General features: G+C 30.0%; 61 protein-coding genes, 2 pseudogenes and 1 other annotated feature (1 of these 64 running past the window's edge). Of the genes and pseudogenes, 28 read left to right on the top strand and 35 right to left on the bottom strand.

Annotated features, from left to right (window positions below; genetic code table 11):
- A protein-coding gene (locus tag KTC92_RS18480) for a CatB-related O-acetyltransferase (RefSeq protein WP_258280791.1) crosses the window boundary here: on the top strand, nucleotides 1-509 show its 3' portion. Its footprint begins 124 nt before the window's first position; 509 of the gene's 633 nt are visible here — the last part of the coding sequence; the start codon falls outside the window, past its left edge; it ends in the stop codon at nucleotides 507-509.
- A 137-nt stretch (nucleotides 510-646) separates the two neighbouring features.
- On the top strand, nucleotides 647-775 hold the full coding sequence (locus KTC92_RS18475; RefSeq protein ID WP_258280790.1) for a hypothetical protein: 129 nt from the start codon (nucleotides 647-649) through the stop codon (nucleotides 773-775).
- 54 nt (nucleotides 776-829) lie between these two features.
- Here KTC92_RS18475 and KTC92_RS18470 read toward each other — a convergent pair whose 3' ends face one another.
- Together KTC92_RS18470 and KTC92_RS18465 are read right to left on the bottom strand one after the other, a co-directional pair.
- On the bottom strand, nucleotides 830-1378 hold the full coding sequence (locus KTC92_RS18470) for a DUF6144 family protein (protein WP_220287867.1): 549 nt from the start codon (nucleotides 1376-1378) through the stop codon (nucleotides 830-832).
- 340 nt (nucleotides 1379-1718) lie between these two features.
- A complete protein-coding gene (locus KTC92_RS18465; protein ID WP_220287865.1) occupies nucleotides 1719-1988 on the bottom strand; it encodes a CD3324 family protein in 270 nt (89 codons plus the stop codon).
- A gap of 1844 nt (nucleotides 1989-3832) precedes the next feature.
- Here KTC92_RS18465 and KTC92_RS18460 point away from each other — a divergent pair.
- From KTC92_RS18460 to KTC92_RS18445, 4 genes are all read left to right on the top strand, one after another.
- Nucleotides 3833-4438 (top strand): type IV toxin-antitoxin system AbiEi family antitoxin domain-containing protein, encoded by a 606-nt coding sequence (locus KTC92_RS18460; protein ID WP_220287918.1) that lies wholly within the window; start codon nucleotides 3833-3835, stop codon nucleotides 4436-4438.
- Nucleotides 4435-5376 (top strand): nucleotidyl transferase AbiEii/AbiGii toxin family protein, encoded by a 942-nt coding sequence (locus tag KTC92_RS18455; RefSeq protein WP_220287356.1) that lies wholly within the window; start codon nucleotides 4435-4437, stop codon nucleotides 5374-5376. Before KTC92_RS18460 ends, KTC92_RS18455 begins: the two co-directional genes overlap by 4 nt.
- Before the next feature lie 236 nt (nucleotides 5377-5612).
- Nucleotides 5613-5822: a hypothetical protein gene (locus KTC92_RS18450; protein WP_258280789.1), complete on the top strand. Its 210-nt coding sequence runs from the start codon at nucleotides 5613-5615 to the stop codon at nucleotides 5820-5822.
- Nucleotides 5804-6043 (top strand): alpha/beta fold hydrolase, encoded by a 240-nt coding sequence (locus KTC92_RS18445; protein ID WP_258280788.1) that lies wholly within the window; start codon nucleotides 5804-5806, stop codon nucleotides 6041-6043. The genes KTC92_RS18450 and KTC92_RS18445 overlap by 19 nt, the downstream gene beginning before the upstream one ends.
- A 524-nt stretch (nucleotides 6044-6567) precedes the next feature.
- Here KTC92_RS18445 and KTC92_RS18440 read toward each other — a convergent pair.
- The 14 genes from KTC92_RS18440 to KTC92_RS18375 all read right to left on the bottom strand — a co-directional run bounded on the left by KTC92_RS18440 (nucleotide 6568) and on the right by KTC92_RS18375 (nucleotide 19570).
- Complete coding sequence (locus tag KTC92_RS18440; protein WP_220287353.1) at nucleotides 6568-6885, bottom strand: hypothetical protein; 318 nt, start codon at nucleotides 6883-6885, stop codon at nucleotides 6568-6570.
- A 526-nt stretch (nucleotides 6886-7411) separates the two neighbouring features.
- Complete coding sequence (locus KTC92_RS18435; RefSeq protein ID WP_220287352.1) at nucleotides 7412-9580, bottom strand: peptidase domain-containing ABC transporter; 2169 nt, start codon at nucleotides 9578-9580, stop codon at nucleotides 7412-7414.
- A 97-nt stretch (nucleotides 9581-9677) separates the two neighbouring features.
- Entirely contained in the window at nucleotides 9678-12902 is a 3225-nt protein-coding gene (locus tag KTC92_RS18430; protein ID WP_220287350.1) for a type 2 lanthipeptide synthetase LanM family protein, read from the bottom strand.
- Between the two features lie 85 nt (nucleotides 12903-12987).
- Complete coding sequence (locus tag KTC92_RS18425; protein WP_216304658.1) at nucleotides 12988-13149, bottom strand: lacticin 481 family lantibiotic; 162 nt, start codon at nucleotides 13147-13149, stop codon at nucleotides 12988-12990.
- A 72-nt stretch (nucleotides 13150-13221) separates the two neighbouring features.
- Nucleotides 13222-13383, bottom strand: coding sequence for a lacticin 481 family lantibiotic (locus KTC92_RS18420; protein ID WP_216304658.1), 162 nt, complete (start codon nucleotides 13381-13383; stop codon nucleotides 13222-13224).
- Nucleotides 13384-13455: 72 nt separating this feature from the next.
- Entirely contained in the window at nucleotides 13456-13617 is a 162-nt protein-coding gene (locus KTC92_RS18415; RefSeq protein ID WP_216304658.1) for a lacticin 481 family lantibiotic, read from the bottom strand.
- A gap of 72 nt (nucleotides 13618-13689) precedes the next feature.
- Nucleotides 13690-13851: a lacticin 481 family lantibiotic gene (locus KTC92_RS18410; RefSeq protein ID WP_216304658.1), complete on the bottom strand. Its 162-nt coding sequence runs from the start codon at nucleotides 13849-13851 to the stop codon at nucleotides 13690-13692.
- Between the two features lie 72 nt (nucleotides 13852-13923).
- Nucleotides 13924-14085 (bottom strand): lacticin 481 family lantibiotic, encoded by a 162-nt coding sequence (locus tag KTC92_RS18405; RefSeq protein ID WP_216304658.1) that lies wholly within the window; start codon nucleotides 14083-14085, stop codon nucleotides 13924-13926.
- Nucleotides 14086-14216: 131 nt separating this feature from the next.
- Nucleotides 14217-14960 (bottom strand): ABC transporter permease, encoded by a 744-nt coding sequence (locus KTC92_RS18400; RefSeq protein WP_220287348.1) that lies wholly within the window; start codon nucleotides 14958-14960, stop codon nucleotides 14217-14219.
- 15 nt (nucleotides 14961-14975) lie between these two features.
- Nucleotides 14976-15710, bottom strand: a complete 735-nt coding sequence (locus KTC92_RS18395) for an ABC transporter permease (protein ID WP_220287346.1) — start codon at nucleotides 15708-15710, stop codon at nucleotides 14976-14978.
- Nucleotides 15711-16622: an ABC transporter ATP-binding protein gene (locus KTC92_RS18390; protein ID WP_216304607.1), complete on the bottom strand. Its 912-nt coding sequence runs from the start codon at nucleotides 16620-16622 to the stop codon at nucleotides 15711-15713. It lies immediately after the preceding gene.
- 744 nt (nucleotides 16623-17366) lie between these two features.
- Entirely contained in the window at nucleotides 17367-18662 is a 1296-nt protein-coding gene (locus KTC92_RS18385) for a sensor histidine kinase (protein ID WP_220287344.1), read from the bottom strand.
- A gap of 127 nt (nucleotides 18663-18789) precedes the next feature.
- Nucleotides 18790-19419, bottom strand: a complete 630-nt coding sequence (locus tag KTC92_RS18380) for an accessory gene regulator B family protein (RefSeq protein ID WP_220287342.1) — start codon at nucleotides 19417-19419, stop codon at nucleotides 18790-18792.
- A 1-nt stretch (nucleotide 19420) separates the two neighbouring features.
- Nucleotides 19421-19570 carry a hypothetical protein gene (locus KTC92_RS18375; protein ID WP_220287340.1) on the bottom strand — a complete coding sequence of 50 codons (150 nt, stop codon included), beginning with the start codon at nucleotides 19568-19570 and terminating at the stop codon, nucleotides 19421-19423.
- A 258-nt stretch (nucleotides 19571-19828) separates the two neighbouring features.
- Here KTC92_RS18375 and KTC92_RS18370 point away from each other — a divergent pair, with 258 nt between their 5' ends.
- Nucleotides 19829-20554, top strand: a complete 726-nt coding sequence (locus tag KTC92_RS18370; protein ID WP_220287338.1) for a LytTR family DNA-binding domain-containing protein — start codon at nucleotides 19829-19831, stop codon at nucleotides 20552-20554.
- 47 nt (nucleotides 20555-20601) lie between these two features.
- On the opposite strand, the gene KTC92_RS18365 is transcribed toward KTC92_RS18370, so the two are convergent.
- Entirely contained in the window at nucleotides 20602-21723 is a 1122-nt protein-coding gene (locus KTC92_RS18365) for a hypothetical protein (protein ID WP_220287336.1), read from the bottom strand.
- Between the two features lie 220 nt (nucleotides 21724-21943).
- Between KTC92_RS18365 and KTC92_RS18360 the strand changes: the two are divergent.
- A pseudogene (locus tag KTC92_RS18360) lies at nucleotides 21944-22112 on the top strand (recombinase family protein); the annotation flags it as partial.
- 260 nt (nucleotides 22113-22372) lie between these two features.
- Here the strand turns inward: KTC92_RS18360 and KTC92_RS18355 are convergent.
- From KTC92_RS18355 to KTC92_RS18320, 8 genes are all read right to left on the bottom strand, one after another.
- The gene (locus KTC92_RS18355) at nucleotides 22373-23812 is read right to left on the bottom strand and encodes a helix-turn-helix domain-containing protein (RefSeq protein ID WP_220287334.1); all 1440 of its coding nucleotides are present in this window, start codon (nucleotides 23810-23812) and stop codon (nucleotides 22373-22375) included.
- Nucleotides 23813-24190: 378 nt separating this feature from the next.
- Nucleotides 24191-24853 (bottom strand): hypothetical protein, encoded by a 663-nt coding sequence (locus KTC92_RS18350; RefSeq protein WP_220287332.1) that lies wholly within the window; start codon nucleotides 24851-24853, stop codon nucleotides 24191-24193.
- Between the two features lie 1834 nt (nucleotides 24854-26687).
- The gene (locus tag KTC92_RS18345) at nucleotides 26688-26981 is read right to left on the bottom strand and encodes a hypothetical protein (RefSeq protein ID WP_220287330.1); all 294 of its coding nucleotides are present in this window, start codon (nucleotides 26979-26981) and stop codon (nucleotides 26688-26690) included.
- A 301-nt stretch (nucleotides 26982-27282) separates the two neighbouring features.
- Nucleotides 27283-27492, bottom strand: coding sequence for a nucleic acid-binding protein (locus KTC92_RS18340; protein WP_220287328.1), 210 nt, complete (start codon nucleotides 27490-27492; stop codon nucleotides 27283-27285).
- A gap of 326 nt (nucleotides 27493-27818) precedes the next feature.
- On the bottom strand, nucleotides 27819-28835 hold the full coding sequence (locus KTC92_RS18335) for a replication initiation protein (RefSeq protein ID WP_220287326.1): 1017 nt from the start codon (nucleotides 28833-28835) through the stop codon (nucleotides 27819-27821).
- Between the two features lie 1463 nt (nucleotides 28836-30298).
- A complete protein-coding gene (locus tag KTC92_RS18330; protein ID WP_258280797.1) occupies nucleotides 30299-30577 on the bottom strand; it encodes a hypothetical protein in 279 nt (92 codons plus the stop codon).
- A gap of 263 nt (nucleotides 30578-30840) precedes the next feature.
- Nucleotides 30841-31014, bottom strand: a complete 174-nt coding sequence (locus KTC92_RS18325) for a hypothetical protein (RefSeq protein WP_164947650.1) — start codon at nucleotides 31012-31014, stop codon at nucleotides 30841-30843.
- A 273-nt stretch (nucleotides 31015-31287) separates the two neighbouring features.
- The gene (locus tag KTC92_RS18320) at nucleotides 31288-31410 is read right to left on the bottom strand and encodes a hypothetical protein (protein WP_258280796.1); all 123 of its coding nucleotides are present in this window, start codon (nucleotides 31408-31410) and stop codon (nucleotides 31288-31290) included.
- Between the two features lie 503 nt (nucleotides 31411-31913).
- On the opposite strand from KTC92_RS18320, the gene KTC92_RS18315 reads away from it, so the two are divergent.
- The 9 genes from KTC92_RS18315 to KTC92_RS18275 all read left to right on the top strand — a co-directional run bounded on the left by KTC92_RS18315 (nucleotide 31914) and on the right by KTC92_RS18275 (nucleotide 38063).
- Entirely contained in the window at nucleotides 31914-32081 is a 168-nt protein-coding gene (locus KTC92_RS18315; RefSeq protein ID WP_220287324.1) for a hypothetical protein, read from the top strand.
- On the top strand, nucleotides 32078-32836 hold the full coding sequence (locus KTC92_RS18310; protein ID WP_220287322.1) for a ParA family protein: 759 nt from the start codon (nucleotides 32078-32080) through the stop codon (nucleotides 32834-32836). Before KTC92_RS18315 ends, KTC92_RS18310 begins: the two co-directional genes overlap by 4 nt.
- The gene (locus KTC92_RS18305; RefSeq protein ID WP_220287320.1) at nucleotides 32818-33255 is read left to right on the top strand and encodes a hypothetical protein; all 438 of its coding nucleotides are present in this window, start codon (nucleotides 32818-32820) and stop codon (nucleotides 33253-33255) included. Before KTC92_RS18310 ends, KTC92_RS18305 begins: the two co-directional genes overlap by 19 nt.
- Nucleotides 33256-33641: 386 nt before the next feature.
- Nucleotides 33642-34313, top strand: coding sequence for a response regulator transcription factor (locus KTC92_RS18300; RefSeq protein ID WP_220287318.1), 672 nt, complete (start codon nucleotides 33642-33644; stop codon nucleotides 34311-34313).
- Nucleotides 34310-35896: a HAMP domain-containing sensor histidine kinase gene (locus KTC92_RS18295; RefSeq protein WP_220287316.1), complete on the top strand. Its 1587-nt coding sequence runs from the start codon at nucleotides 34310-34312 to the stop codon at nucleotides 35894-35896. The genes KTC92_RS18300 and KTC92_RS18295 overlap by 4 nt, the downstream gene beginning before the upstream one ends.
- A 154-nt stretch (nucleotides 35897-36050) precedes the next feature.
- Entirely contained in the window at nucleotides 36051-36950 is a 900-nt protein-coding gene (locus KTC92_RS18290; RefSeq protein ID WP_220287313.1) for an ATP-binding cassette domain-containing protein, read from the top strand.
- Entirely contained in the window at nucleotides 36931-37224 is a 294-nt protein-coding gene (locus KTC92_RS18285; protein ID WP_258280795.1) for a hypothetical protein, read from the top strand. The genes KTC92_RS18290 and KTC92_RS18285 overlap by 20 nt, the downstream gene beginning before the upstream one ends.
- Nucleotides 37225-37288: 64 nt before the next feature.
- Nucleotides 37289-37702, top strand: a complete 414-nt coding sequence (locus KTC92_RS18280) for a hypothetical protein (RefSeq protein WP_258280794.1) — start codon at nucleotides 37289-37291, stop codon at nucleotides 37700-37702.
- Between the two features lie 172 nt (nucleotides 37703-37874).
- A complete protein-coding gene (locus tag KTC92_RS18275) occupies nucleotides 37875-38063 on the top strand; it encodes a hypothetical protein (protein WP_220287312.1) in 189 nt (62 codons plus the stop codon).
- Nucleotides 38064-38560: 497 nt separating this feature from the next.
- Here the strand turns inward: KTC92_RS18275 and KTC92_RS18270 are convergent, their stop codons facing one another.
- Nucleotides 38561-39139 carry a type II CAAX prenyl endopeptidase Rce1 family protein gene (locus KTC92_RS18270; RefSeq protein ID WP_220287311.1) on the bottom strand — a complete coding sequence of 193 codons (579 nt, stop codon included), beginning with the start codon at nucleotides 39137-39139 and terminating at the stop codon, nucleotides 38561-38563.
- A 1483-nt stretch (nucleotides 39140-40622) separates the two neighbouring features.
- Between KTC92_RS18270 and KTC92_RS18265 the strand changes: the two genes are divergently transcribed.
- Both KTC92_RS18265 and KTC92_RS18260 read left to right on the top strand, forming a co-directional pair.
- Nucleotides 40623-41798 (top strand): replication initiation protein, encoded by a 1176-nt coding sequence (locus KTC92_RS18265; protein ID WP_220287310.1) that lies wholly within the window; start codon nucleotides 40623-40625, stop codon nucleotides 41796-41798.
- A 313-nt stretch (nucleotides 41799-42111) separates the two neighbouring features.
- A complete protein-coding gene (locus KTC92_RS18260) occupies nucleotides 42112-42459 on the top strand; it encodes a hypothetical protein (RefSeq protein ID WP_220287309.1) in 348 nt (115 codons plus the stop codon).
- 160 nt (nucleotides 42460-42619) lie between these two features.
- On the opposite strand, the gene KTC92_RS18255 is transcribed toward KTC92_RS18260, so the two are convergent.
- A complete protein-coding gene (locus tag KTC92_RS18255; protein ID WP_220287308.1) occupies nucleotides 42620-42877 on the bottom strand; it encodes a Txe/YoeB family addiction module toxin in 258 nt (85 codons plus the stop codon).
- Nucleotides 42870-43124 (bottom strand): type II toxin-antitoxin system Phd/YefM family antitoxin, encoded by a 255-nt coding sequence (locus KTC92_RS18250; RefSeq protein ID WP_220287307.1) that lies wholly within the window; start codon nucleotides 43122-43124, stop codon nucleotides 42870-42872. The genes KTC92_RS18255 and KTC92_RS18250 overlap by 8 nt, the downstream gene beginning before the upstream one ends.
- A gap of 776 nt (nucleotides 43125-43900) precedes the next feature.
- On the opposite strand from KTC92_RS18250, the gene KTC92_RS18245 reads away from it, so the two are divergent.
- Nucleotides 43901-44209, top strand: a complete 309-nt coding sequence (locus KTC92_RS18245) for a hypothetical protein (RefSeq protein WP_220287305.1) — start codon at nucleotides 43901-43903, stop codon at nucleotides 44207-44209.
- A 1460-nt stretch (nucleotides 44210-45669) separates the two neighbouring features.
- Nucleotides 45670-45831, top strand: coding sequence for a hypothetical protein (locus KTC92_RS18240; RefSeq protein ID WP_220287303.1), 162 nt, complete (start codon nucleotides 45670-45672; stop codon nucleotides 45829-45831).
- A gap of 109 nt (nucleotides 45832-45940) precedes the next feature.
- Here the strand turns inward: KTC92_RS18240 and KTC92_RS18235 are convergent, their stop codons facing one another.
- From KTC92_RS18235 to KTC92_RS18210, 7 genes and pseudogenes are all read right to left on the bottom strand, one after another.
- Entirely contained in the window at nucleotides 45941-46066 is a 126-nt protein-coding gene (locus KTC92_RS18235) for a hypothetical protein (RefSeq protein ID WP_258280793.1), read from the bottom strand.
- Nucleotides 46067-46121: 55 nt separating this feature from the next.
- A complete protein-coding gene (locus KTC92_RS18230; protein ID WP_220287300.1) occupies nucleotides 46122-46901 on the bottom strand; it encodes an N-acetylmuramoyl-L-alanine amidase in 780 nt (259 codons plus the stop codon).
- Between the two features lie 187 nt (nucleotides 46902-47088).
- Nucleotides 47089-47325 (bottom strand): DUF2922 domain-containing protein, encoded by a 237-nt coding sequence (locus tag KTC92_RS18225; RefSeq protein ID WP_220287297.1) that lies wholly within the window; start codon nucleotides 47323-47325, stop codon nucleotides 47089-47091.
- A gap of 58 nt (nucleotides 47326-47383) precedes the next feature.
- A complete protein-coding gene (locus tag KTC92_RS18220; protein WP_220287294.1) occupies nucleotides 47384-47608 on the bottom strand; it encodes a DUF1659 domain-containing protein in 225 nt (74 codons plus the stop codon).
- A 143-nt stretch (nucleotides 47609-47751) separates the two neighbouring features.
- A pseudogene (locus KTC92_RS18745) lies at nucleotides 47752-47856 on the bottom strand (DNA replication protein DnaD); the annotation flags it as partial.
- A 406-nt stretch (nucleotides 47857-48262) separates the two neighbouring features.
- A complete protein-coding gene (locus KTC92_RS18215; protein WP_220287292.1) occupies nucleotides 48263-48424 on the bottom strand; it encodes a YvrJ family protein in 162 nt (53 codons plus the stop codon).
- Between the two features lie 56 nt (nucleotides 48425-48480).
- Nucleotides 48481-49023 carry a sigma-70 family RNA polymerase sigma factor gene (locus KTC92_RS18210; RefSeq protein ID WP_309137254.1) on the bottom strand — a complete coding sequence of 181 codons (543 nt, stop codon included), beginning with the start codon at nucleotides 49021-49023 and terminating at the stop codon, nucleotides 48481-48483.
- Between the two features lie 495 nt (nucleotides 49024-49518).
- Between KTC92_RS18210 and KTC92_RS18205 the strand changes: the two genes are divergently transcribed.
- The 7 genes from KTC92_RS18205 to KTC92_RS18175 all read left to right on the top strand — a co-directional run bounded on the left by KTC92_RS18205 (nucleotide 49519) and on the right by KTC92_RS18175 (nucleotide 57240).
- The gene (locus KTC92_RS18205) at nucleotides 49519-50082 is read left to right on the top strand and encodes a tyrosine-type recombinase/integrase (RefSeq protein ID WP_258280792.1); all 564 of its coding nucleotides are present in this window, start codon (nucleotides 49519-49521) and stop codon (nucleotides 50080-50082) included.
- 78 nt (nucleotides 50083-50160) lie between these two features.
- A complete protein-coding gene (locus KTC92_RS18200; RefSeq protein ID WP_220287290.1) occupies nucleotides 50161-50448 on the top strand; it encodes a hypothetical protein in 288 nt (95 codons plus the stop codon).
- Nucleotides 50449-51108: 660 nt separating this feature from the next.
- Complete coding sequence (locus KTC92_RS18195) at nucleotides 51109-52056, top strand: hypothetical protein (protein ID WP_220287288.1); 948 nt, start codon at nucleotides 51109-51111, stop codon at nucleotides 52054-52056.
- Nucleotides 52057-52400: 344 nt separating this feature from the next.
- Nucleotides 52401-53390 carry a hypothetical protein gene (locus tag KTC92_RS18190; RefSeq protein WP_220287285.1) on the top strand — a complete coding sequence of 330 codons (990 nt, stop codon included), beginning with the start codon at nucleotides 52401-52403 and terminating at the stop codon, nucleotides 53388-53390.
- Nucleotides 53365-53943, top strand: a complete 579-nt coding sequence (locus KTC92_RS18185) for a hypothetical protein (protein WP_220287282.1) — start codon at nucleotides 53365-53367, stop codon at nucleotides 53941-53943. Before KTC92_RS18190 ends, KTC92_RS18185 begins: the two co-directional genes overlap by 26 nt.
- A gap of 263 nt (nucleotides 53944-54206) precedes the next feature.
- Nucleotides 54207-54432 (top strand) — a binding site (T-box leader).
- Between the two features lie 175 nt (nucleotides 54433-54607).
- Nucleotides 54608-55897: an aspartate--tRNA(Asn) ligase gene (aspS, locus tag KTC92_RS18180; protein ID WP_220287280.1), complete on the top strand. Its 1290-nt coding sequence runs from the start codon at nucleotides 54608-54610 to the stop codon at nucleotides 55895-55897.
- A gap of 341 nt (nucleotides 55898-56238) precedes the next feature.
- The gene (locus KTC92_RS18175) at nucleotides 56239-57240 is read left to right on the top strand and encodes a hypothetical protein (RefSeq protein WP_220287278.1); all 1002 of its coding nucleotides are present in this window, start codon (nucleotides 56239-56241) and stop codon (nucleotides 57238-57240) included.
- Nucleotides 57241-57671: the final 431 nt, after the last annotated feature.

The raw sequence follows: 57671 nt of genomic DNA, 5'->3' as shown, positions 1-57671 counted from the left end.
ATAATGATCCAAGGGATTTTGAAAAAAATAATGTATTATATCAGTATCCTGTAAACAATGATAAATTAATAATTGGGAAATTTTGTTCAATTGCATGTAAAGCGAAGTTTCTCATGACAAGTGGAAATCACACAATGAAATCACTATCTACTTATACATTTCCAATATTTTATGAGGAATGGGGCTTAGACGTCGGCCATATAACAAATGCTTGGGATAATAAGGGGGATATTGTAATTGGAAATGATGTGTGGATAGGTTATGACGCTATAATTATGGCAGGTGTGAAAATTGGAGATGGTGCAATTATTGGAACTAGGGCAGTAGTTACCAAGGATGTTCCGCCATATACTATTGTTGGAGGAGTACCCTCTAAAGTTATAAAGAAAAGGTATGATGATGACATAATTTCTAAATTGCTTAAAATTAAGTGGTGGAATTGGACATATGAAAAAATCCAAGCAAATATTAAATATATTCAATCAGGAAACATTGATAAGTTAAAGTGATAGTTTAAAAATATCAACTCATGTAAAAGTGAACAACTCAAGTAACCCCATATCATTAGATGTGGGGTTTAGTGTATTAAGGATGTACTAGTAATAATATTTATTGCGATTGCAACGATGTTAATGTCTTAAATGACGTGAAAGTAGATCTTTCACGTCATTTCTCTAAAGAACAAAAGGATGCTTTTCGTAAAATGGATATCACAAATCCTATAGTTGAGGATGGATATATTGGCATTGATACTCAAAAGGACAACATATATTAATTTACTACTCCATTCAGATTTGATTGAAGTATTACCTTTATGTAGGGCATTCGCCTATTTCCAAATAGAATCACGAGGAATGATTTTCATAAGACATATATCGTCACCCATTTTTATACTTTTTAATAATTCTACAACGACTTCACAGCCAAAAGCTTTTTCGAAAAGAACTTTACTGTACCCTACAGTGCATTGACACCATGTATCCGTATTTAATTTATTCACATCGGCAAGCATCGGACAAGGGCAAAACGGAAATTGTAGATAGAGTTCCCCATTTGTGTATGATAGTCCAGCTGCCTTTGCTTTATCTTGGTTTGCAAATTCTTCTAAATTAGACGATGATGCAACCAGTTCTTGCACTAACGCTAATTTTTCATCCATCCCATATCCACATTGACAGTTCATTCTAATCTGCTTAACGGTAGACCTATCAAAGTTGCTTTCTAGTCTGTTCATGGTGGATTTCACCCATGTCGCATTATCTTCTGATGAAGATAGTTCGTGTTCTCCATATACAATTTTTGTTGCCATTTTATCGTCACGCGCATTTTTTACGGCACCAAAAATTACTTGCTCTTGGATTTTTCTAATATCAAACATAATAAAACCTCATTTTCTCAATTTTTTGTGAGCTGTGGTTAAGGTACTCTGTCTTTTTACCACACTTCTTACAATATTAAATTGTAGGTGGTGGGGATAGGTACTGTATATCCAAGGTTAACTTTTGCATGAAAAATTCGCCTCCATATTAACAATTAATAGGGAAGATAACGGGTGGATTGTCACAAAATTTTTTCATCATAAGTCCTCCTAATCTAGTATTTTTTCTACTTGAATTGTACCATCCGAGCATTCAAAACTAAACCTTAAAGACAGTTAATAAAAAAAAATGAGCCAATACAGTAATAAAACTGCATTGGCTCATTTCGAAAATTAAATACTATTTTTTTTGTTCCCTAATTATCCTTTGTATACTTTTCAAGGATAAAAAATATTTTTTAGATAAATCTTGTGAATTATTACCCGCTAAATAGTCTTCATAAATATGTGTATTTCGTTTATATAATTCTTGTCGGGTAGAGGTTTTGGCTCCCCATTCTTTTTTATTGCTTGGTTTTCTTGGAATATAGATAAACTCACCATCTACATATTCCTGAACCTTTTCGATCAAATTATTAGGGAGTATATACATTGCTTTGTTATAGCTCATCTTTGCCCTCCTAAAGGTTTTGTTTCTATTAGGAATAGCAAAGGCTATGTGTTTTAACTGCTCGTTGCAATAGCCTTTGCTATGCAACAATAACGATTGGATTAAACATACACTTTCAAACCTCCTTTTACAGGATCTTATAAATTATAATATCATACTTATATTACCACAGCTGCCATCACTAGCTATTTACTAAATAAAAAAAATCTGCACCATTTATGGTACGGTTCAGCTTAACTAATTCTAAATATAACTGAAATATATAGTTATATCACAATCTTTGAATATTACGTCTCAGATAATCTCATATCTAACGATGTGGGGTTTAATATATTTAGATTATATTAATATTCTGAAAGTAACTCAAATGTAATTGAGTTACTTTCACATTGATGCTATTGCCTACTCCTTTAAAATTTCAATTTGAATGTAACATAACGTGTTGACTCTTTACTTTGTATGTATTACAAATCAGTCTTAATATAATAATAAGACTCAGCAGTCAAAGGCTGGTCCACATCATCTTTTCTCCTTCATGCTTCATACGAAAATCCAATGTGGCACAAGCTCTTTCACTGCTCTAGGTCCATAAGGAAGTTTTGGACAATCTTACTCACTGTCTAGAAGTAACCTAGTCTATTAAAGTAACTAAGCACTCATCTTTCTATTTAGTATTAGTAGCAGTCAGTAAACTAGTCCAAACCAAATAAATATATCCCCCTTCGCCCAAGGGTAACAAGCCCTACTGCAATGCAGCAGGACTTGTTTTTGTCTTCAAAATACTAATATTTAAAAAAATCCACATGTTTTAAAGGTAAAACCTCGCGACTCTCGGGTGAAAAATGGACAGGTTTTTCACCTCAGATTAACAGCGCAATGATGTTTATTCTGAGAATTTAGAGTTTCAAAAAAATAAATCTATAATAGAGGTCAAAAAACTCGTCCATTTTTCACGGCAAATAGACAGGCTTACCCGCCACTTTGTCCCCCAGTAGCTGGGCTAGTCCATTTGCCAGCATCCTACAAGTTTTAAAAAAATAATTAGTTATCGTGTTTTCCTTTTTTGAATTATTAATTTTATTGTTATAGTAAATATATTTTATAAAACCTTATAGCTCTTATTATAATAATTATTATGTTTTAACTTTATTACTATTACTAGTAGTATAGCGAATTTGGAAGGACAAGTTCTGGGCACGTATACCGTCACCCCAAAAAGAACAAGCTTCAGCATAAGTATTTCTAAGCGTACCCTGGTTTTCGTCCCTCAACCCCTGGTAAACTAAGAAATTCTAATGATAAAGCTGGTCCTTTTTTGGGTACCCGACGGCGTGCATCGAATTCTAACTAAATTTTAATTAAATTTAATTCAATCATTCTATATAAATAATCAAAAAAACTAAGTCTACGCACGCATCTGTAGTTTAAGCATACCTTTAAATCTAAATACGTACATCGCCGATGGACAAGCCCAGGGCTTGTCCACCTTGAACAAGTTGTGATGAACCCACAACTTGCACAAGGTGGCTGGGTATTTCAAATATACGTGCGTAGTATTGTTTACATCTGATACTCATGCAATTTAGCTATGGCAACACTTCGCATAATAAATTTTGCTGAAAATAGCCCTAATCTATATTTTTTATTACTGTTTTAGTTAGCATTATCAATACTACAACTGCAGCTCCGCAGGAGATGATTTAACAAAAACAATACAAGTATGAATTTTTGCAGTAGTTTTGTTAGATTAATATTGAAAAAAAATCATAAACAATGTATAATTAATTTAACACATATACTGCATATTAGAACAAGTGAAGAATATTTGTTAGAGAGGTGAGAGTATGAATGAAATAATAAAACAAGAAATTAAAGAATTATTTTTCAAGAATAAAGGCTATGCTACAACAAAAGAAATATCAGGAAAGGGGATAAATAGATACTATGTTAGCACCCTTGAAAAATCAGGCGTTATTTCAAAAATAAAAACGGGATTATACAAGTGGGTAGATTATGATTTTCAATACAATTTTGAATTAGTTGATGTATTTAAAATAGTCCCTAAAGGGATATTGTGCCTTACTTCTGCATTAGCTTATCATGATTTAACAACTATTAACCCCTGGCAGTATGAGATTGCTATAGAAAGAAGCAGTAAAGTTATAATACCTAAGTATCCACCAATTAAACTTCTATATTTTTCACAAAAGCAGCTAAATATAGGTATAACTAATATAGAAGTAGATGGACATTTAATTAAGATATATGATATAGAAAAGACAATATGTGATTGCATAAGATATAGAAATAAAATTGGAATTGATATTGTAAAAGAAGGAATTAATGAGTATATAAAAAGGAAAGATAGAAACTTTAACAAATTAATGAAATATGCGGAAGTTTGTAGAGTTCAAAAAATACTAAAACAGTATTTGGAGGTGCTTGTATGAGTAAGCCAATAAAAGATATTACTGCATCGGTAAGAGCAAGACTTGCGATTATAGCAAAAAAGGAACAAAGAAGTTTCGATTCAGTATTACTGTTATACATGCAAGAAAGAATATTATATAGATTGTCTATTTCAAAGTATTGTGAGCAATTTATATTAAAGGGTGGACTATTAATATTCATGTTAACAGAGTATAAGGGAAGACCCACAAAGGATATAGACTTTTTAGCAGAACAAATATCAAATGATATAGAAAATATAAGAAAAGCATTTTCAGAAATATGTAAAGTTCAGTGTGAGGATGATGGACTAGTTTTTAGTGGAGATGAAATTGATGTTGAAGAGATAAAAAAAGATGGAGAATATCACGGTATAAGAGTAAAAACTAATTGTTTTTTAGGTAATGCGAGAAAGGTGTTACAACTAGATATTGGGTTTGGCGATGTTGTTGTACCAAGGCCACAAATGATGGAGTGTCCAATAATACTTGATATGAAAGCACCATTAATAAAAGTATATTCTTTAGAGTCCATTATTTCAGAAAAGTTTCAAGCTATGATTTCATTATCAGTAATTAATAGTAGAATGAAAGATTTCTACGATATATTTACTCTTTTAAGCACTAATAGTTTTGACGGAAGGAAGCTACAGGAGGCTGTAGATAAAACATTGCAAACAAGGCACACGGTGATTGAAAGAGAAAATATTATTTTCACAGAAGACTTTATGAAAGATGTAAATAGAATTAAAATGTGGAAAGCTTTTTTAAGAAAGATAAACTCCGTTAATATTGAGTTTGACGAAGTTATGAGAGAAATTATAATATTTCTTAAACCTATTTATAATGTGATTGTTCATGAAGAAGAATTTTTCGAGTTTTGGGATCATGATAAAAAGCGGTGGGGGAAGTATAAAAATAATATTGAGGAAATAAAATAGCTGTTCTGATTTAAATGGAAGTATCAAGTAGTTATGTATTTGTTTTTTAGCAAGTAAAATCTGCCCGCATACGCTTCCATATTTCACACTGGGATCGCACCGACAAACTAATAAATGTAAATACTTTACTCGTTAAGTAACGGTAATAATAGTATAATTTGTGTTGCAACAGTATAATGTTACAGACTAACTTCTTAATTAATATGTGTAAATAAATATTTATAGGGGGTATACATATGGATATGATTGATATTGGTGGATATAGTTTAAACGTTAATTGTTATGGGAGAGGAACGCCAACTGTGATATTTGAATCAGGTCTAGGTGATGACAATGGAGTTTGGACGTTAGTACAGCCAGAAATTTCAAAAATAAAAGAACATTTTCTTATGGTAGAGCAGGTCTCGGAAATAGTGATACAGGTGACTTGCCAAGAACCAGCTTAGACCAAGTTCACGAGTTACATACTGTTTTAAATAAAGCAAAGGTTAAATCCCCCTATATTATAGTTGCGCATTCAATTGGAGGCTATAATGCAAGATTATTCGCAGGTACATACCCTAAAGAAGTGTCTGGTATTATATTTGTTGATTGTTCGCATGAAAATCAATTTGAAGATAGGGTGAAACGTTCTTCTTCAAAAGAAATAGAAATCGCGAAAAGCTAATTAATTGGTGCAGAGCAAACTTTTGATGAATTACTAATTAGTGCAAATCAAGTAAAAGAAATAAGAAAAAAGGATGCATTAAGGAGTATTCCAATAGTTGTCCTTACCTCTGGGCATAAAGGTGACAAATCTTCTACCATTACAGAAGAAACCTGGTTAAACTATCAAAATGACTTAGTATCATTATCAAATTATTGTAAACACATTATTGTTGAGGATAGCAGTCATTATATACAGAAGGATAAGCCCCAGGTAGTAATTGATGCAATAAAAGGGATAATTAATGGAATGAGTAAATAGATTCAGCAGTAGATGAAATCAATTTTATAATAAGATATAGATTTTAAGTTATTCCCAAAATGAGCATAATTCTAATTTACAGTTAGTTCGTAACTTTCATATATTGTTCAACAACCCAAAAGGCAGCAATGCCTTTTTTTCTTTTCTTAAGATTGATGATAAACAGGTATTTAAATTTAAAAATCCATTTTTTTACACACTTATAGCCGTTTTTGGTTCCGTTACTACCTGTACCCCAAATCTGCTCCTTCTTTGCTCCGTTGCTTCTCTAAAGAATTTTTCAATTCTGCTTTCATGTCTGATATCGATAAAAGTACATCATTGAATTCTCCGCTTCCTGAATATTCTATGTCAAATTCTAAATCTTGACCCTTAATTTTTTCAGTAGCCTTCAGGAGAGGCAATAGATTTTTATTTAGTTTTTTTGCATAGATAGTGGTAATGATTAAAACAATAGAAAAATATAAGATAATAAAGATTATGGTCATAATTATTTCAGAATCTGGTAAATGTTGATTTAAAAACTCAGATTTGTAGCTCATTTGAACATAATACTCTAAAAGGGGTAGTGCTCGCAAAACGCGGATTTTATACATTAAGACAGTTATTACCAAAAAATCTTTTATCAAAACATTCTGACTTAGAATTAATACCTAATAGTTCTAACTCGAAAAGATATATAACATCAGTGTAGATTATTGATATATCTAGGGTTTAATCACTAAATGATAAGCTCTTATTTTTTTTACTCAAAACAAGTTAGTTAAAGTTCAGTTATAGTATTGATAATGCTAACTAAAACAGTAAGAAAAACATTAAATTAACACGAGTATATTTAATATTCTCTCTGAATTTATCGCCATTTTGGTAATATGTGTCTTAACGTGGTAAATTTACGCTTAGCGATTACTACCCCTATAAGGGATTGAGTTTTCAGTACAGGACAGCTATGTTCTTTATACCCCTTTTCGGGGGAATGGGCAAAAATACCCAATGTGAATTACCCAAATTAGCGGCAACATCCACTCCAAATTGATGGTGATATTTAAGAAACTATATAATTCAATATCAGGCAAGGTATGCTGATTTTGAATTATATAGCTTCTTGTAATAGCTGCATCTTGCAATAAGCTCCTTATGTGTTCCATGATCTAATATCTGTCCGTTTTCTACAACGAAAATCATATCAGAATTTATTATAGTGCTGAGCCTGTGTGCTATTATTACCTGTGTACAGTTTATCTCATCTAAGTTTCTCTGTATTGTAGATTCAGTCACAGTATCAAGAGCACTTGTAGCTTCATCTAAAAGAAGTATTATTGGTCTGTTTACAATGGCTCTTGCAAGTGCGATTCTCTGCTTTTGTCCTCCTGAAAGGTTTCCTCCAGATTCAGATATTATTGTATTGTAGTTCATAGGCATCCTTTCAATATCTTCGCTTATATCAGCTGCTTCAGCTGCCCACAAAACATCTTCCATATCCATATCATCACAGTTTGCAATTATATTTTCGTATATTGTCTTGTTAAACAGGAAGTTTTCCTGTAGAACCACTGAAATGTTTTGTCTTAAATACTTTCTATTTAATTCATTACTTTTATAATTATCAAAAAATATGTTTCCCTTTATAGGATTGTAAAGTCCTACTATAAGTTTTGCAAGTGTGCTCTTTCCAGAGCCTGATTTACCAACTATTGCAACCTTCTGGCCTGCCTTTATCTCCATATTTATATTCTTAAGTGAATAATCACCGTAATCAGAATATTTAAAAGAAACATCTTCTATCTTTATATTTCCTTTTAGGTTCACATCTACTACGGTTCCTGTTTTTTCAACCTCACTATCCATAACATCATATATCCTATCAAGAAGTGTATCCACCATAACAAAGTCGTTAACCATGCTTACAAGTGAATTAAGTGGTGAAAGGAATGATACTGAAAGTGTTTGAAATGCAAATAATGTACCTATTGACATCTGATTTCTTGAAATCTCGTATAGTCCAATTATTAATATAAACACTGTTGAAAATGTAAGAAGTGCTTTGTTTATAGTATCAATCTTTGCCTGAAAATACGCTCTGTCTTGAGTCTTATCAAGCTGTGTCTCAAAAAGATTGTTCCATTTTTGATTTATAAAATCCTCAATTCCAAGAGATTTTACTGTACATATTCCGCCAAGAACTTCTGTCATGAATGAAGAAACTGATGTCTGTGCACGGACCTGTGATCTTGTAAGACCATCAACCCTATTCTTTGAAAGGAAGAATACAGATATCTGCATAATTCCTATTAAAAGAAGCCCGAAAGCCACTGCGTAAGATTTATAGCATATATATCCGAAAGTTATTGTAATTAAAAATATATTTATTATTGTAGATATAAAATTCTGTGATAATATTTCTCTTATTCTTACATTACTGTTGATCCTCATTATAAGATCGCCTTTAGAACGTGTTTCAAAATACTTATATGGCAGTCTTAAAAGATGTGTAAGAAACTGGTTTGTAAGACCGCTGTCTAGCGACTTCTGAAGTTTTACTATAAAGAAACTCTTAAGATAGCTGAACATCACCTCAAATACTGTAATTGCAATAAGTGCACCAATTATGATGCCATATATTGAATAGTTTTTAATATCCAGCATGTTGTCAATTGCTACCTGTGTCAAAATCGGTACACCTAGAGATATTAGTTGAAGTACAAGAGCTATTAAAATTGAATATATAAAATATTTTTTATTATCCATGACTATATTCTTAAAATAATTAAGCTTTGTAAAACTCTTCTCAGTATGCTGCTCAAAATCGTCCTTAGGATATGCAACCATAAATACCTTGGAATACTTCTCTTCAAATTCTTTTTTCGTAACATTTACTCTTCCGCTCATAGGATCATTGATTGCATATCCATTTTTACAAATTCTTTCCAATATAACATAGTGCTTGTTTTCCCAGAATATAATGCTTGGCAAAAAGCTGTTGTTAAGGGTAGAACTTTCTGCCTTCTTTGCAAAACACTTTAACTTGTATGATTCAGCTACCTGCTTTATCTTAAAAAGTGATATTCCGTCTCTGCTGTTTCCTATAGAAGAAAATCTTTCTTTTATGCTGGTAAAATTAATATCATATCCGTAATAAGATAAAATCATCTGAAGACATGTAGGGCCGCAGTCATACTGATTCATCTGTATCTTGCTAGGTACTCTCTTTTTTAATGCCATATTTTGAAATATCATAAATATGCACCTCCAAAATAATTTTTAATTGTGAACTTAGTCACATAAAAGAAAATAATAGATAAGCATACTGGTCTATTATTTTCTTGATTGTGCCTTATGCTGCTGGTCCTTCTAAAATTAATGCTGATGGGATTTCGTTATTATATAATCTTAATAATTCATATCCAATACCTGATAAACCAAGCATAAAGTTAGGAATCTGAACCCTTCCAGGTATTCCTGATTTCCAATTGCCATTGTCTTTATTTACGCTGTCTAACATGTAACCACCCATTGTATATACAAAATTCTTTAATTCTTTGTCATTCATCTTTTCTGCTGCTAAAAGTATAAGTTCAAGACTTCCAAGATCTCCATGGCAAAGGCAGTAATTTATCTGTTTAAATCCCTCATTTATAGTCTTTTGAACTGAATTTCTTACATCATTTTTTATTATCGCTGAGTCACAATATTTTAGCATTGCCACTCTTGCCATTCCAATTCCTGGAGCTCCATTGCACCAGTAGGAAACATTCTTCTTGTCCTTTTCTCTATTAGCCTCATCCTTATCAAAAGATCTGAGGTCCTTCCAGTTCATCTCATCCTCATCATATAAGCTGTTTTCATAAGCTATGGCTTCATTTGCTATATTTAAATATTTATCATCCTTAGTAAGATCATATAAAGTCATAAGACTTAAAGCTATTCCAGCATTTCCATGAGCCATGCCTGCTATAGGATAATTATTTAATTTAGATGTTATCCAGCCTACACCCTTTTCAGACTTAACACTTTTTTTTACAAGATGGTCACCGCATTTTCTTGCAAGTTCAAGAGCTTTTTCATAATGAAAATTCTTATAAAAATCTGCACATACTATTAAAGTGCTTGAGCATCCTGCCATTATGTCAAAGTGGTCATCATCTTCTATTCCTGTTTCAATAAGATTTATTACTTCCTCAGCCTTTTTAATAAGATCTTCTCTATTAAAAAGCTTTGCAACATGCATTGCAAGGTAAACAAATGCAGACATTCCCATGAATGCAGATATATTATCAACTCTGCCTGCCATTATAAGATCATAGCTTGTGTTTATGCACTTTTCACAAATATCTTTATACTTTTGATTTCCTGTTTCCTTTGCAAGATATGCATAAAACATTCCTATTCCTGTAACGCCGTTATAGAATTCTGATTTCACAATTTTAAACTCTATCTTCTCATCCGGATTCATTCCAAGGTTAATCCATGATATACTTCTCTCATCATCACCTATTATTGCAGAACTCATTATACTCTCTGCAATTCTTTCAGCTTCCTTTAAGAATGCACTCTTTTTTACTTCATAATTGAAAGACCTGTCAATTTTATCTAAAGTTACGGCAGCCTCATCTTGGGCTTTTTCACTTTCAAAACTTTCCTTTAAGAAATACTTTGTGTTTATAGTTGTCTTTATAAAATCCCACTGTCTTTGAAAATCATCATCACTTAAAGAATTTATAAGATCTATGCTTTTTGACATTGCATCATTATTAAATGCATCCTTAACACTTCCAATTCCGTTGCTGTTTATTAAATCCTTATTATTAATTCCAGCTCTGAATAAAGGAATATCACCCCTTAAAAGATCTTCAATCTCATAAGGAATACTTTGCATTCTGTCAGGTTCAACCTTAAGTACAAGCCATAAGTAATCAAAAATATGGTTTCTGCTTATGCCGTTTCTTAAATGCTTAGGATGACTGCTTGCTTCAAGAAGTGTTCTGTATACTATAGTTGACCTTATTATGGTACGTACATTTTTGCCGCTAAATAAGCTTTTTATAACATGAGCAAGCTCTTCCTTATTTCTTCTCATAAGATCATAGCATGTGGTAAATCCATTCTTTATACTATCAACATACATCTTTGGAATTATGATTTCACCATTTAAAGAAGGAAGATGGTTACTGCTATTTACTGTAATTTTAGTTCTTACTATTTTTATCTCATCTGTATTTTTATTTTGTATATCATACATATTAAGGATCTGGTCAATGTCACCTGCAATTCCGCTTATATCACTGTCATACAAAAAGTTTGCATCAAGTACTGGAAGCATTGCCGTCTTTAAAACAGATTCCTTAATATATTTCTCAGCCTTTGTTACAGCTGACCCTGAAAGATCTATATCATCTCTTAAGCTTATCTCATTGTGAAATAATGACTCCAAATCTACAAATACAGGATATTCTCCATTAGCGATTATGTTTTCGCAATGCATGTCTGCTCCATTTAAAATATGAAGTAGTGCTATATATTCGCCCTGTCTCTCAAAGAAGTTATTTATCTTCTCATTACTAGAAACTTCCTCATATTTCATAAACTCCTGCCATCCATAAGTGCCTTTATTTAAAACCTTCATAGTCTTAAAGTCCTTCTCTATACCCTTTTCATTAAACCATTCAAGGAGCTTTTGGAAGCTTTCATCTATAGACAAGTCCCTTGGCTTATATAATATATTGATTCCTTCAGCAAAATTAAATCTTAATACACATTTTCCTCCATCATGAAGGTCTCCCATGTTCTCCATACCGCGTATATTATCAATCTTTATATTAAAATAACTTTCAATTTCTTCTTTATCATTAACTAATGTTTCAATTACATTTATAATATTCTCAGTAATTCCTACTGCATTTTCTACTGTAAGCCTTGCAAGTACTGGATATTCAATAAGCAACTTTAATATGGATTCATTGCTATCTAAATTTGTTTTAACAAAATAATCATAACGATCTTCTCTTGTATCTCCCTTAAGTTTGCCATTAATCCTTCTGCTGTTAAGCTCATACGTAAGTGTTTTAAGTCCCATGCTTACTACTGCTTCTGTAATTAGTCCAACTGCTATCTTTATTATTGTATCTATATCAAACTGATCTTTAAAAAAGTTCAGTCTTTCTTTCATAACCATTATACTTCTTTTTAAAAAAGGAACTGCAAATTCAAAAAAAGGTAGTTCATCCTTATTGAACATAATATAATCATCAATGCATATATAATTTTCTTCAGTAAATATATCTGTCAAATCCTTGTGCCATATAAAGTTTGTGTTATTAACGTCAAAGGGTAATTCATCTGTTACCATATCAAATTCCTTAAGGCTGATGCCTTCTGCATCTACTCTTTTCATCATAAGCTCTTTGTCATTTTTAAATAATTTCATCCACTTTCCAATATTCTTAAATTCATCTGTGTTATCTTGTATCTTTTTATTTTCAAAATTGTAATATTTGATTTTTTCACTTATGTATAGCGCATTAGACCATCTGTTATCCTTGAGTAACTCTTTAATACTCATATTTTTCCCTCCAAATACTTAATATATTTAAAGTGAATACAATTATCAAAGATAACCATATTCACTTTGCTATTTACAATGTAAATTATTTGCAACAGCCACCCCAGCTAGCTGGTGATACTGAATTATAGTAGCATTCGTGTGTAAATGTAGTTATAACTCCATTTCCTGCTCCTGTTAATTTTTCTAATTCCTCATCTTTTACGTCATTAATTGCTTCTAAAGCTTCTTCATTTAATTTTTTCATTGTATTGTCCTCCTCAAATTTAATTTAATATTTTTATAATTGATATTAATGCGTTAGGCTTGTCTTCAAAAATTATTTGCAACAGCCACCCCAGCTAGCTGGTGATACTGAATTATAGTAGCATTCATGTGTAAATGTAGTTATAACCCCATTTCCTGCTCCTGTTAATTTTTCTAATTCCTCATCTTTTACGTCATTAATTGCTTCTAAAGCTTCCTCATTTAATTTTTTCATTGTATTGTCCTCCTCAAATTTAATTTAATATTTTTATAATTGATATTAATGCGTTAGGCTTGTCTTCAAAAATTATTTGCAACAGCCACCCCAGCTAGCTGGTGATACTGAATTATAGTAGCATTCGTGTGTAAATGTAGTTATAACTCCATTTCCTGCTCCTGTTAATTTTTCTAATTCCTCATCTTTTACGTCATTAATTGCTTCTAAAGCTTCTTCATTTAATTTTTTCATTGTATTGTCCTCCTCAAATTTAATTTAATATTTTTATAATTGATATTAATGCGTTAGGCTTGTCTTCAAAAATTATTTGCAACAGCCACCCCAGCTAGCTGGTGATACTGAATTATAGTAGCATTCATGTGTAAATGTAGTTATAACCCCATTTCCTGCTCCTGTTAATTTTTCTAATTCCTCATCTTTTACGTCATTAATTGCTTCTAAAGCTTCCTCATTTAATTTTTTCATTGTATTGTCCTCCTCAAATTTAATTTAATATTTTTATAATTGATATTAATGCGTTAGGCTTGTCTTCAAAAATTATTTGCAACAGCCACCCCAGCTAGCTGGTGATACTGAATTATAGTAGCATTCATGTGTAAATGTAGTTATAACCCCATTTCCTGCTCCTGTTAATTTTTCTAATTCCTCATCTTTTACGTCATTAATTGCTTCTAAAGCTTCCTCATTTAATTTTTTCATTGCATTGTCCTCCTCAAATTTAATTTAATATTTATATGAATTCTTAAAAAAACACTATATATAAGTGATTATTTTAAGAATTATATGCTTAATTAATGATTTTTCATCTAAAATCAGGGATTTTAATAATTTTATTTAATTTCCATATTTTCAAACCTTTTAATTCCAATTATTGCCATTGCTCCTGCAAAAATTAAGCAGTAAAGAATGTAAATAGCTTTAGGAATTACCCCTTCTATGCCTCCACCTGAAAGATCCATTGGAATTTTTTGAAGAGCCCATGGCCATAAATATCTTATGCCGCTTATAGCTCCTATAAAGAATCCACCTAGCGAGCATATTGATGCTATCATTATAGGCTTTGTAAAATCCTCATATTTTAATGAAAGATGAATCTGTATTGCAATAAGTGGAAGGATTCCAACCCATCCAAGGATTAAGCATTCAAGTATTTTACTTATTGGAAATGAACCTGTTATTCCAAAGAGTTTTCCAAAAATAAAATATGATATTCCAAACACAGATTGAAGGAACAATACCATTAGTGCTGATATTATAACCTTTGACTTATATAGTGACTTTCTTGATACAGGTGTTGATAAAATTATCTTTAAATTGTCATTTGCATATTCAACCCTGAATATTATGGCGCAGTATACACTTGCTATTATTGGAAGCATAACAGGTGCATAAAACATTCCAACCTGAGACCATGCCTTAAGCCAGTCACCTGTATTTACATCTTTAAATACGGCATAATTAGCCTTAAAATTAAACAATCCTAATATAATTGGTATAAAGGTTATTATTATTGAAATTGGTATAACCTTTTGTCTTTTGAGCTTAAGTAGCTCACACTTAACTAAACCATACACAATATCCCACTCCTTTTAAAAATTTTCTTTGTTATTATAAAGATGTAGTGATATAAAAAACATAACAGCTGCAACAGCTATGCTCACAAAACTAAATAACATGCTGTCCTGATTCATAATAGTAATTGCTTTACGTCCCTCTTGAAATATTGTCATAGGCGCTGTTAAGAATGGATATGTCCATATAAGAACTTTGTGAAAAGGCATAACCATACCAAATACTCCAAGAAAACATCCAACAACACCGCCTGCTATGGAAATACTCTGATTCTTTATCATTGAAGAAAGGCCAAACTGCAGTACTATTACTGGAAGATACCCGATTAAAGGCAGTGCACATTGCTTAAATATAAGAGGATAATCAACACCTTCTGCTCCAACATGTGTCCCAAGAACTATAATCCCAAAGAATTCCACAACTGCTGAAAAAGCAATAAGCACCATCACACATATAAACTTGCCTGCAAAAAGCTTGTTTTTATCACTAACTGCTGTAAACATAAGCTTCCACATATCAGCTTTATACTCAACATCTACAAGTTTGGAGATTACGATTGTGAAAATTATAATCATAATCATAAAATTAAAGCCACTGAAGTTATATAAAACATCCATCCATGTCTGTTTTCCTGTATTTCTTCCTTGACTAATGTAACCGATAAAAAATGATGCAAGTTCGCCTATCAATATAAGAAGAAAAAGTTTTTTCCTTTTAATTTTCATAAATTCAGCTTTAATAATATCTTTCATTTATAAACTATGCTCCTTTCTTGTAAGATTAAGGAAAATGTCCTCAAGAGAAGTTTTCTCCTCCACAATTCTGTAAATCTTAATTCCCTTAAACACAATATTGTCAATTATCTTGCCTAGTATGCTGTCATTACAGTAATTCATTTCAACACATCCTTCATTTATCTTTCCGGCAACTCCGTTTTCATTTAATATATTGATCGTATTCTGAATATTATCTGTACGAAGGACAATCTTTTGCTCACCTTTGCTTCTTAAATCCTCAATAGTTCCCTGATATACAAGGCTTCCTTTTGTGATTACTCCAACATTAGTTGCCATCTGGTCAATCTCTGACAGAAGGTGGCTTGAAATTAATACCGTACTTCCATAAGTCTTTGGAATGTCCTTTATAAGCTCTCTTATTTCATGAATACCTGAAGGGTCAAGACCATTAGTAGGTTCATCTAGGATAAGAAGCTTTGGATTTCTAAGAAGAGCCATAGCTATTCCAAGTCTCTGTCTCATTCCAAGAGAAAATTCCTTAACAAGCTTATTCTTAACATCATCTAATCTTACAGTCTTCAAAACTTTATCAATATTGTCATAAGGTGAATCAGTAAGAGTCCTCATGATTTTTAAGTTTTCATAAGCTGTAAGATGAGGATAGCTTGCAGCATTCTCAATAAGTGCACCCACATTCTTTAATATCTTGGATCTGTTTTCACTGTTCTGCTTCATGCCAAATACATTTACGCTTCCCTTAGTAGGCTTGATAAGTCCAAGAATCATCCTTATAGCTGTTGTCTTTCCTGCACCATTTGGTCCCAGGAATCCGTAAACTTGTCCTTCTCCTATTGATATACTTAAATTGTTAACTGCAAAACTTTCATTATATTTTTTGGTCAGATTATTTGTTTCTATTACAGCCATATATAATACCTCCTATTTCTATAATTATTTTCATAGAATTAAATGATAAATATCATTCTTTTTACGTTGTAGTGACATTTTATAAGATATGTATAAATTCTCAGTGCTTCACATAATTTAAGCCCTGCCTTTATAAGATTCAATTCTTATCATTGATACAAATATTGTCATGTGGCTGTTTTTTACATTAATCGTTGCCATACCCCCACTAGATCAAAATCATCAAATTTAGACATTTTTAAAATCTCCTTTTAATTTTTATTTTTGTTATATTTTTTTAATTTATGTCTTTCATTTCCTTGTATCTAAATATTAACATGCTAACCTATTAATATTTTAAAGTTATAATAAAAAGAGTTTTATACGTAATTATTAGAAATTAAATAACAATTTATAACATAAGTTATACGAAGTGATGCATAAATTACATTTGGTGAATATTTCGTTGATCTTTAGTCACAAATCATCTCCATGTTACTCCAGTAAAAGTTGATTAAAAGTAACAAATCACTAGCAAATCGGTACATTTTCTAAACTTTCGAAAACAGTCACAAATTTTATTAAATGAATAAAAAACGAAAATATTAAAACTATAAAGCATAAGAAACTCCCGCAAATCCGCGGGAGTTTCTTATGCTTTATAGTTTACTACATTATAACTTAATGAAAACTAACTATCTCTTAGACTATTTTTTACATATAAAATAACTGAATTAGATATTTTTAACCAAGCCATAATGTTACCTATTTATTACTTACAGTAATTTCTTGAATGAATTGTACATCAGTTATAGATGTATCTAATGAAATATTTTTATATTTACCTATCATATCTTTACAATTACTTAGTCCCAGCCCCCTATTTTCACCTTTAGTGGAGAATCCATCTTTAAATAGTTTAGATAAAGCAGGTATATCTCCACTAAAGGTATTTGCTACAACTAGGATTACAGAATTGATTTTGTTTATTAATGCAATATCAATTACTTTCTTTTCACTTTCTAAGGCTGATTCAATAGCATTGTCCAAAATTATTCCTAAACATCTACTCAAATCTATTATATCCATCTTAATAATTGTTATAGGTTCTACTATATCAATTATTATATCTATTCCTAGTTCTTGAGCCCGAATTACTTTTCCTGATATTAACCCTTTAATTTGAGGTAATTTTATGTTTTTTAACAGACCAAGTTTATAATTATTTTTATTCATTTTGTTATTTAAAGGATAAATATTTTTATTAAAATGTTCTTCTAAACCTTTAATATCCTTTTCTTCAATAAACGCTGCCATAGATGATATTATATTTATATAGTCATGTCTAAATTTACGCATATCCATATATAGATTTTCTAAGTTATTAGTGTACTGCTCCAGATTATCTAACTGAATTTGTTTATATTTGAATTTCTCTTCTTTCTTTGATATAAAAAATAAAGAACTACATATAATTACCATAATAGACCCATATACCACAATTGCAAGTGTGATTTTTTCTGATATATAAACATCATCAGAAAAATCAATCCAAATAATAGCAAAGTAAAATAAAACAAATGTAAGCACTAGCATTATATCAATTAAAATAAAACATTTAGACTTATAATTCTCAAATATGAAATCATTGTGTCGAATTAGTAATGTACCAACGATTTTACTACAGAAATATACTATTAAATATATAACTGAATAAGTACTATAGTACCCTAAAGTAGATGACAAAAACGTTTTGCCAAATATTTCTAAAAATACGAGTCCAGTAAAATTATTTATAATCATTAGTACTAATATTACTAATATTTGCAGTATAAAACTCCTTATTATCTTGTTGTTTTTTTTGTATAGAAAAAATACAGGTGTAAAATATACAGCTATAGAAGCTAGTCTAGGCTCAAATAAGAATAGTGGTACATAAATAACTCCTATAGTTAACCCCATAATAATATATTCTTTAATGTTAAATTTATATGGACTAATATTTCTTAAGGTAATTAACATTAAAATTACTAATAATAGCACCTTAAAATGATATTCCATTATTATCAACCCCCACTATTTCATAGTAAAAACATACATTCCAATTATAGTATAAAACATACATAAATTGCAATAAATAAAAAAGCACTCATAATGTAGGAATAATCCCATATTATGAGTGACTCAACTAAATAAGTTCATATTTTTCATAATTATTATAATTACTTTTGAGTAATTTATATGTACAAGGTAAGATACTTAAACTTTGAAGGAGTAACGCAAACATTGTTAAATTAAATAAAACCTTATTTAATAATAATAGATTTATAAATATAAAAACTAAAGCTGTTACTGTTGCCTTAATTTTAAGTTTTTTTCTATGTTCTTTTTCTAATATAGGACGATTTTCTGTATCTGCTGGAGAATATTTATATAAGAGTACTGTACAAATAATACTTACTATACATGTTAAAGAAATACTTAAAGGATATTTTACAGTTATATAAGCACTGCCAATAAAAGTAATTAAGCTTACAATAGTACATCCTAAACTACTTTTTAAATGTATACCAGCTGCAGTTAATCTTAATGCTGCAAACATAATAAATAATATAAGTACTTCTTTTATCATCCCTATAAAAAAGGCTACTATAGCTACAATTAACAGTTTACCTACATTTATCAATATAATTACAATTCCTAAATATAGTTTTTCAATTTCAGATGACTTTAAATTTAAATTGTTTTTGAAGTAATTTAATAATTTAGTTGTTATAAATTCATAAAAATCAAAATGTAATTTACCTTTTGTTCTCATTTTATTTATTACTTTTCAATAAATTAGTAGGTATGTTAGGCTCATACATAAAAGGACCAACAGATAATTGATTTGCATGAATCTCTCCTATGCTTATAAGACTTTTAGCTAACTTTTTTAAAAAAATACTGTTTTGATTTGAAGTTTTCATAATGAAAAGCCACCTTTCATAATTTGAATTCGTTTTCTATATATTTAGTATAACCTTTTATGCATACATTTTACAAAAAAGTAAAAATTACATCCATTAACTTAATAAATGTAATTTAAATCATAACATAAGTAAAACTTGCTTGTTTTTTTATAAAAATTGAACATAAATAGGTTGTTTATGTTAAAATATTTTAATAAATCAAAAATTTGTTTGTAAGAAATATTTACTAAATATAGTGACAAAAGGGGACAAACCATGCTAAAAATTCTTATTTGTGAAGATAATATAGTTCAAAAAGAAAAACTAGAAAACATTGTAAAAAATATTATATTAATTGAAAATTATGATATGGAACTTAAGTTAAGTACTCATGACCCATATGAAATACTAAATACAATAGAGGATAAGAGTATTTCAGGTTTATATTTTTTAGACGTTGATTTACATTCTGATCTTAATGGAATTACATTAGCTGAAAAGATAAGAGAATATGATCCTCGAGGATTTATAGTTTTTATAACTACCCATGCTGAAATGAGTTATTTAACCTTTTTATATAAAGTTGAAGCTATGGACTATATTATAAAAGATAATTATACTAATATACAACAAAGAATAAGTGAATGTATGAAAAATGCTCACGATAAATACAAAGCTAAATCATGTGAACTTCAAAAAGTATTTTCTATTAAAGTTGAAGATAAGATCATTAATGTTGATTTTAATGAAATCATCTTTTTTGAAACATCTTCAACTATACATAAAGTAATCTTATATTGCAAAAATAGACAAGTAGAGTTTTATAGTAAAATGAAAGAATTGGAAGATAGTCTAGATGAGCGATTTTGTAGGTGCCATAATTCCTTTATAGTTAATAAAGATAACGTTAAAGAAATAGATAGAAAAAAGCGTATTGCATATATGATAAATGGAGAAGAATGTCTTATATCTACTAGAGGTATAAAAAAGCTACTGGGTTAATAAAAATGCTTGCAACTAAATATAGTAGCAAGCATTTTTATATGTTATTAAATTGAAACTGGTTCCACTATTACAGAATGTAATAAGTCCAGACTCTTATTAAAAATAAACTCTAACATTATCTCATCTTTATTAGAACTATAATTAATTCCACCTTTTAAATCCATTGAAGCAAATAATTTTGTATTTTTTTGAATAACTTTATCTAATTCTATATAATCTAACTCCATAGAATCATTTAATAGATATAATAATTTTAACATTTCATAATATTCATCATTATATATTAGTTTTTCCTCATCATCATTTACATACGTTAATAAGGAATTTACTGACTGTTTAGTTGCTTGCAAATAATATTTATTTGCCGTTACCTTCCCAATATATGCCAAGAATATTGCTATATAAATATTTTTGTATTTAATAGCTTCTAACCTTTCATCAATATACCCTATCCACATTAACTCTAAACCATTTTCACCAAATCCAATTGTAGCATTTTCAATTAGTAAATCTAAAAGTTCAGTACTAGCACTAATAAACTCATTATAATTGTTTTTACAGCATATTACTTTTTCTAACAACTCATTTTCAATGAGCTTCTTGCTATATTTTAATTCAATAAATTGAAGCTGTACTTTTAGATCATGGGGACTTAAAAGCTTTATATCTTTAATTAAATTTGAGTGAATATTTTTTGGCCCGCATTCTTCTAAAAAATTCATTAAATTTATCTTTTCATTTATAATTGTTTTATAAACTAACTCAAAGCCTTTTTTTAGTTCATCCAAATTTTCTCTAGTAACACTCGCAACTTCTATAGGCAAAACCTCTTTATTATATGTTGATTTTAATATTATATCAGCAATAATATTCTCAGATGTTGGCTTTTTTATATGATTTTCAGCTATCTTGTTTACTGATGAATTTATAATATAAAAGGTTTCTTTATCATATTTGATATTTTTTCTTTGTAGATTATTAATATTTACAATGAAAAAAACCATAAGTAATTTACCTGCTTCATAAAACATATTATTATCAACTTTAGATACAATCTCTTTAGTATTCGTAAATGATACTTTCAAGTCCAACTTACAGTTATTGTTAATAAAGTCCTTTAATAATAATGTATTAGGTAATAAATCATTACTAATTTGTTTTTTCATTTAATCATCTCCTTACTTATAATCGAATCATCTCCTAGTTCTGTGGTATATTAATGATTTTTTTATCTTATAGTTAATCATACAATAGATTCATATATACTTTTTAATTTTATAATAATTGATTGATTTTTAATAACAAAAGCCCTGTTTTTTAACTTTTATTGTTATAATATCAAATTATAAATATAAAAAGTTAAATATAGTTTTTTGTTAATTCTCTAAAAATAAGGATATGAAGGGTATAGAAGGGTTAATTGTTGATTTGATACTACAGCTACTAAGTTATATGGCGGAGGATGAACGTACAAGAATAAAAGAAAGGCATTAGCATTGCTATGAAAAAAGGAATCAAAGTTGGAAGAAAGAAAATACTTTTTATAGAAGAATTTTTCATTATTGATGATGGCAAAACTTGTATCTATTTTAGGAACCCAAATGCAGTGTTTTGCATTATCCTAGATATACTAAAAAAAACAGGTTCAGCAACTTTATTTGATTCAGTAATTGTTATTAGGTTGATTCCTCAGATATTATTAACACCCCTAACTGGAGTACAATAATAGAACATAAAAGTCAACAAAATAAAAAAGGGAGCCAGGTTACACCCATAATATTATCCGACGTTTCATGCATACAAAATAATTGGAATTTATACCTTTAAATACCTACTCACCGTACTTAAATTGACCTTCATTTTGGCTGCTATCTCCCTGCATGTTAATCCTTTTGCTTTAAGTTCTTTTATAGCCTTTATTTTTTCTATTTTAGCTTTCTCTCTTTTAGTTAATCCCTCTTCATCCCGTCGCTTACCCTTTTGATACACATTATCTCTTCTCTTAACTTCTTTCGTATTAATAATAGTCTTAAGAAGTCTCATTTCGTCTTCTATAATGTTCAAAAGACCTATAAGTGTTGTATTTTTATAGTTATAACCCTTATATTTATATCCAGTTCTATTTTTCATTTTAACTGCGTCCTCTTCAAAATCAATTTTTAGTTGCTCAGCATCTTCCTTTGGACGAGAATCAAATTCATTCTCTAACCACTCCTTATATGCCTTTTCTGCTTGTCTAGTTTGACTTCTAACTTCGCTTTCAGGCAAAGGGCATGTAAATCCCTTATTAAATTCTAAAGTGTCCTCCAGTGCCTTATTAATCTCACTCGTAAAGCAACAGGCCCAGTATCTATATAAAAAGCACATAAGCTCTCTTTGACTTTTTTCTACTAGTTCTCCTTTTTCATCTCTACAGTATCCTTTTCTAAAGTTCTGAATCGCGACTAAGTCTGTAAGTCTTGCATGGTGAAGACTATAAATATTGAATAATTTTACAACCTTTGATTTTCTTCCACGTTTTTTTACACTTGGATTTTTAACATAGTCATTTAGCTCTGGAAGATAATTCTCTTGAATACCTCTAAGCGAATATCTCTCTTCATTAAAAACTACTAACTCTGTAGCTCGTCCATTTTTTTGATTGGTAGTACCGGTTAGTCTAGATACTCTTGCTGCATCAATTGATTTAGAATCAGCACCTATTTCTTTTAGCTTCTCTAAAAAGAATTTTTGCACTGCGTTCCAAAGAGGAAGAGCCATATATGGTACTGGCTCTATAAGCCAATAAATAACTATCCCTTGACCTGAAATAACTATAAAACTAGGTGGTGGAACCGACTTCTTAAAATAATCCTTCTCCAGTAGCCATATAATTTGTTCTGAACTTAACCCTTTGTATTCTTTTAATGTGTAATAATCCAAATCTATAAATAGTGAATTTAATTTCCTTATGTTTTCTATACGTCTTATAGGTTTATAAAAACTATTGGGGCTTAAATATATATTTGCATCATTTATACCTATAACCTTGCCTATATTTTCTTTAAGCTCGTCCACTTTATAGTGATGCTGTATCCAGGTACTATCTTTTTTAACGGCTATGGTTATGTATCCATCATCCTTTTTATGTAAAAGTTCTATTTGCATTTGTGCCTGTGATAAACGAGTACTATTAACCACCGTTTCTACTGGCACTATAGCTAAGTTTCTTATAATCTCACTTAAATCATCAATATATCTTTTTTCTGCCAGCATAAAAAAGCCCTCCTATTCTTTTGTAACCCAAATAAAGAGTGCCGAATTATACCTATTAATTACTTTATTTAATCTACACACATATTGACTATTGTAACCAATTATATTAAACTAAATATATAAATAAAATAAAATATTTAAAGATATAATTCTCTTATTTGGGGAAGATATCGGTTTTATGAAAACTCTTGAATGAAGTCGCCAAACTTTTGATATTCAAGAGTTATTTTATTTTTTGCATATATATAAACCCTGATTACTTTTCGTCTGTAAATAATTGTATTATTATTTTGTTTTTTGTAATTTTATATGTTTTAATTCTACTATGAATTACCTATAATTTCAAATTTTTATAATATGTAAACATCTCCTATCAAATTATCGTTTATATTTATTTATAAACTCCACTAATGCTAGTGAAATAAGATCTTTCTGTGTTTCCTTTTTATTTTCCGCAAACTTTGAAAATTCTTCTGCTATTTCTTTATACATTTTGAAACTTCTAGTAACTACTTCTCCACTTAATTTAGGGTTGTTTATATTAAGCTCTGGGAGCTCAATTATGTTTGTGTTAGTTTGTTTTCTATACCAACCTAACATCTCTTTCAGATCCCCTGTTAAAGATAAAATCTCTTTAAATTCAGATGGTAGCCCAAAAGTGTTCATTGGTATTCTTTTAGTTTCTTTTAGATTACTTCCAGTAGTTTCTCGGTATACCTCTTGATTTTTCAATGGTTTACTATAGTTTATTTTTTCACTACTTTTGTTTACTTCTTCTAGGTTTACTTTTGTATTTAGAACGTTTACTTTTTCATTAATTCCAATATCGTAAAAAAAAGTTGATTTATTATATTTTATATTTGTATCCTTAATTGTTTCTGAAAAGTTTTTTCTATTTATTCCAAACTGTTTTATAAATTTATCTGTTGTAATTTTATCTTCTTTACTTCTACTTTTATTAGCTATTGTATTTTCATTTATCGCCAAAGTAATTTTTTTTAATTCTTTTATTGGCAAGTCTATTTTTTTTGGATTACTCATCTTCCTACCCCTCATTATCTAGGTTTACTTTTAAACTACTCTAGTATACTTTTAATTTTATCATAAATGTATTACTAAAAAATCAGTTTATTAAATAAAATTTAATAAGTATCTAACCCTTAGAAATCGTAGTCCTAGCCACCTTGTGCTAGTTGTGGGTTCATCACAACTTGTTCAAGGTGGACAAGCCCTGGGCTTGTCCACCTGCGGTGTACGTATTTAGATTAAACGGTATGATTAAATCATCTCCTGCGGAGCTGCAATATCTTCGTAGAAGATAAATTAACGACTTCAGAAGGAGATTTATACTCCCACTGAAGTTTTCTATTTGTTAGGGCAAGTAACTCCTACTTATAGTAGGTACTCCCACTTGTAGAAGTGGGAGACTTCCCTCCTGAAATGTCGTTAAACTATATATGCGTAGGAGGTTCTAACTTGTCAAAATTTTAGATTCTAGTGGGTCGTTAAATTTCGTATTAGAAATTTATCGAGCCACGAGTCTTCATATCAATTGAAGTCGCCTGGAATGCTTGTTTATGCTCTTTGGAACCTTCTGTGAATAATAATGCACTTTCGGTAAATCATCTCCTGCGGAGCTACATTGACGACTTCAGAAGAAAACATATACTTCCACCGAAGTTTTATTTTTGTTAGGGTAGTTAACCTCCACTTGTAGAAATGGGAGACTTTCCTTCTGAAATGTCCTAAAAGTCGCGGTGGTGGTGGCTGGAGCGAGCATTACCTACAGGGCTGCGTAGATCTAAGGTTTTTTTGGTTGTTTATATAGAATGATTAAATTAAGGATAATTTAATCAGCTTCATAGAAGATGCTTTAATTAGAATCAATGCACGCCGTCGGGTACCAAAAAAAGGACCAGCTTTATCATTAGAAGCTCTTAGTTTCCAAGTGGTTGAGGGACGAAAACAATGAGAAGCTTAGAGATTCTTATGTTGAAGCTTGTTCTTTTTGGGGTGACGGTATACGTGCCGAAAACTTGTCCTTCCAAACTTCCTATACTAGAAGTATCAATACTAATAGTAATCCATTATTATAATAAGGTTTCATAAAATACATATAATATCATCAATATTAGTCTCCAAAAAGTAACTATAAAAACTAACTACTTTTTTAAAACCTGTAGGATGCTGGCAAATGGACTAGCCCAGCTACTGAAGGACGAAGTGGCGGGTAAGCCTGTCTATTTGATGTGAAAAATGGACGAGTTTCTGACCTCTACTATAAACTTATTTTTTTGAAACTCTAAATTCTCGGGATATAGTCACTGCTCTGACAGGCTGAGGTGAAAAACCTGTCCATTTTCCACCCGAGCAAAGCGAGGTTTTATCTCTAGGTTATGTAGAAATTTTTTAACATTAGTATGGTTAATAAAAACAAATCCTGATGCACTGCAGCAGGATTTGTTACCCCTGGGGGAAGGGGGATTATTTTATTTGCTTTGGGCTAGTTTACTGACTGCAGCTAAGATTAAATAGAAAGATTAATGCTTAGTTACTTTAATAGACTAGGTTACTTCTAGACAGTGAGTAAGATCGTCCAAAGCCTCCTTATGGACCTAGAGCAGTGAAAGAGCTTGTGCCACATCAGGTTTTCGTATGAAGTATGAAGGAGAGAATTTGATGTGGGCCAGCCTTTGACTGCGAAGTCTTATTATTATATTAAGACTGATTTGTAATACATTCAAAGTAAAGAGTCAACACGTTATGTTACATTCAAATTGAAATTTTAAAGAAATAGGCAATAGCCTCAATGTGAAAGTAACTCAATTACTATTGCGTTACTTTCGCTAATCCAATCCATTTTACAAATTTGAGTTTATTTTATTACAAATTTAAAAATTGAAACCCCCAAAGCAAGTATCGCAGCAAATAAACTAACTTTAGCAACCTCTTTATTTTTCTTCCAATTCTGAATGGCTTGAATTAACATTGACACACCCACCAATGGCTCAAATACATTTGTTTCAATTTTCCAAATACCTAAAATCTGCGTACATGCAAATATTATTATGCTTATAGAACAAATATTGCTAAGTACAGACAGCACTTTTTGATCTGTTTGTTTTTTACTCCATTGTTTTTTACTCCAGCTACCTCTCACTTTTCCCATTGTACCTCCTCCAATACGATTAATTATTATTTTATTATCTAAAACGCAATAATCTACAAGTTCATCATAAAATACATATTTAACTATAACATAATCACCATAAATTAAGTATATTTACAATTCTTTTAAAATGGTCAATAGCCTCAAGTTGAAAGCAACTCAATTGGTATTGTGTTACATTCAGAATATCAATACGAGCTTAATAAAGTAACCCCATATCATTAGATATGGGGTTAGTTGAGACGAAATATTAAAAAGATGCGAATTAACATCACTCCAAAATTTCCACCATTATATGTGGTTACTTAACAACGTCTTTATAGTTATCAATATAAAAAATTACACAGCCACAATTAGGACAAACCGCTGCTTTGGGTGTACCATACGTAGTATTCAAAAAAAATTTGCCTTTTTTTGAAATTGTAATTCCACCAAAAGATTCAACTTTGCAATTCTCTATCATTTCAGTCTGGCATTGATTACATATTTTTTTCGTTTTCGAATCCACCATCCTCTATTAATTATCTTTATTTTATATCACTGTTGCTACACTTTATTATACCGCTGCGTCACAAAACATTTATTAAAAAATACTATTATTGCCGTTACTTAACGAGTAACATATTTACATTTATGTGGTTGTAATTTCCTTAACGTGCGAAATCTCATTTTTGCGTATACTATCCCTATAGATCCCACAATTGATATACGCCCTTAAAACACTCTTAAATGCACTGTTTCCAACTTTAAAACTAATATGTGCTTTTCTATGTATCTCATGCCAATCGAGTTTAAATCGGCTTGTATGTGCTTTAAAATATTATCTACATATTAGCCTTATCCCCAACCTAATAATTTCTTCTCCAATTCATCAAAGTTGTAATCTCTTTGCTCATAGTCATTAAAGATACTTACTTTTGATTTGCTTGTAGCTGTCCAATTCTCTTTTAATGCTGTTATCATAGCCCCAACTACGTTATTTACTGTGCTTAATTGACTTATAATATTATACTTCTCTTTTATTTTCTCAATATCCAAATTGGCAGCATCAAGTATTCTCTCGGCTTCTAACTCTGTAATTTCCTGACTTATAACTTGCCTTACTAACTTTATGTTATTATCATTAAAAAAAATGGGAACAACGCAGGTTGCAGCAATTTCACTTCGAGCCTTATCTTTTTTTATGATTGAAAATTGAATGCTTACAATTTTTCTAACTTGTTTTATCTCAGTATAATCAACAAGCAAATCAGTATTTGCATTAATTTCTTTTACTGCCACATTGATTACTTTTTGTTTTAAATTAGCATATTTGGGGTACTGATTCTTGTTAATATTTAATGAATCTCTTAAACCCTCTATAGTTATTATTCTATGACCTATACCCTCATATTGTTTAAAAAGTTCATATAATCTAAAAGAATAAGTACTTTTAAATTGCATTATATTTCTCAACTGATATTTTGTATAGCAATCGAGTCCTAGATAAAATGGTTTTAAGTCTTTATTTATTTTAAGTTTTAATATGCCGTTTACATATTTAGCAGTGTCTACCCAATGATATTTTATAAATTCAGAAGTATCTACATTTTTTATTTTAATAATTCTTTGCATAAGTAAATCTGTAATACTATCAATATCCCTATAGAATCTACTATCACTAGTATTTAATACCTTAATTAAATCCTTAGTCTTAAACTCATATTCTTTAATATCATCGTCATCTTTATTTATCATACTTGCAAGTAGTCTTATTAATTTTTGTTCTACCACCGTTAAAGTGTAGGAGGATTCAACAAGTCTGTTACTTTGATATACCCAATTATTGTTTACATTTTTTAGTTCATTTGCCATCTTAGAACACCGCCCCCTAAGAATAATAATCCTTTTTTAAAAAATTATCAATAACCAAAAAAAAACAAGTTATACTTCACTATCTTTTGGTTATAGTTCACTATCAAAAGGTTATAGTTCACTATCTTTTAGTTATACTTAAATGCCATTTCACTATCATTTGGTTACCCTTCACTATCATTTGGTTATAGTTGGGGTGATCAACCCCAGTTGTATCAGTGCCTAGAGGTATGCGTAAAAGTATTTAAAACTGTTGTTATTAAATATATATAAAACAACAACAAGATATGAGGTTGTTGTTTTATATATATTTAATAGATTTATCGAATTAATTAACAGACCTAATAGTGATTTTGATACGCATATTTATAAAATGAAATATGGTTTTGTTCTCTTTATTTCCAATAAATTAAGAAGCTCACTATCAAAAGGTTATACTTAGATAAATTCTGTTAAATTATCTCCTGGGTCGCTGCAATATCAATGACTTCAGAAGGATATTTACCCCTTTGTGAATATCTGGAATAGATAACAATTCTCAATTGTTATCCCCCACTGAAGTTTTTTATTTGTTAGTGCGAGTTACCTACTTACAGAAATGAAAGACTTTCCTTCTGAAATGTCGTTGAATTTTTAAATATAACCTTTTGATAGTGAAAACATCCTTTTGTTTTAATTTCTTTGCCCCATGCCTTTTCTGCTTGTCTAGTTTGACTTCTAATTTCACTTTCGGGTAAGATGCATATAAATCCTTGCTAAATTCTAAAGTGCCCTCTAACGCCTTATTAAGGTCACTCGTAAGGAACTAAATTTCTTCAATCATGGCCATATCATTGAAAACACTGATGATTCTACAGATATAGATACATACGAGGACACGTGTACGTTCACGGTTACGTTCACGTTAACGGTCACGTGTATATTATTGTTAACAGTACAGATACTTTCAAGATTTTAATGGGTCGATAAAGATTCCACTTACGAGCGCTTTGCAAGTGAAGAAATGGAATGCTTTTTGGAACCTTCTATGAATAATATCGCCTTTTCGGTAAATCATCTCGGGGGAAGGTGGAGTATTTTATTTGCTTTGGGCTAGTTTACTGACTGCAACTAAGACTACATAGAAATATGAATGCTTAGGACTTTAGTAGATTAGGTTACTTTTAGGCAGTGAGTAAGATTGTACAAAGCTTCATTTGGGACCTAGAGCAGTGAAAGAGCTTGTGTCACATCAGGTTTTCGTATGAAGAATGAAGGAGAAAATCGGATGTGGACCAGCCTTTGACTGCGAAGTCTTATTATTATATTAAGACTGATTTGTAATACATTCAAAGTAAAGAGTCAATACGTTATGTTACATTCAAAATGAAATTTTTAAGGAATAGGCAATATCCTCAATGTGAAAGCAACTCAATTACATTTGTGTTACTTTCGCTAATCCAATCCATTTTACAAATTTGAGTTTATTTTATTACAAATTCAAAAATTGAAAACACCAAAGCAAGTATCGCAGCCAATAAATGACCTTTAGCAACCTCTTTATTTTTCTTCCAATACTGAATGGCTTGAATTAACATTGACACACCCAACAATGGCACAAATACATCTGTTTCAATTTTCCAAACACCTAAAATATGCGTACATACAAATATTATTATGCTTATAGAACAAATATTGCTAAGTACAGACAGCACTTTTTCATCTGTTTGTGTTTTACTCCAACTACCTCTCACTTTTCCCATTGTACCTCCTCCAATATGATTAATTATTATTTTATTATCTAAGACGCAATAATCTACAAGTTCGTCATAAAATATATGTTTAACTATAACATAATTACCATAAATTAAGTATATTTACAATTTAAAAAATCAGTAGTAGCCTCAATGTGAAAGTAACTCAATTGGTATTGTGTTACTTTCAGAATATCAATACTAGCTTAATAGAGTAAACCTATATCTAATGATATGGGTTTACTTGTGTCGACATATTAGAAGGTTATGAATTAATTTTTATTATCCAATAGTTTCTGGCATAAGTACATTAAACATCCATTTATTATTGCAAGTATAATATAATTAATTAAATTATTTTTTAGTTTGATAACCTCAAATCCTATAAAAAATGTTAAGACAATACTCAAAAAATTTATTAATGCAAATAATTTATTCTTTTTCATATTTTATCCCCTTTATTCGTTACTTGCTTAATTATCTTATTCTATATTATAGATCTGCAATCCTTTAAAAATATATTTCAAAGATACAATGCCGTGGAACCAAAATTTCACGGCGTTTAATAACCCCCATACAATATAATAAGATGTTATATGGAGCCAAAAAAGCCACAGTATTTTTACTGTGGCTTTTTTGGTAATCTACAATGAATGTATTATTATACTGGGGTAGCGCCAACATTTCGGAAATGATGGCGCTACCCCTATAGATCCTTTTTATTCTTCAACCACTTTAATCATACTTAAAGCAGAATCAAGCAATTCTCTTAAAATTTCATTTTTCCCTTTACCAGTCATTTCAGCTAATTTATTAAGATTTTTATTCTGACTTTCTCGCACATAATAAGTTAGTTTATCTTCTTCATTTTTTTTCTTTGCAATGGTTATAACACCTTGATTCTTAATGTTTACACTTTTATTTTCATTTACAGTATTTGAAACATTTATATCATTAAGACTTATGATGTTTTTTTTATACCCAATTTAAATGCCTGTGATTGCTTTATGGTTCTTTTACTACATAATTAACTGCTTAATTAAATTTAGTTAAATCTTAATTAAATTCTTAACTAGCCTTAACTAACCTCAGCTTAGGTGTATCCCAGAACTTATTTTTATGCTATGAAGTTGTTAATATATATCTAGAAAACTATAAAGTGGTCATACCCTAACAAAGAGAAAACTTCAGCAGTAGTATAAAATCTCCTTCTGAAGTTTTCTATTTAGCTTCTTCGAAGCTGTTGCAGCGACCCAGGAGATGATTTAATAGTATTTTACTCTTTAAATTATAGTTGTTAACAGTTAATAACCATGATATACTAACGCTAATTGGAGGTGCTACAATGGCAATAAATAAAGAAACTCATGTTATTGTACCTGTCGTTTTAAGTATAGAACTGGAAAAACAACTGAAAGAATTGGCAAAAAAGAGTGAACGGAGCAGGTCAGCACAAGTGGTTACATATATTAAAGAAGGTATAAAAAAGGAAGTAGAAGGAGGTAATATATGATGGCACAAATTATCGCAGTGAGTAATCAAAAAGGTGGAGTTGGTAAGACTACGTCCACATTAAATTTAGGAGTAGCACTTACTCAGCTTGGCAAGAAAGTATTAATGATTGACCTAGATCCACAAGCTAGTTTAACAATTTCAATAGGTCTTGAGCCGGAGAATTTAGAAAAAACAATTTACAATGCATTGATTGATGATATGGATATAAAAAAACTAATTTTATTTAATGAACTTCTCTACTTCGTACCATCCACTATAGATCTTTCTGCAGCAGAAATGGAGCTTGTATCTGAAGTAGGGCGCGAATTTAAACTTCGCGAGGCACTTGACCCAGTAAGAGAAGATTTCGACTATGTATTAATCGATTGCCCCCCTTCACTTGGATTACTAACTATTAATGCATTAGTTGCCTGTGATGTTGTAATTGTACCTATGGCACCTGAGTATCTTGCATTACGTGGATTTAATTTGCTTGAAAAAACAATGGCTAAGGTTAAAAAACTAAACAAAAAACTTGCCTTAATGGCAATATTAATAACTTTATATGATAGCAGAACAACACACCACAAAGATGTAGTTGAAGAACTGCGAAAAAGCTATCCTGTTTTTCATTCCATGATAAAAAAATCAATAAAATTTCCAGATGCGGTGCTCGCAGGACAACCCATTATGACCTATGATCGAAAATTTGAAGGATCTGTTTCCTATCAAGAATTAGCTAAGGAGGTTATAGCATGGGAAGTCGAAAAGTAAGTCTAGCTGATAAGATGAAAAAAGTAAATGCAATGCAAACACAAGGAGTAAAAAAAGGACAAGGTGTGGATGCATTTTTCACAAGTACAATTGACGGTGAAAGCATTGAAAAGCCTGATAATTGTACAAATGTAAATACATTCACGGACACGTCCACGGGTACGTTCACGGTCACGTCGCCAAGCACAGACACAGCACTGAATACGAACCCAGTTTCAGGTACGGACTCGGTGCTAGATTCATTACTTAGTAGCAATGAACAATTTGTAAGATGTGTAGCTTATTTAAGAAAAGATCAAGCGGCTTTCGTAAAGGATTTGTCAAAACAACTGACAAAGAAAAACAAAGGAAAAAGAATAAAAGAATCGGAGATATTTAGAATGGCTATGGATATGCTTATGAAGGTCGTGAACAAATAAGTTGGGATGAAGTAAGTCTCTGGAAGATAAAATGCTATTTTAAATTAAATCATTGCTTTCAGAGCTTCGATATTATTAATAAATCTAAAGTTTTGTACTTATTAACAGTACAAAACTTTAGATTTATTTTATGTTTTTTTTATGAATTTCTTATAATATAAACTTTTTACTTTAGTCCCTAACAATATAAATAAAGTTATAACTGTACGGGCACGTTCACGGTAACGTCACCGAGAACGGATACAGAACCGACTACGTTAACTCACACAAGCCTGGTTATGGGCACGTATATATTACTGTATATTTAATCTTTTTACAATTTCCAATAGCCTCTTATTAAAATTAATGTGATAGTTAAAATTTTTTCGAAGAAGGAAGATGACAATATGCTAAAAATTTTATTTTTAGAGGATGAACCCACTATATCAGAGGTAACAACAGAATATATGAAAATGCAGAATTACGAAGTAGTTTGTGCAAAGGATGGAGAAGAGGCTTTAGATTTTTTAAAAAGCAATTATTTTGATTTAGCAATACTCGACATAATGGTACCCAAGGTAAGTGGGCTAGTTGTTCTTGAACATATAAAGAAAACAAATCCCCAAATGGCTACAATAATGCTAACTGCCCTTGAAGACGAACAAACACAGTTAAAAGCCTTTAATCTTTATGCTGATGATTATGTAGTAAAGCCATTTTCCCCCTTGTTATTACTTAAACGTATAGAAACAATATTGCGTAGGACCAGGGGTAGTAGCACAAAGATTTCAGAAGTAAAAGGCTTATATATAAATGATGAAGCATATGAGGCTTACTACGACAATCAATCTTTGCATTTAACATTAAGTGAATTTTTACTTTTACAAACGCTTGCGAAAGAACCAAATCGAGTATTTACTCGTGAACAATTAATAATGAAAATTTTCAATGAGGAATATTTTGGAAACGACAGAGTAATAGATGCACATGTGAAAAACACGAGAAAAAAGCTGCCTAAAAAATACATAAAAACAGTAACTGGTGTAGGTTATAAGTTTGATACGGAGGGAGTCTTTTGAACTTATCAAAGAAGACCTTTGTGTATAGTGCAATTATATCAGGGACAATCGTAACCTTAATGATAGCTTATTTTGTCCTAATGCTTCCTTCATTATATGTGGATTATATGAAAAAGAGTAATTTTAAATCAATAAAATCAATACAAAAAAGCTATATAAATGATGGAAATTATAAAAATATATCCTCAAGTAACCCAGCAGGAACAGCAACTATTAAAATACCAACCACTGGTAATGAAGTTTTTATCGCAAATAAAATGTGTTCTATAAAAGTCACTATTAATGATAATGGTATATTGAAGGTTATTGAAAAAGTAAGATACTATGGTGCTCACAGGGACGAAATGGAAAATATAGATAAAGATGATTTTGATTTTACAAGAAGTATAGGGGATGTTTTTAAGAATAAGTTATTTAAGGATAATTTGCCCATAACTTTTGAGTTTTTAGGAAATGATTATAAGAATATTTATAAAGCAACATCATCAAAGTTTAATGTAGTAGATGATAATACGGTTATTTATGAAACCAACGTATCTGATGGAAATAATTATTACACTAACTATATGGCTATGAGTATTAATAATAGTGATATTATTGTATCGGTATTTTCAGCAATGAATCCTAAAATAGGAGAGATACGTCCAATAATCCTTCAAAGTCTACCCATGATTATTGCCACAGCTCTTTTATTAATATTGGTATCAACGATTTTGTTTTCAAGAAAAATTGTGCTTCCAATAGAAAAACTGGTAAATCATGCTGTGTTTATGAAAGACAATACCAATAGGGACGTTGAACTAATGAAAATAGAAGGACGAGATGAAATTGCAGTTTTAGGTGAGACACTTAATGATTTATATCTAAAATTAAATGAAAATTTTAAAGAGCTAGAAAAAAAGAACAGCTATTTATCGGGCCAAAATAAAAGGCAAGAGGTATTTATTCGCGCATCCTCCCACCAACTAAAAACTCCAGTTGCAGCAGCACTACTGCTGATAGAGGGTATGATAAACGAAATAGGAAAATACAAGGATACAAAAGAGCATTTACCAAAGGTAAAGCTTCAATTACAATCCATGAGAAAAATAATAGATGATATTTTAAATCTTAACAATAGTATTGAAGCTATCAAAAGAGAAAACATAAATATTATTGAAATAATTAATGAAAGCCTTGCGTGCCATGAGGTGCAAGTGAAATCAAAGCAGCTTAATATAGAAAAGGAAATTAACTTCACGAATATAAATACAGATAGGAAGCTTATTTTTAAAATAATAGACAATCTAATAAATAACGCTATAACCTATACATCAAAAGAGGGGCATATAAAAATAACATTAACGCAGAAATCATTAACTATTATTAATTATGGAGCATTTATAGAGGAAGAATTATTACCACACATATTTGATCCATTTGTTTCAGGTAATAGTGAAAATAGGGGGCATGGCCTAGGTCTTTATATTGTAGCCTATTATGCAAATCTATTAAACTATCAGGTAGATGTTAGAAATATTAATGATGGGGTAGAAGGTAGCGTGCTTTTTGCAAATACTAAGGATTATAAAACGATAAAATAAAAAGCTGTATTCTTCATATTGATTTATGTAATTACCATAATATTCACATACAATCTTCATATGAAATTCATAGTGGCTTGGTATAATTTAACTATAATGAATCGTTAAATCATCACCTGCGGTGCTGAAATGTAGTTAAATAGGGGGAGAATTTATGGTAACTATAAAAAATTTAGAGGTAAGATATGGCAAGCAAATTGCATTGTCAATAAAATCACCAATAACCTTTGAAATTGGTGATCGCATAGGAATAATAGGCTCAAATGGAGCAGGAAAGTCTACCCTAGTTAAATCAATCTTAGGGCTTACAAATTATAATGGCACAATTCACACCAGTTTAAAGCCAGAAGAAATGTCGGCGCATATGCAGGAAAATAATTATGTGGATACCATGGCGATTAAACATATAATTGAGGCTATTTTGAATACAAAGATAAAGAGTAATAAGGTGCTACAGGAACTAATTAGCTTCTTTAATTTTGAGCAGTGTCTTAATAAAAAATTTAGTACACTATCAGGAGGACAAAAGCAGCGTTTAACAATAATATTAGTTTTAATTCAAGATGCTCCTTTGGTATTCTTTGATGAAGTTACTTCAGGGCTAGATTTTGAAACCCGCCAGCAATTAATGAGTAAAATAACTGAGTGGTATGAGAATAAAAGTGCCACCATTTGCATTGTATCTCATTATTATGAAGAGTTAGACAAACTAGCAAATAAGATATTGATTTTAGACAAGGGGCAAGTAGTTGACTTTGGCAGTAAGGAAGATCTTTTCCAAAAATACTGTGGGAAATCAACAATAACCATTGAAAATAATAAAAGAAACGAAGAATTGACGAGGCGCTTTACAAAAATAGTATCACCGAAGCATTTAATAGCTATCTCTTGCAAATGCGAGAATAAGGAATTAGAAATAGTAAAGGTATTAATAGATGAAAATATAAACTTTAAAAGAAGCAACAATGATATTGAAATAATGTCTATTAATGCTAAAGCAAGATTTGGTAATGAACTTGAGGGAGAGGCTAGTGATGAATACAAAGCTGTTTAATTTGAGCTTAATAAAATATGAATTCAGAAATTTAATGGGGAATATATTTACAATGATTTTCGGAGTATTCTTTCCCATTGGTATGACATTATTCTTTGGAACCGCAATGGTAGGTAAAGTTCCAGAATCTATGAAAGATATTTTTATAACAAATATATTTATCACTGACAGCTTAATTATTCCATTAGCAACTATTCTTATAGGGTATGCCGCTGTATTTTCACAGGAGCTGGAAAAAAAATATACCCTTACGTTTCCGTTTGTTTGGCTATAGTGAGAAAACTGCATTGATGTCTAAAATATGTGCTAATTTAATTTTTATAACCTTGTCATTGATTTTGTATACAGTAGTAGTTTGCTCTGTGTTAAAAGTGCAGATCCCAGCTTTAAGCTCCGCACTTATTTTAATAGGTTCCTTATATTTATTATCTACATTTTTGTTTATACTAGCTCATGGAATAGCATTATTTTTTAAAAAGTTTGGGCCAACTAATTCCATAACTATGTCGTTATATTTTGCAATAATGGTTTTAAGTGGAATGTTCGGTGTGCAATCAAAAGATTTCCCAGATGGAGTAAAGGCTGTGGCATATACTTTACCAACCACTTATATAAGTGGAGAATTTATAGATTTTTGGAAAGCGGGTAGTTATAATTTTGTGCCATATATTCAGTCATTTATATTCTTTGCAGCAGTTTCATGTATTATATTGTTTCTGTCAATACACCATAATAGTAGAAGAGTAAAGTAAATTAAATGCAAACACAAAGTGTAAAAAAGGACAAGGTGTAGATGCATTTTTTACAAGTACAATTGACGGTTAAAGCATTGAAAACCCTAATAATTCTACGGATGTAAATACGTGAACGTACACATCGAAAAGTACGGATACAGAACCGATTACGGCGACTTGCACTGACTCGGTGCTAGATTCATTACTTAGCAGCAATGAACAATTTGTAAGATGTGTAGCTTATTTAAGAAAAGATCAAGCGGATTTCGTAAAGGATTTGTCAAAACAACTGACAAAGAAAAACAAAGGAAAAAGAATAAAAGAATCGGAGATATTTAGAATGGCTATGGATATGCTTATGAAGGTCGTGAACAAATAAGTTGGGATGAAGTAATGCTCTGGTTATAAAATGTTATTTTAACGACATTTCAGGTAATCATTGAAAAGAACTATAAATATACGGTCACGGTAACGTTCACGTAGACGTGACCGTGATCATATAAAGACACGTCTGTGGTTACGTGACCGTTACCAAGTACCCCCGCTGAAGTTTTCTATCTGTTAGGGCAAGTAACTCCTACTTATAGAAGTTGGAGACTTTCCTTCTGAAATGTCGCTAAAGTGATGTTCCACTAAATAATGTAGCATCACCTCTTAATTATCATATCTGAATTTTTCTATGCACGTGAACTATTTTAAATATCTTTCATTCGGACATCATAAGCTACTCGGAGTACGGGTACAGCCGACATACGTGTAAAAACCGGCCACATGCTGGATATTGATTCCAATACGTGACTTTAGTTGTTGAACAATATATAAAAGTTGCGTTGCAAAAAAAAGTTAATCAAAACGCTTCAAATATGAAAATTTATTTTATGAACTATAATTCATTTTATCTAAGTTTCTAATTTTTCGCATATTCGAAATAAAAATAAAAACTATATATATTAGTAATACTATGATTCCTATAGTAAAAGAGGTATTAAGTATTCCACAATTATGTGATAACCAAAAAACTTCATTTTGGGATATACCATTCATATTTCCCATACTAATTACTATGATTGAATCAAAAATATAGTGCATTATCAAAGGTGCAAAAAAAGTGTATTTTAATGCAAGCCATGCATAAACTATAGATAGAATTAATGTACCAGCAACCCTTGACATGCCATGATTAGGAATATGCCACTGTGTAAATATCATTTTATTCACTAAACCATTTAAATTCATAGAATTAATATTTTGCAGTTCGCTCCATCCAGTGAAATAATTAATTCCCTTACCTATTAACTGAGCCATGATTAAACCTAGAAAACCAATAATAACAACTTTACCAAATATTTTCTTTTTACACATATACCCTATACCCATAACATATGAAACAGTAATAATACCAAAACTAAACCACACAGGCATCGTTGGGGCAAATTTCCACTTAACTCCTGCCAAAATATGATTAATACAGTACTATTTTCACAAATAAACTTTGAACTTATAAATTGTCCTAAAGTGGATATAAGTGGAATACAAAATATAAATACCAGTATAGCTTGGAATAATAAATTATTTGGAATTTGTTTCAAACTCTTCTTTATGTTTTCCATTTTTATGCCCCTTTAATTTACAATTGTGTCTTATTGTTTTAAATATTATACCATTATATACTATTTTTATAAACATATAGAATCTACTAATACGAGACTGTACATGGAAACTGTCACAATGAGGTACACCCTAATGACACTATCAGAATATGTTTCACTGGGGTTATAAAAAGAATATATGAAATGTTTCAAATATAAATAGACTTGATGCAATTTGCCTTTTAAAAAAATGTCATTATAATTATATAAAATAATGTTAATAAACTAATCCCTAACACTAGTATTATAGGATTCCTAAACATCAAACCACATTGTAAATATACGCCTCCAGCAATAGCAAAAATAATACTTATTATTTGAGTTATAATAAGTTTTAAAACTTTTGGAATATTCTTCTTAATATAATTCACCTTATTCATTTAATACTTTGCCATATCATTGAAAACACTGATACTTCTACAGATATAGATGCATACTATGACACGTGTACGGGTACGTTCACGGTAACGTAACCAAGAACGTATACATTACCGTTAAAATTACAAATACGCGCTTAGTTAAATCATCTCCAGAGGAGCTGAATTGATGACTTCCGTATATATTTAATCCTTTTACAATTTCAAATAGCCTCTTATTAAAATAAATCTTTTCCTTACCCACCATTTGAGATGCTCATCGATGGATCAGTTTAATTACTAGCTCTATTTTTTTATGTTCAAACTATTGCGATAGTGTTTTTATATGCTTTATGGTGATTGTAACATTTTAAATTCACACAAAGGTACAAACTAACACGAAACAACTAAATGAGCTTACACGGCAAATAAACGAGTCTTTCCGCTATAACCTAAATGAGTATTAATAATATCAACTACTTAACCATAATAAACATTTAAGGACATGTTTCAGCTCCGCAGATGATGATTTAATCATAGTAAATCCTATGTTAACGGCAACCTATTTACGAACAGCTTAAACTTAATTATATAAAAAATGTAGTTATATTGTTAACTACTAATTCTAAACAACAGTTGTTGTTTTAGATAGTTTTAAATAAACAACAAGGTTTTAATACTTTTAGGCACCCTTCAAGTCGTTGATACTACTATGTTTGAGTATGCGAAAGGCAACCTATTTACGAATAAAGGCAACTTATTTACGAATAAGTCATTTTGAAAGGCAACCTATTTACGAACAAAGGCAACTTATTTACGAACAAAATCATTTTGAAAGGCAACCTATTTACGAATGTGCAACTCGTTTTATGAAAAGTTGTTGACAACTCAATTATTGAAATGTTATAGTTCCTGTGGGGAGGGGATTGGGAAATGATAACAGATTTAACAAAAGCAAATAATAATTGGATATATCAGAGCAATAAATTGATTGAAGCGTCTTATTCATTTACAGTATTGGAACAAAAATTAATTAGATTGCTCGCAAGTATGATAACAAAAGATGATGTTGATTTAAAAGAATATCAATTTTTAGCGACCGATTTAAGTAAGACCTTAAACATTCATAAAAGAAATATTTACAGGGAATTAGATCGTGTCACAGATAAATTAATGGCAAGGTTTATAAAAATGAAAAATGACGATACCGAAGAGTTTGATAAATTCCATTTAATAAAAACAGCAAAATTACGAAATGGGATATTAATATTGAAAATCGATGAAGATATGAAGTATTTTTACTTGAAACTGAATTGGTATACAAAATACCAATTAAAAAATATTATGCAATTTAAAAGTACTTATTCGTTTAGACTTTATGAGTTATTAAAACAGTATGAGGGCATAGGCAGTAGATTAATAAGTATTGCGGATTTAAGAATTGGATTAGATATCGAAAAAGAACAGTATCCAAAGTATTCAAATTTAAAACAAAAGGTAATAAATGTTGCTCAAAATGAAATAAATCTAAAAACCGATATATCATTTGATTATGAAGAAATCAAGACAGGTAGAAAAGTTACAAGTATTAAATTTTATATAAAGATCAATAAAGATAATGACATAGCAACAGACGAGGTTTGTGCTACTATGGTGACTAAATCTACCAGTGAGGAAAACAAGTACTCAATTGAGGATATAACGGTGGTACAAAACATCTTCAAAGAAGATATAACAGCAGACGATGCAAAATCTATATTAACCACTGCCAAAGGTAACTTAGAAATTATTAAAGAAAAGTATGATCTACCAAGAAAAACAGATGTCGCGAATATAGTTGGTTGGGTGCGTGACGCAATCACTGGCAATTATAAAGCACCTAAAGGCAAGACCAATGCTGTTGGTAGTTTCAATGACTACGAGCAAAGAAAGTATGACTTTGATAAGTTGGAAGATACTTTATTAGGTAAAAATGATGATAAATCAAATAAAGAAGATAATATGGGATGGGAAGAAAAAACTGCAGAGGGTATGAGTGTGAAGGATATGGTGGATGATGTGAGAAAAGCGTTGAACTCAGAGACTTCCACAGGGAGTGTAATCACATAGGTCAAATCATCTCCTGCGGAGCTGGGGTTTATAAGCCAAAATAGCCAATAGTTTAGATGGTCTTTACAAGAGGAATATTCTAAGTAAGCATTAAAAAGAGTTATAACTATACGAATACGGTAACGTGCACGTACATGTGACCGTGCACGGGAACATATTCATATTATGTTAAACTAATTTAAATAACCTGTCAACATGGTCTAATGTTGTTGAAAATACTATTTATCAACAATATTAGTGAGCTTTAGGCGGCGGCACTGTTGCCAATGATGTTGGTTGGTATCTAATCTTATAAGTTGGGGGTTTCTATAAAATGAATAATACTGATATTAGCAAACGGTTATCTGAATTAGAGAATAAACAAAAAATGCTATTTATAGGAGTTTGCAGAGCACTAGAAAAGCTTGGAATAGAACAAGATGATAATTTAGAATTATTTTGTATATCTCGATTTTCATACGAAGGTTTTGAAAATTTTAAGACATTTTTATTAGAAAATTCAATTAAGCTTCATAATGAAAATTTAAGCAAAGTTAAATTCATAAATAATTACAATGCTCTTTTCCCAGATAAAGAATCATTATTATCTAAGTTAATGAAATTAGTTGATAAATCAGATGAATTTGAACAAATATGTAGTTTATATTTTGATAGAATATAAGTATTTATTCAAAAAATAGCGTAGGGCAACGATTAATGGTGGGGTATAAGCTAACGGTTGACACTATCAGCCCCCGTATCGGACTTTCACCGACGAGTAAACGCCCATGCCAGGCACACTAAAAAAAGAAGGTGTTAACCCTCTTTTTTATCTTTTAAAGTTAGTGATAATGTCCTTTGCAGCTTGCAACATAGATATTTTCATCATCAATACTATATATAAGTCTATGAACATCTGTTATTCTTCGACTCCAATAACCGACCAACTCATGCTTTAATGCTTCCGGCTTTCCTAGACATTCATTTCCGTTTCTTTCAATGTCTTTTATAAGTTCATTAATTTTTCTTAATATTTTTTTATCCTCTGACTGCCAATATACATAATGCTCCCATGATACCTCTGAAAAAATCTTATTCATCAAGCAGTTCCCTTTTAATTCCCTTTCCCATTTTTAATTGGTCAATAGATTTCAACAATTCATTATAATAGGTGGGATCACTTCTAACGTACAAATTTTCCATAAGGTTATTATATGCTGATTCAGATAACATAACCACGTTGTCACCACGCTCGCGAGTAATAATAATGGTTTCAAAATCTTTTGTAGCTTTGTCGCAATAATTTTTAAAATTCTGTCTTACATTCGAGTAACCTATAGCGATCATAAAATCACCTCCATACATATATTGTACACTACTCTGTACAATATATGCAAAAATAATAATTGGGAATGTAATTATTCCATAAGTTTAACGACATTTCAGAAGGAAAGTCTCCCACTCCTATAAGTGGGAGTTACACACTATAACAAATAGAAAACTTCAGTGGGAGTATAAATTTCCTTCTGAAGTCGTTAATTTATCTTCTACGAAGCTGTTTCAGCTCCGCAGGAGATGATTTAATTAACAACCTAGTTTTACGCGCCACGCAAATTATTGGTATCAGTAGGGTTTAATAGTTTCTTAAGTGAAAGGTGATGGTGTTAAATATGAAAAATGAAGTATTTTCTCGAAAAGAATTATTATTTCTAATTACAATAGTTTAGAGAAATGTTGGCGAGATCCCATATTTAAAAACAAAAAAATAAAGAGCCTAGTATCAATAGACCCTTATGGGGAGAAATATATTTAATTGGGTGAACACCTTAAGAAGTTTGTCCACTTTTCATAAAAATATTCATTATATTAAAAAATAGTTTATATTAAATTTCATTCAATAAAATTTAAAGTGAGGTTGGGATTAAAAAGCTCACTTTAAATTTCTCAATGACTTTTATAATTCTTTTTTATCAACGCAAAAATGACATTTCGTACGTTAAGAAAATTAAAACCCTATAAATGTAAATACTTTACTCGTTAAGTAACGGTAATAATAGTATAATTAAATAAATGTTTTGTGTCGCAACAGTAAAATATTATGAATTAAACAGAGGAGGTCTACCATGAAAAATAAAGCAACTTTAATTTTTAGTATTGTATTAAGTGTAATATCATTAATATTAATTTTTATAGGTGCAGTATACAATCTTATATTATGTATCATAAGCATAATTTGCTTATTTATAGGCATTATAATATTAATTATTTGGAGTACCAATAGTTATAAATGGGTATGTGATAAATGTGGAGAAACCTTTGAAATTACTTTAAAGCAAAATATATTCGGGGTAAACGCTGGTGTAAATTATAAAAATTTGTATTGTCCTAAATGCCATAAGAAAACTATGTGTAAAGGTATATCTAAACAATAGCGAAAACAGTTCATAATTTTCATGAATTACGTCACAAACGAATGTACGATTTTGACTAAAATCATACATTCGTAAAAATAGCATAAAGCGTTGATATATAAAGCCTTATAGTAGATTTAACCAAAGCCTTTTTCCTTATTGTTTGAATGTATTGTTTTATCTAATATATTATAAATATAGTGGGATAGGTAGTAATTGAACCTGTTCTATCTATTTTATATGTACCAGAATTTCACAAAAATTTGTTTACATTTTTTGTGAAGTTTGTTATTATTAATTTAAACAATATACATAGCAGTGGAAGTCAGCAATATTAACCTTACTGCACTTACCAAATCGCATGATATTGTCGGAACAGCATACATAGCAACGGAAGGTATAGGGTTTTAACCTTATCACACTTACCAAATCGCATGATGTTGTTTTTTTATACCCAATTTAAAATAACTTTCTATAAAATAGGAATATAATTCTTGACTTTAGTGATGGGTCAATTCATATTTGGCACATGAAAAATAACAGTGTGATTACTTATGTTTAAATGCCTGTGATTTTTAAATAAATTAAAAAAATTTAGCTCTGTTTGCACCTCAAAACGGAACCCGTTGCTTTTTTAGCGTATTTTTATATTATGCCTACCCCATCAAATACCACTTGTGGTAAAAACCTTAGAATATCTCCCATAATAAAGCTCGAGTTTTCATTAAATCATCTCCTGCGGAGCTGAAACAGCTTCGTAGAAGATAAATTGACGACTTCTTGACAGAGATTTAGACTCCCACTGAAGTTTTCTCTTTGTTAGGGCAAGTAACTCCTACTTATAGTACGTGGGAGACTTTCCTTCTGAAATATCGTTAAAATAGTAAATTTAAAATTAAATCATTGGCCAAAATTTACGAGCAGCTATTTTATGAGAAAACCGTTAGCTGACGTAAGGAAACCTTCACACTTAAGATAACTACTAAACTTCTTTATTTCCGAGGAAAGAAAAATAGGTTGTACTATCAAAATTCAGTATATTTGCTATACAAGTATAGTAATGATTTATTAATTATTATGAAATATGGTTAATACAAATATATATAAATATTGAGTTTATATGGATTGTTAAGCATTTAGTTAAATTTAACTAAGCACTTAGAGACATGGATATATCACACATTGTTAATATAATGCATTTAATAAAAGAAGCAATACTAGCGCCAAAATGACCAATAACAATGTTAAGGTTTTTAATAATGGTAGGACTTGTTCCCCCTGTTTGTTGCAATTTCAATGAGCAATATTTTTTTTGAAATGAGCATAAAAGAAGCATTTGCATCTGCAGTGATATTTAATTTACTAGACTTGATAATTTTAGGAATAAGAAAAGTAGTAAGAAAGAAAAAATGAACATTAGCCTTACCATGGTAATTTAAATAATTTACATTAGGGCGGGATGTTAATATGGGGGAAGAATTATGAGAAAAATAAGAGCAATTTATATTGGTGATGTTAAACATAATCAGTGCCCGGTTTTTGAATTAAATATAGATACTGGTTGGTTTGAAATGTTGGAAGATAAGAGTTTTACATATGAAAAAGAGTGTATTTATGATGATGCAGATTTCTTGATTTTTTGATGTTGAAAATGATAGTGTTAACTTAGTAATTAGAAAAAAAGACTAGTAAATATATAAAATGGATATGTTGTTATAATTTAATGTTAATTATTTATACTAATATTAAATATTATAATATAGTAATAGTTTTTAATGCTATCATTTTATTGTATCCCCATTGAGATGCCTTTGAGGATACTATCCACGATGAATTATATACAAATTTAAGTTCTGCGGACTTAATCAAGTTTTTCACATAAGAAGATGAATAAAAAAGTAGCTAAGATATAACTCTTAACTACCCGAAGTAATTAAACTAGTTTAATATACCCCGCACTAACAAATCCGCCATGATTACCATAAAATATAGAATACCAATTACCTACCTTATTATCAATTTTAACTTTTTCATTTTTGTTTAGTGTCCCCAATATACTGGAATTTACATTTGCCCTCAACCTAACATTAAGTACGTATGCAGTAACTATCCCATGCTTTCCAGAAGATATAATTGGATTATTTGAAACTATAGTTTCTCCACTGAAATTTAATCCGAGGTATGCAAATATACCTTTTACTATTGCTAAAGCCACTTTTTCTTGATAAGCATTTGATAATAGTAAATTTTCTTCAGTTGGATTACTAATAAATGCAGTTTCTACTAATATAGCAACCATGCTAGTCATTCTAAGCACACCAAAATTAGCAGTTGTGCACCCTCTATTTGTTAATCCTGTAGCCTTTATTAATTCCGATTGTACTAGTTTAGATAATCCTGCACCACTCGAACTTTTCGGGTATGAAAATGTTTCTATTCCATGAGCTGATTTATCTGAAAAGCTATTTGCGTGAATTGATGTAAATGTATCACAACCATTATTGTTCGCGGTATTAGCTCTTTGTGCTAATGTTAAATAGACATCTGTAGTTCTTGTATATATCACCTTTTGTCCTCTTTCTACAAGTATCCTACCAACTTTTTTACCAATAGCCATAACAAGGTCCGCTTCATGGGAATGATCCCCTACTGCTCCAGAATCTGTTCCTCCGTGACCAAAATCAACGCAATGTGTATATATTTTATTACTCATAATAACAATTCCCCCTCTTATTTTTTAATTTTTTGTAATCCTATTTCTATCTATTTTTAACTAAAAAAAATTCCACCAAGTTAATCCTTAGTGGAATATTTCGTGGTGCTCAGCATCGCAGATGATGCCAGTACCAAAGGTGATGACCAGCACCGCAGGTGATGATCTATAGCACCGCAGGTGATAACTATGCTACTTCAATTTCATTAGTGTCAGTAGTAATTACTTTAGCATCTTTCTTGCCAGTTAAGCTACCATTCGCTGATGCAAAAATGTTCTTTGCAATAACTAAATCCATAAGAGCATTTACTTCAGCGTCTTTTATAGTTGGAACTCCATTTTCATCAGTTTTAATGTCATCTACGCTTAAAGTAAAATACTTACCTTCTATAGATGTTAAAAATCTCATAACTAATTTATGCATATGTCTTTTCCTCCTTTTAATTATTACTTAATTTAGCCCTGAATTTTAAGCTGAAAAACTATTCCATAACTAAACTGGATTGATCTTGTCTGTCTAGTGTAAATAATGGATAAGTTTTAATGTTAGATATAGCTTTTCCTATTGCAAAAATGTCTTCATCATTTGCAGTAACTTTTAAATTACCTAATGTTTTTGTTGCGAATTTGTCGTTGCCATCGATATCGACCCCTACTTTCATAGTGAGTTTTAGTGCGCTTGCTACCTTTGTAGATACAACTGCCATATTGATTGCCCCCCTTCATTTTGTTTTTCACTGAATATATATGTCCTTCAAATTTTTTTGGCGGTTAATTTAAAAATAAAAACAAAGACAAAGACAAAGAAGGTATAGCTAATATAGCTACACCTTTGATTACTCTAAACAATTTATATCACATCTATTTGTTTCCATCCGAGCAACTGCTTCTCCAATTCATCAAAATCGTAGGAGCGTTGCTCGTAGTCATTGAATTTATCAGCTTTAATGACAGTTCATAAGGAAAGTCTCCCACTACTACACGTGGGAGTTACGTACCTTAACAAATAGAAAACTTCAGTAGGAGTACAAATCTCCTTGTGAAGTCATTAATATTTCAGCTCCGCAGGAGATGATTTAACTTTGCCTTTAGCAGGCTTATAGTCTTTTTTTATTGCATCTATAAGCCATCCAACTACATTACCAATTTTAGCTTTGACCATAAATAGGTTGCCTTTAACCATAAATAAGTTGCCTTTGACCATAATAGTTTGCCTTTAGAATTTCAAGGCCAGTCATACCAATGCTTTGAGGTACATATAAAACTATTAAAACAACAACAAGGAGCATACCCATAAATAAGTTATATTTGTTGTTGTTCTCTAGAACATATAAAAAAATAAGAATACCAATCTGGCACCCTTATTTTTCGTATTTTCCTATAACGGTGGATATAACTATAGTTAAATCTGCGATAGATTTATTGAGATCCTCAATTTTCTTCTCAAACCTAACCAAAAGATATACGCTCACACTTATAGGGAAGCCAACTGTATTAACCAGTTTAATAAATACATCATACATAATGCATTCCTCCCTCACCGCTATAGCTAATATATATGATTTTTCTAATTGTTTTCTTAAATATATTTTCTAAGCTTCTTTAACGCTTTATTTTTAACCCTTACATAATGATAATAACTATGCGGACCATCGCAAGCTATTTCACGAAGACTATCATCAAAAATATAGAATCTCTCCACAATGTCTCTCTCATATGGATCTAACTTTTCTAAGGCATCATATAGCCTTTTAACTTCCTCGTACGCTATCACTTCATCCTCTAAGGTAAATTCATATGTTGCAGTGGCATTGGCCTCTATAGGCTCTGCATTTGGCACTTCTCTATAATGTTTTATCTTTCCTTTTAAAAGAGCTTTAAAATTAGTTCTGATGCTATTTATACAGTAACCATCAAAAGTATTACTACCTAGTTTATAAAGATTAACTGCCTTTATAACTGAAAGATATCCCTGTTGCACTAGGTCTTCAAATTCATAAGAGGGTATGTGGTAACTTGCAGCTAACTTAATTATCAAAAACTTATACCGTTCAATAATGTCCATCAAAGATTTTCTATCCCCATTTTTTGCTTTTTCAACTAAAATTTCCAGTATAAACACCACCCTTTTCATTTCTTATATCTATTATACATAATTTTCTATAAATGTTAAATAATTTTTTTAAATTTTTTTAATTATTTTAAAATTAATGTTTTAAAAATAACATTACATAAATAATAAGTTTTAAATAATAATGACAATTAATGTCTTTACATTAATTGTCATTATGGTTTTCCATAGTCAATGTGTTTCTAATCTGACACAAGCCCTTTGTGTCAGATAACGAATGGCTTCAAATCTAGTGTTGTAATAAAATGTAATTTACCATTTCCGTCTAATCTGACATATTGACTATTATTCAATTATTGTGTAATATAAAAAATGGTAATTTTATATTGCGACATGATGTTCTATAAAATCACCTTGAAAACATGACATATACGACTATATTTAACAAATTTAGTGATAGTTTACTTAATTGTTAAATCTTTAACGGAAGGATGATGTAAAATTAAAACTGTAGAACCCATAAGAGAAATAAGGACCATAAGAATTATGAGATCGTATTTAAGAGATCAAAGCCTTCGAAATGAGCTGTTATTTATTCTTGGAATAAATGTTGGACTTAGAATAAGTGATATTTTAAAATTAACATTTGATGATGCCATGAATTTCAAGAACATGAGTGCCAAAGAATATGTAATAATCACAGAAAAGAAAACCTCAAAAACCAAAAAGTTTTACATAGGCTCCATAGTAATTAAACTAATTGAAGGTTATGCGGCTACTTTGGAAGAAGTGCTACCACATATGTATGTGTTTTGTAGTAAGAAATCAGAAAACAAACCAATATCTCGTCAACATGCCTGGTATATATTAAATAATGCTGCTGAAATGATAGGCCTCGTTGAAAGGGACCATAATGGAAAGATAATATCCGGAGAAATCGGGACCCATTCGATGCGCAAAACCTTTGGTTACCATGCTTATACGAGCGGCACCACCATAGAGCTGTTAATGGAGATATTCAATCATTCATCCAAATTACAAACTTTAAAATATATAGGAATAACTGAGGATCAGAAAAAGGAAGTTTATTTGAGTAGCAATTTGGGATGATTAAAAAATAGAGAATTATGTTATAATTTTCCTATATACTAAACGGTTGGACTTAACGAATAAGAAAGGATGAGTAATATGATTCGTAAAGCTTCATTAAAGAAAATCAATGATGTGATTCAGTGGATTGTTAGCATTGCGTTGATAGGTGTCGGTATTTACTACTTTTTTATCAGTAAGGATATGTTTAAAGAAATGGGTTGGCTTATTGTGTGGAGTGGTATTGGTATTTTGAATGCAGGGCGAATTATTGATTCCAAATTTTTTGAAGATAATTTAAGTTGGAAAAATAATTGGCAAAACATTATACAGATGCCTATGTCTGCAGCGATTGTTGTTTGTGAAATAAAAAGATTGTGGTTCTAAATTGATTTTTTTAATGATTTGCTAAAATGTAAGACATTCAGGGGAAATCTAATAAAAAGATAGAGAAGCAAGGTTATTAATCCTGCTTCTCTATCTTTTTCAAAATGCAATATGTTTTAACGACATTTCAGAAGGAAAGTCGCCATCTTATTTATGTGCTATGCAATACGTGTCCTAAATTCAATTTCTGTACTAAAGTTGTAGGGGTTTTGTTATAAATTATAATATCACTTTCTATTATATCACCCACAAATAAAATGTCCCACCTGGTGCGCATTGTAAAGAGGCGTGGTGGGTTCTATTAATAATAGTATATTCAAAAAATAAATAAATTACACCTTTATCTTTGTCTATATTCATTCATAGATGTTCATATAGTGAAATTAACATCTATATTCTATTATCATCATACTTTTCCCTTTATAATCTCCTAATTGTTAATTTCACTATAAGTTAGCAAGCGCAGACGTGTGCCCTCTCCTCCGTAGAACTCCTCTGATGGTGACCAGGCATATTTCAAATTCAATTTTTTATTGAATTTTTTATATTATAGAGGTATACTGTAAATAATACTCTGTAAACATCAGTAAACATACTAATATTAATGAATTTCAACAAAAATAATTGTAAACATTATTTAAATATAAAGGAGGCCATAAAATGGCAGATAATAATAATCCCTTTTCAGTAAGAATGGAAGCAGATGACAAAGAGAAGCTCATGGAACTCATTCAAGGAAGCGGCAAAAGCAGTAAAGAATTTATGGGGATCCTTATGGGTGCTTATGAATTAAACAAGGTGAAAATAGATATACCAGAGGTAGCAGAGGACATTAATCACCTCGAAGCATTAAGTAATCAGATCAATACTATATATGTAAACATGGCTAAACGAATACAAACTATAGATGAATCAAAGGTGCTGCAGTTTAATAAAGATATGGAAATCTATAAGAGTAAAATAGAAAGTTTAAATGTTGAAAATGAAACATTAAAAACAGATAAAGAAGATATGGAAACTACACTTCAGGGATCTTTTAATATAAGTGATGAGCTTAAGAAGCAGGTAAAACAATTAAGTGAAATCACAGAAAGTAATAAGGCCTTAATTCTAGAATATAAAGAAAAAAATGACACACTTGCAGGCCTTGTTACGGAATATAAAGGGTTTAAGAATGAAAATGAAACAGTTAAAACCTTACTTGCAGATAGTCAGGCAAGAAAAATAGATCTTGAGAATAAAATAATATCCAAAGACATCGAAGTCGATACCTTAAAAACAAAACTGGAAGCTGTAGCTGTGGAAGCTCAAAAACAAGCAACTAGATTTGAAGAATTAAAAGAGTTTGAAAAGGAAAAAACATTGCTAGCTATGCGAACTTTAGAAACAAAAATGGAAGCTACAGTTACCGAAGCCCAAAAGGAAGTAACTCGAATTTCCCAGCTGAAAGAATTTGAAAAGGAAAAAGCACTACTACAGCAGGAAAAGTTATTTAATAAGAAGATGCAGGAGCTTCAAGAGCAGTCTAATAAAAAGATATTAGAATACCAAAAACAGGCAGAAGAATATATAAGAGAGATGCAGAGACAAAGCCCAAATAAACTCTAGTGTTAGTAATTAGAATAAGACCAAATGGAATATAGGGCGTGCTTTCGGCCCTATATGAAATGCGGTAGTATTAAATTAACTATTGATAATTACGCACTCTTATTACTAGATAAAAGGCATACAATATAATTTTCGTTATATTGTATGCCTCTTAACTTTAATGCAATACCAATAGATTCAAGGATCATTCACTATAACCTTTATTATAATGTATGGTTGGTGTAGTTTAAATGTCAAAACTTATATATGGTATAATTGAGCAAATAAGCTAATTATGACTTGTATTATATAATATATAGTTTGAGAGAAGGGTTTGGAATAAAAAAGGGGGATACTTACTTAAGATGAATAATATAGCATTGGTATTATATGTTATAAGACTTCGGGGTATAGATGATAATAAATATGTAAATTTAGATAATGTAAATGGAAAGCCATTTATAAATGTATTTAATGATTATTGTCTAAGCAGAAAAAACATTTCTTGTAATGAAGAACTAGGAAAAGCTATTAATATAAAAAATTTAACTATTGACGATGATATTTTTCATGGTCAGTTAGAAACAGGAAACTATGGTTATTCCAGTGAGATAAAAAGTATATCAACAAGTAAAACAACTCATAAAAAAACAATAGAAGAGGCTGATATGATGCCATTATTCTTTTATGCTTGTATACCAAAGGATGCATATAAGGGTCTATTTGCACTTGAGAAATTTAGAACTTTTGGTTGCAAAACAATTTTCGAAAATGATTTAAATCAATTTTTTGAAGATAATAAATATAAAATTAAAGGTACGTTACATCCAATACTTCCGGAAAATGTAGCAAAACAATATTTGACATCAGGAGGTATATGTAGAATGAGATTGGTAAAACATACAGTCCCTAAAGATATAGCTGATGTATATAAAGAAGAGTATAGGAATGGAGAATTCGGAACATTTGAGTATGTAATTAACCCTAAGAAAAATAAATTTTTATCTTTTAAAAAGCCTATAAGTAAATTTTTAAATAATACAATTGGACTAAAAAATATAATAGAAATTGATGGAATAGAATATGATAATATAAAAGTTGAGTTATTAATTGGTAAGAAGAAGAGGACCATAAGTTTAAATAATTTAAATAATTTAACGGGAGATATAGATATATCAGATGATGTCGAATTTGAAATTGATGGTCATCCTAAATATGAAAGCATTTTGGAAATAGCACAAGATATTGTTGAAGAATATGTAGAAATTATTGATTATAAGAACTATAGACTTAAGGAGAATGCAGGTGTGAATAGAAAGGAAGAGATTAATGAAACACCTATTACTATACATTAATGACTATAAAATTATATTAACTATCGTAAGTTTAATTGTAATAACATTTATCTTAAAAACTAATGATAAATCTAAAATAAATATTGTAGATTTAATAAGAAAACATTTTAGTACTCTAAAGGTATTTGGTACTGGAAAGGTAGATAAAAATGATATAAACATATTTTTTATCCTACCTATTTTCATAGCTATAATATTAGCATTATATATGAAAATAGATGATACTAGGCTTGGTATTATAGTTACAGCATTTACTATATTTATAGGATTACTGTTCAACATATTAGCGATATTATTAGCATTTGATGGTGAAAGGAATAAAAAGATAGATAAGATTTTTATAAAAGAAGTTTTATACAATGTTTCATTTTCAATCATTGTAGCTATTTTAGTTATAGTAGTATCTCTATTCATGTTTATAAAATTCAACTCTATTATACATGTACTATTAGATTTTATATTATTATATTTAATTTTAGTTTTTATACTAACCTTGTTTATGGTATTAAAAAGGTTGTTTAATTTATTAACGGAAAAAATAGATAATAATTAGGATGGTATTAAGAAATTTAAGTTATGGATAAAATTGTAAATAGTGCATAAAAGGGGTGTATATTCTCAATTAGACACTAAAAATGTTATCAAAGGAGTATATATTGTCACACATAAAATAAAAAATGAGGGTGTAGGCTAGTTATAGAGTTTTATTAAATGTCGTGAAATTAATTATTTCACGACATTAACTATGTATAATTCTATTTAATTTTCCTATTGATTTAGCAAACAATAAGTAATATAATGTAATAAATGAATATTCATGATTCTGTGAAGAGAAGAGTAAATGTTATCTGAGTATCTAAAGCGAATGGAGAATGGTGGAAGCTCCATGAGAAAAGTAATATTGAAAGACATCTCTGAGAAGTTTATCTGAACATTAAAGTAAGATAAATCGGATTCCTCCGTTATAGGGAATTGAGATGGCGTAGTTTAATAAACTTTGTCAAAGTAGGATGGTACCGTGGAAAAAGTTTTCACTTCTATAAATAAGAAGTTGAGGCTTTTATTTTTTTGTTCAGAATGGGGCCCATTCTGAATTGTATACTACTATTTTGTAGAGCTTATTAAATTATGTTAATTAGGGTGGCACCGCGAATTTCGTCCCTTGAGTTTTTTACTCAAGGGATTTTTTACTATCAATTTTAAAGGAGAGATTGTATATGAAAAGAGTTATGATAAATGAAATAGACAATTTAATAGGTAAGAAAATACAAATCAAAGGGTGGGTTTATAGAGTAAGAAAGTTAAAAACTATAACATTCATTATAATGAGGGATAGAACTGGTTTTGTACAATGCATTGCAGAAAATAATGCTGTAGATATGAGTACAATAAAGTTAGAATCAGTAATATCAATCTTTGGGGAAGTAAAAGAAGATAAAAACGTGTTAAATCCTTATGAAATAGTAATTGAAGAATTTGAAATAATTAATAGTGCAACAGAAGAATTACCAATAGAAATAAATAAATCTACTTTAGACATTAACTTAGATACTATGTTAGATAATAGAGTTTTGAGCCTACGTCACGAAAAAATCAATTCAATATTTAAAATACAAAACCTGATTGTACAAGGGTTTAGGTATTTCTTATCTAAAGAAGGTTTTACAGAAATTTTCACACCTAAAATTGTGGCTGAAGGTGCTGAGGGAGGAACAGAAGTATTTGAATTGAAATATTTTGAAAAAAAAGCATACCTAGCTCAAAGTCCTCAATTTTATAAACAGATGATGGTAGGTGCCGGATTTGAAAGAGTTTTTGAGGTAGCTCATGTATATAGGGCAGAAGAACATAATACTAGCAGGCATCTTAATGAATATGTTAGCATGGACTGTGAGATGGGATTTATTGAAGATGAAAAAGATATAATGGATTTGGAAGAAAATTTAATTATATTTATAATAAACAAAACATTTCAAGAGGGGAAAAAATATTTAAAAATATTAAATGTAGATTTACCTAAATTAAATACAAAGATTCCAAGAATAAAATTTAGTGAAGCATTAGAAATATTGAGAACTGAATATAATAAATCAGATTTAGATGGAGATTTAGATCCTGATGCAGAAAAATTGATTTGTAAATATTCAAAAGAGAAACTTGGGTGTGATTTTATTTTTTTAACACATTATCCGAGAAAAAAAAGACCAATGTATACAATGCCTTTAGGTGAAAATGAAACTCATAGCTTTGACTTATTATTTAGAGGAGTAGAAATTACAACAGGAGGTCAAAGAATTCACGACTATAACATGTTAATTAATAATATTAAATATAAAGGTTTAACACCAGAAGTTTATCACAATTACACTTCTGTTTTCAAATATGGAATGCCACCACATGGAGGACTTGCAATTGGACTTGAGAGGATTACAGCACAATTACTAGGCTTAGAAAATGTAAGAGAAGCATCATTATTTCCAAGAGATAGAATAAGATTAGCACCATAAGTGTAATTATCACATAGCCAGTAACCTTTAATAGATATATTAGATCATATTAAGGGTTACTGGCTATTATTGTTGGATTTATAATCAGTATTAAATTTTTTAAACCTAAAATTTTATGTTTCCATAGGTGTGAAAGTAACACAATAGTAATTGTGTTACTTTCACTTTGAGTCTATAAGCTAGATGTTCATATACTACAAAAGTCGTGAAAATTTATTTTCACGACTTTGTAAGTCTCATTGGTGTAATAAAATATATTTAAAAAATAAAAAAATTGAACTGGATAATTTACTTAATTCTCAGTTAATGGTATTGTTTAACATGACGGTGAGGTGATATGTATGCATTTAAATACTCCATTTATAAAAAGTTGTATAATTGAGATTTTGAAAGCTATTTTAACTTTAGTTTTTGGTTACTTTAGTTTTAACATATATCAAAGATACAAAAATAAAAAGGATAACAATAAGTTATATGTTCAATTTCTAAAACTTGAGAAAGAAATGATAAATAATAAAACCATAATTGATAATGCTTTAAATGAGTATATATCTCTTGAAGAATTAAACAAACAATTTTATATTGATAATAGCCTAGATACTAATTTAGTAGACCTATATTACTGTGTTAGTCAATTAAATATATATAAAGAAGTACATGTGGAGCATGATAGATATGGGGAACCAGTAAGTGAAGTTACAATATATACGGAAAAACCATATGAATTTATTATGGAATACGAAGCTGACTTATCTTATCTTAAGGAAGACTATCGTGGAAATTCTGATGAAATAAATGATATTGAACGTTCTATTGAAAAGCTTAATAACAAAAATATTTTTAATGACTTTAATGATTTAGAAATTAAATTATTAAAATTTATTGGTAAATCATTTGTATTAGCACCTCAAATAAAATTTTTATATGAAAAAATTAGTAAATTTAATAAATCTAAAGAAAAAATAAAATATTTAACAAGATTTTGCGAATTTATTTTGAGTGAAGAAAACGAATTTAAAAACTCTTTTGATAATTACAATGAAATAATAAGGATTAATAAAAAATTAAATGTAAATAGTAAAGCTTTAGAACTGGATGTAAAATTTACTTTATGGGGAAAAATAGATGCTGATTTATTAGCAGTTTATGATGCAGAGCTATATTTGCAGCTAGAGGAATTTTATACAGAGTTAAATACTTTTAATATATATATAAATAGAAAAGAAACTTTGGATAAAGCAAAAAATATTATAGTGAAAGATTTAGAACCCATTATAAGCGATAATAAAAAACGCTTAAAAAAGATATTATTAAAAACCAATAAATTATTTAAGTCGATTTAAATAAATACATACGTAATGTATTGTAACGAATGAAGACCTGTTAAGCATTGTGGTGCTTAACAGGTGGAGAATCTTTGTAGTATAGAATATGAGGCTAATTAAGAAATAGCTGTTATTTAGAAGAATTAGTTGATTCTACATTAAAATATGAAATAAGAGGGGGGAAATTTAATGAAAATAATTAATTAGGATTGTATCAAAATATGTAAGACAAATGAAGGACCCAGTTGATAACCTCATATCTAACGATGTGGGGTTTACTTTATTTAGATTATATTAATATTCTGAAAGTAACACAAATGTAATTGTGTTACTTTCACATTGGGTCTATTGCCTATTCCTTTAAAACTTCATTTTGAATGTAACATAACGTGTTAACTCTTTACTTTGAATGTGTTATAAATCCCTCTTAATATAATACAAAGACCAGC

Origin of the sequence: Clostridium sp. CM027 (assembly GCF_024730565.1) — a bacterium.
GTDB classification, from domain to species: Bacteria; Bacillota; Clostridia; order Clostridiales; family Clostridiaceae; genus Clostridium_AD; species Clostridium_AD estertheticum_B.
This window is presented reverse-complemented; position numbering and strand designations above follow the sequence as displayed.

Bases quoted from the DNA above. Each gene is read 5' to 3' on its own strand.
- KTC92_RS18470 (WP_220287867.1), bottom strand. From the start codon at position 1,378: ATGTTTGATATTAGAAAAATCCAAGAGCAAGTAATTTTTGGTGCCGTA.
- KTC92_RS18465 (WP_220287865.1), bottom strand. From the start codon at position 1,988: ATGAGCTATAACAAAGCAATGTATATACTCCCTAATAATTTGATCGAA.
- KTC92_RS18460 (WP_220287918.1), top strand. From the start codon at position 3,833: ATGAATGAAATAATAAAACAAGAAATTAAAGAATTATTTTTCAAGAAT.
- KTC92_RS18455 (WP_220287356.1), top strand. From the start codon at position 4,435: ATGAGTAAGCCAATAAAAGATATTACTGCATCGGTAAGAGCAAGACTT.
- KTC92_RS18450 (WP_258280789.1), top strand. From the start codon at position 5,613: ATGGATATGATTGATATTGGTGGATATAGTTTAAACGTTAATTGTTAT.
- KTC92_RS18440 (WP_220287353.1), bottom strand. From the start codon at position 6,885: ATGAGCTACAAATCTGAGTTTTTAAATCAACATTTACCAGATTCTGAA.
- KTC92_RS18435 (WP_220287352.1), bottom strand. From the start codon at position 9,580: ATGATATTTCAAAATATGGCATTAAAAAAGAGAGTACCTAGCAAGATA.
- KTC92_RS18430 (WP_220287350.1), bottom strand. From the start codon at position 12,902: ATGAGTATTAAAGAGTTACTCAAGGATAACAGATGGTCTAATGCGCTA.
- KTC92_RS18425 (WP_216304658.1), bottom strand. From the start codon at position 13,149: ATGAAAAAATTAAATGAAGAAGCTTTAGAAGCAATTAATGACGTAAAA.
- KTC92_RS18420 (WP_216304658.1), bottom strand. From the start codon at position 13,383: ATGAAAAAATTAAATGAGGAAGCTTTAGAAGCAATTAATGACGTAAAA.
- KTC92_RS18415 (WP_216304658.1), bottom strand. From the start codon at position 13,617: ATGAAAAAATTAAATGAAGAAGCTTTAGAAGCAATTAATGACGTAAAA.
- KTC92_RS18410 (WP_216304658.1), bottom strand. From the start codon at position 13,851: ATGAAAAAATTAAATGAGGAAGCTTTAGAAGCAATTAATGACGTAAAA.
- KTC92_RS18405 (WP_216304658.1), bottom strand. From the start codon at position 14,085: ATGAAAAAATTAAATGAGGAAGCTTTAGAAGCAATTAATGACGTAAAA.
- KTC92_RS18395 (WP_220287346.1), bottom strand. From the start codon at position 15,710: ATGAAAGATATTATTAAAGCTGAATTTATGAAAATTAAAAGGAAAAAA.
- KTC92_RS18390 (WP_216304607.1), bottom strand. From the start codon at position 16,622: ATGGCTGTAATAGAAACAAATAATCTGACCAAAAAATATAATGAAAGT.
- KTC92_RS18385 (WP_220287344.1), bottom strand. From the start codon at position 18,662: ATGGAATATCATTTTAAGGTGCTATTATTAGTAATTTTAATGTTAATT.
- KTC92_RS18380 (WP_220287342.1), bottom strand. From the start codon at position 19,419: ATGAGAACAAAAGGTAAATTACATTTTGATTTTTATGAATTTATAACA.
- KTC92_RS18375 (WP_220287340.1), bottom strand. From the start codon at position 19,570: ATGAAAACTTCAAATCAAAACAGTATTTTTTTAAAAAAGTTAGCTAAA.
- KTC92_RS18370 (WP_220287338.1), top strand. From the start codon at position 19,829: ATGCTAAAAATTCTTATTTGTGAAGATAATATAGTTCAAAAAGAAAAA.
- KTC92_RS18365 (WP_220287336.1), bottom strand. From the start codon at position 21,723: ATGAAAAAACAAATTAGTAATGATTTATTACCTAATACATTATTATTA.
- KTC92_RS18355 (WP_220287334.1), bottom strand. From the start codon at position 23,812: ATGCTGGCAGAAAAAAGATATATTGATGATTTAAGTGAGATTATAAGA.
- KTC92_RS18350 (WP_220287332.1), bottom strand. From the start codon at position 24,853: ATGAGTAATCCAAAAAAAATAGACTTGCCAATAAAAGAATTAAAAAAA.
- KTC92_RS18345 (WP_220287330.1), bottom strand. From the start codon at position 26,981: ATGGGAAAAGTGAGAGGTAGCTGGAGTAAAAAACAATGGAGTAAAAAA.
- KTC92_RS18340 (WP_220287328.1), bottom strand. From the start codon at position 27,492: ATGGTGGATTCGAAAACGAAAAAAATATGTAATCAATGCCAGACTGAA.
- KTC92_RS18335 (WP_220287326.1), bottom strand. From the start codon at position 28,835: ATGGCAAATGAACTAAAAAATGTAAACAATAATTGGGTATATCAAAGT.
- KTC92_RS18330 (WP_258280797.1), bottom strand. From the start codon at position 30,577: ATGGGAAAAGTGAGAGGTAGTTGGAGTAAAACACAAACAGATGAAAAA.
- KTC92_RS18325 (WP_164947650.1), bottom strand. From the start codon at position 31,014: ATGAAAAAGAATAAATTATTTGCATTAATAAATTTTTTGAGTATTGTC.
- KTC92_RS18315 (WP_220287324.1), top strand. From the start codon at position 31,914: ATGGCAATAAATAAAGAAACTCATGTTATTGTACCTGTCGTTTTAAGT.
- KTC92_RS18310 (WP_220287322.1), top strand. From the start codon at position 32,078: ATGATGGCACAAATTATCGCAGTGAGTAATCAAAAAGGTGGAGTTGGT.
- KTC92_RS18305 (WP_220287320.1), top strand. From the start codon at position 32,818: ATGGGAAGTCGAAAAGTAAGTCTAGCTGATAAGATGAAAAAAGTAAAT.
- KTC92_RS18300 (WP_220287318.1), top strand. From the start codon at position 33,642: ATGCTAAAAATTTTATTTTTAGAGGATGAACCCACTATATCAGAGGTA.
- KTC92_RS18290 (WP_220287313.1), top strand. From the start codon at position 36,051: ATGGTAACTATAAAAAATTTAGAGGTAAGATATGGCAAGCAAATTGCA.
- KTC92_RS18285 (WP_258280795.1), top strand. From the start codon at position 36,931: ATGAATACAAAGCTGTTTAATTTGAGCTTAATAAAATATGAATTCAGA.
- KTC92_RS18265 (WP_220287310.1), top strand. From the start codon at position 40,623: ATGATAACAGATTTAACAAAAGCAAATAATAATTGGATATATCAGAGC.
- KTC92_RS18260 (WP_220287309.1), top strand. From the start codon at position 42,112: ATGAATAATACTGATATTAGCAAACGGTTATCTGAATTAGAGAATAAA.
- KTC92_RS18255 (WP_220287308.1), bottom strand. From the start codon at position 42,877: ATGAATAAGATTTTTTCAGAGGTATCATGGGAGCATTATGTATATTGG.
- KTC92_RS18250 (WP_220287307.1), bottom strand. From the start codon at position 43,124: ATGATCGCTATAGGTTACTCGAATGTAAGACAGAATTTTAAAAATTAT.
- KTC92_RS18245 (WP_220287305.1), top strand. From the start codon at position 43,901: ATGAAAAATAAAGCAACTTTAATTTTTAGTATTGTATTAAGTGTAATA.
- KTC92_RS18240 (WP_220287303.1), top strand. From the start codon at position 45,670: ATGAGAAAAATAAGAGCAATTTATATTGGTGATGTTAAACATAATCAG.
- KTC92_RS18230 (WP_220287300.1), bottom strand. From the start codon at position 46,901: ATGAGTAATAAAATATATACACATTGCGTTGATTTTGGTCACGGAGGA.
- KTC92_RS18225 (WP_220287297.1), bottom strand. From the start codon at position 47,325: ATGCATAAATTAGTTATGAGATTTTTAACATCTATAGAAGGTAAGTAT.
- KTC92_RS18220 (WP_220287294.1), bottom strand. From the start codon at position 47,608: ATGGCAGTTGTATCTACAAAGGTAGCAAGCGCACTAAAACTCACTATG.
- KTC92_RS18215 (WP_220287292.1), bottom strand. From the start codon at position 48,424: ATGTATGATGTATTTATTAAACTGGTTAATACAGTTGGCTTCCCTATA.
- KTC92_RS18205 (WP_258280792.1), top strand. From the start codon at position 49,519: ATGAGATCGTATTTAAGAGATCAAAGCCTTCGAAATGAGCTGTTATTT.
- KTC92_RS18200 (WP_220287290.1), top strand. From the start codon at position 50,161: ATGATTCGTAAAGCTTCATTAAAGAAAATCAATGATGTGATTCAGTGG.
- KTC92_RS18195 (WP_220287288.1), top strand. From the start codon at position 51,109: ATGGCAGATAATAATAATCCCTTTTCAGTAAGAATGGAAGCAGATGAC.
- KTC92_RS18190 (WP_220287285.1), top strand. From the start codon at position 52,401: ATGAATAATATAGCATTGGTATTATATGTTATAAGACTTCGGGGTATA.
- KTC92_RS18185 (WP_220287282.1), top strand. From the start codon at position 53,365: ATGAAACACCTATTACTATACATTAATGACTATAAAATTATATTAACT.
- aspS (WP_220287280.1), top strand. From the start codon at position 54,608: ATGAAAAGAGTTATGATAAATGAAATAGACAATTTAATAGGTAAGAAA.
- KTC92_RS18175 (WP_220287278.1), top strand. From the start codon at position 56,239: ATGCATTTAAATACTCCATTTATAAAAAGTTGTATAATTGAGATTTTG.